Here is a 57,671-nt window from a genome sequence, read left to right as displayed (position 1 = left end):
GCGAGCTGGTCGGGGTGGCGGAGCAGGTTCGCGAAGATGCTGGCGATCGCCTTGTCGGTGGTCTCGCCGCCGGCGGCGAGCAACAGGCTGCAGAACGCCTTGATGTCCTCGTCGCTCATCCGCACCCCGTCGACCTCGGCGGTGCACAGCGTGGACAGCAGGTCGTCGCCCAGGCTTTCGCGGCGCTCCCGGATGATCGGCAGCATGTACTCGGCGAACTCGGCCCGGGTCCGCTCGCCCGCCGCGGCCACCTCCGGGTCGCCCGAGAGGTTGCCGAGGAAGGCGATGACGGACGTGTACCAACGGTGGAAGCGCGCGTGGTCCGCCTTGTCGAGCCCCAGCATGTCGGCGATCACGTTGACCGGGAAGCGGGTGGCGTAGTCGTTGACCAGGTCGGCGGAGCCGGAGTTCCGGAAGGTGTCGATCAGTTCGCGCGAGTTGCGCTCGATGACGGGGAGGAACTTCTCCTGGAGGTCGGCGCCGCGGAAGGCGGGAGCGACGAGGGCGCGGCGCACGGCGTGCTCACGGCCGCTGAGCTGGAGGATCGTCTTGCCGTGCACGGGCTCGATCTGCCAGTCGTAGTTGTCGGTGGTGAACTCGCCGTTCTTGTCCTTGAAGACGTGCTCGACGTCCTCGTAGCGCGAGACGATGTAACTCTGCGTCGCCTCATGCCAGATGAGGGGCGCGGCATCGTGCATCAGACGGTACGCCGAGTAGGGGTCCGCGGCGAATTCGGGCGAGAGGATGTCGGGCACCTGCGCGGTGGGCATGGGGCTCCCTCAAGGTCAGTGACTGGCTTGCGCCACACGGTAGTTGAATAATGATCAGCCGAAGCGGCCCCCCTCCGCCACCAAAGTCGGAAGGATCCTGGAACCGGCATCCGGCACGGCCGGCGCATCCGGCGAGCCCGGGTGCCCGCGGTGGTGGAGCGGAGGCGGCGATCGAGGTGCCGGAGGGCGCACTGCGAACGTCGCTCCCAGAAACCGCCGTTGGCATCGTTGACAGGTCGTAAGCCCACGGGTTCACTCGTCACGTGTGAATGGCAACGTTGTCAGGCCGCATGGCCGCGCCCGGCACCGCGGCCCCTCACCGACGTCCCTGCCCTTCGGCACACCAGCACCTGTGCGAAGCACGAAACGCTGCGGAGGCAACCGATGGTCCGATCCCGACGTTCAGCCGCGCCACGTAACCGAGGAAGACTTCGCCAACGCCTCGCCGTGATCTCCGTCCTGGGGATCGCGGCATTCCCGCTCCCGGCGATCGGGGACGCCCATGCCGCGAGTGCCGCGCCACCGGCCCTGGTGAAAGATCCCGCGTCCCTCGTCAACCCCCTGATCGGCACCTCCGGAGAGGTGGACACGTTCCCCGGCCCCGACATGCCGGCCGGGATGGTGCAGTGGGGCCCGGACACCACGCCCGACCGGCCCTCGGGCGGCGGCTACGAGTACAACGACGACAAGATCTCGGGCTTCAGCCTCACCCATGTCTCCGGACCCGGCTGCGGCGTCGCGGGCGACCTGCCCGTTCTTCCGGTGACCGGCACGCTCTCGGGCAAGCTCGGCGACGCGTCCGCGGGCTTCCGCCACGCCGACGAGCAGACCGGCATCGGGTTCTACGAGGTCACCGACGCGAGCGGTGTCACGACCCGGCTGACCGACACCACCCGCGCCGGCCTGGGCTCCTTCACCTTCCCGGCGGGCAGCCGGGCGAACCTGCTGTTCAAGCTCAGCGGGGGTGCCACCCAGGTGGACGGGACCCGCGTCCAGGTGGTGAACAGGAAGGAGATCCGCGGCTCCGTCGACAGCGGTCACTTCTGCGGTGCCCACAACCGCTACACCCTGCACTTCGACATCAGGTTCGACCGGCCGTTCACCAGCAGCGGGACCTGGATCGGCAGCACCATCACCCCCGACGCGACGTCGCTGAAGGCGGGCAAGGCCCGGCAGGATCTGCGGACACGCCCGTCGAAGCGGTTGAAGGAGGAGCACTTCACCGTTCCCGAGGCCCCGTCCCCGACCGTGCACGACAGCGTCGGACGGCCCTCCGGGGTCCCGTCCCCGGCCCCGAGCGCCGGCGCCACGCCCTCGACGCCGGCCACGGGCAAGGCCACCCAGCCGCCCACGACGGGTGCGAACGGGATGTACCTGACCTTCGACACGTCCTCCGCCCCCACGGTGAGAGCGAAGGTCGGCATCTCGTACACCAGCGACGCCGCCGCGGCGGACAACCTCACCACCGAGATCAAGGGCTGGAACCTCGACGCGGTGGAGCGGGCCAACCACGACGCCTGGAACGCGGTGCTGGACAAGCTCCGGATCGGGGGCGGCACCCGGGACCAGCGGGTGCAGTTCTACACGGCGCTCTACCACGCGCTGCTGCACCCGAACGTCTTCTCGGACGACGACGGCCGGTACATGGGCATGGACAACCAGATCCACAAGCTGGCCAAGGGCCAGCGGGCCCAGTACGCCAACTACTCGGGCTGGGACACCTACCGCTCCCAGACCCAGTTGATGGCGATGGTCGAACCCAAGGTCGCCGACGACGTCGTCACCTCGATGCTCAACGGCTACGACCAGACGGGCCTGCTTCCCAAGTGGGCCTCCAACAACGGCGAAAGCTACGTCATGGTCGGCGACCCGGCAGCCGGCATCATCGCGGACGCGTACGCCTTCGGTGCCCGTGGCTTCGACACGGGCAAGGCCCTCGCCGCCCTGCAGCACGAGGCCACCGTCCCGAACAACGACCGCCCCGGCGAATCGGTGCGGGACGCGAAGGGCTACCTCCCGCTGGACGAGAACGACTACGGGTGCTGCAACTTCTACGGCCCGGTCTCCACGCAGTTGGAGTACGACTCCGCCGACTACGCCCTCGCCGCCTTCGCCAAGTCGCTGGGCAGGAACGACATCCACCGGAAGTTCGCCACCCGCGCCCAGGACTGGATGAACGTCCTCAACCCGCAGACCGGATACATGCAGGCGAAGGACAAGGACGGCCGGTTCGCGGGCGGATTCACCCCGGGTACCTCCAACGGCTTCGTCGAGGGCACGTCGGCCCAGTACACCCCGATGGTCCCGTTCAACCTGCGGCAGCTCATCCAGGCACGCGGGGGTGACAAGGCGTACTCGTCCTTCCTGGACGGTCTGCTCGACAACATCACCGATCCCGGCAACACCGATGCCAACCTGAGCAACGAGCCCAGCGTGGAGATCCCCTGGGAGTACGACTACACGGGTCAGCCGTGGAAGACGCAGGAGGCCGTGCGCGCGGCCCAGCGGAATCTGTACTTCAACGCCCCGGTCGGCTCGTTCGGCAACGACGACCTGGGTGCGATGAGCTCCTGGTACGTCTGGTCCGAACTGGGCATGTACCCCGAGACCCCGGGCACGGACACCCTGGTGCTCGGCAGCCCGGCATTCCCTGTGGCGAAGGTGGCGCTCGCCGGCGGCAGGACGGTGCGGATCAACGCACCGCAGGCGGCGCCCGACGCCCCGTACGTGCAGTCCCTCGACGTCAAGGGCAAGGAGTGGAACACCTCCTGGCTGACGTACGGGCAGTTCAAGGACGCGGGCACCCTGGACTTCACCCTCGGCACACAGCCGGACAAGTCCTGGGCCTCCGGCCCGTCGGCGGCGCCGCCGTCGGACACCACGGGAGGGGACCGCGTCCTGGCCGCGGCCGGCCCGTCCAGCGACGGCCTGGTGCTTCAGCCCGGTACTTCCGGTGACGGCACGCTCGACCTCACCAACCTCGGCGGCAAGGACGCCACCGTCGACTGGAAGGCGACGGCGTCATCGGGCGTCACGCTCGACCCGGCGTCCGGCTCGCTGACGGTGCCCGCCTCGGGCAGCGCCGAGGCGAAGGTCCATGTGACGGCGGGCGCGAGCGAAGGGACGTTCCCCGTCACCTTCGCGTTGACCGACCACAGCACCGGGGCGGCGCTGAACGGGGCGGCCCTGCGGGTCGCGGTGGCCAAGGCCGGCGAGCTGTGGCCGTACGACACCAACGAGGGCGTCTATCCCGACGGTGCGACCTTCTCGGGCGGCTTCGACAGCGGCGGCTGGGCGTTCTCGCAAAACGCGCTGTCGGCGGCCGGGGTCACGAGCGGCTCCACCGTCACGGTCGACGGCGTCTCCTACACCTGGCCGACGGTGGCGTCCGGTCGGCTGGACAACCTGGAGATGGCCGGCCAGACCATCCCCATGGCGGCCGGTGCGTCGGGAGCGTCGCTGGGCCTGCTGGGCACGGCGACCAACGCGCCGGCCGACGGCAGCGGGGTCTCGGGCACGGTGACCGTCACCTACACCGACGGCACCACGTCCAAGGCGACGGTCGGCTTCTCGGACTGGACGCTCAACGCCGGTTCGAGCAAGCCGATGGCGGGGGACACCACGGCGGTCACGACGGGCTACCGGAACACCGGCAGCGGCGGCAGGGACGGCGTGAAGACCTACGTCTTCGCCACGAAGGTCCCGCTCGACGCGTCCAGGCAGGTGGCGTCGATCACCCTGCCGGTGACGGGCTCGACGGGCAGCGCCCACCTCTTCGCCTACGGCTTCGGCCGGTGAGAGCCGGCGGACGCTGACGACGGTGGGCCGGTTCCGGCGGTGCGAGCCGCGGGAACCGGCCCACCCCGCGTGTGGGTCTCGGGCAGGAAGGGGGTACTCCGGCCACCCCCCGGCGGAGCCTGACCGGCCCGGTGGAGCCACGTCCGCGTCACCGGGCCGGCTCATGCCCGGGCGTCAGCGGCCGGCTTCGTGTCCGGGTGCAGGGATGCGCGGGTGAGGGCCGTGGCGGTCGACACGACGCTGGCGATGGCGTCCTCGGGGTCCAGGCCGTACAGGTCGGTGAGGTTGAAGAGCGCCTCGGCGCTGACCACCACGGCAAGGCCGCGTCTGAGCTGCTCCAGGGCGGGGGGATCGGTCGCCGCCGCCACCGCCGGGGCCAGGGCGTGGTCGATCAGCCCGAAGCGCAGACCGGGACGCGCGGACCGATCGGGCCGGGCGATGGTTCCGGCGATCATGGCGCGGACCACGCCCTGCCGGGCCAGCACGTGGCGCATCAGGAACTCGGTCGCCGCGGCGACGCGTTCCACCGGATCGGTGGAGTGCTCGACCCCGGCGAGCGCCTCGTGCGGGTCGGGGAGCTGGCCCGCCATGGCCTCCTGGAGGAGGCTGACGAGGTCGGGGAAGTAGCGGTAGGCCGTGGCCTCGGACACGAGGGCCGCCACGGCGATCTCGCTCATCGTCACTTCGCGTCCGGTGCGGCTCAGTTCGGCCGCGGCCTGGACGATCGCCCGACGCGTCCGCAGCTTCTGGTTCGCGCGGCCGGTCATGCCGGAGGCCGGCGAGGTCGGCGGGGACATGGATCCACCTTTCGGTCCGCGGCGGGCAGGCTCTTTCCTGTGCGGAAGACTTGCATCATACGATGCGACCAGCCTATTTCCATGAGAGTCGATTCTCACGAAGGAGTCCGGCCATGAACAGCGTCGCGATCGTCCCTCCCGGCGGCGGTGAGGTGATCGAGCTTGGGCCCGCCAGGATGCGCATCCTGGAGGACGGCGGCACGACCGCGCACCGTCTCGGGATCGGCGAGATCACTCTCGCCCCGCACAGCGCCGGCCCGCCCCAGCACCGTCACGCCGAACACGACGAGGGCTTCTACGTGGTCTCCGGCACGGCCCGGTTCACCGTGGGACACGACGAGCACGAGGCGCCCGCCGGAACGCTGGTGATGGTCCCGCCGGGCGTGCCGCACACCTTCGCCAACCCCGGCGGGGAGCCGCTGGTGATGATCAACACCTTCACGCCCGACCTGTATGTGCAGTACTTCCGGGACCTGCGCGACGCGGCGGCGCGGGACGGGGGCCTGACAGGCCCGGCCGCCGTGCGGGTCATGGCCCGTTACGCGACCGCGCCCGCCACGGAGTACGACTGAGCCGCAGGCCGTCGCGGGCGGTCCCGGGGGTCCGGCGGCGACGTCGGGTTCAGGCCGCGGCCGACGGCTTCACCATGGTGTCGGCGAAGTCGCCGATGGCACCGAGAGTGCGCGCCGGCTGCTCGATGTGCGGGAAGTGCCCGGCCTCGGGGATGGCCACGAAGCGGCCGTCGGGGAAGGAGCCGGCGTAGTCGCGGCCGTAGGCCGTGGAGGCGATGCCGTCCTGTTCGCCCCAGACGACCAGGACCGGCACGCCGACGCGGTGCAGGCGACCGCGCAGCTTCGGGTCGTGCGAGAACCTCTCACCCCCGTAGAGCGCCAGAGCCCGCTGGTTGGCGGCCCCCTGCGCCCGCTGCTCGTCGCTGAAGGAGGAGAAGTCCGGGCGGAAGGCCGGATCGGCGAACGACAGCTCGGCGATCTCGGCCGGTGCCAGGGCGCGGGTGTCGACGACCGCGTCCTTCGTCCGCGCCGCGTGGATGCCCACCGCGTTGAGCAGAGTGAGGCTTCCTATGCGGGCCTTGGTGTCGCGCAAGGCCATCTCGGAGGCGACCCAGCCGCCGAGCGAGCTGCCGATCACCATGACGTCGCCGAGGCCGAGGGCGTCGAGCAGGTCCAGGTAGGCGACGGCGAGGTCGGCCGGTGTGTCGCACCACTCCGGGCGAGGTGTCCCCTGGAAACCCGGGTGGGTCGGGACGACGGTGTACGCCTGCTCGGCCAGCGCGGTCGCCGGACCGGCCATCGTCCGGGGGCCCGCGCCGCCGTGCAGCAGCAGGAAGGCCCTGCCCCCGGAACCGCTTCCGCGCTCTTCGATGGTCACGGACAGGCCACCGGGGAGGTCGACGGTCCGGGTGTCGCCGGTGGGAACAGAGGAGGTCATGGCCGCGCCCTTCGTGAGAACTGACTCTCATGAATATAGGCCGGTCGCAAGCCTGATGCAAGTGAACTCTCACGATGAGAGTCGCTCCGCGTCGGGTGGGGGAGTCGGGCCGAGGCCGGTCGATGGCCGGGCGGACGGCCATCGGCTACGGTTCGGGAACCGTCGGTAGCGACGAGTGATGTCAGGGGGCGTACGTGCGGGAGCTGGGACCGGGTGGGGCCAGACTGCTCCGGGCGTGGTCGCAGGGCGTGGGTGGCGCGTGGCGCGCGGCGTCCGTGGCCGCTGTCCTGGAGCGGTGTCTGGCCGTGCAGGCGCAGGATCTGAGGGCGGCCGCGCTCGGGGTCAGGGCGCGCGGCTCCGGGCTGACCGAGGCGGACGTGTACCGGGCGCTCGGCGCCGAGCGCACTCTGGTCCGGGGCTGGTTCATGCGCGGCACGCTGTACCTGGTCCCGGCCCGTGACGCGGGCTGGCTCCGCGAACTGCTCGCTCCCCGACTGCTGCGCCGAGGCGAGCGCCGCTACCGGGAGCTGGGGCTCGGACCCGCCGAGCTGGGGCGGGGGGAGCGGGTGATCGCCGAGGCGCTCGCCGACGGCCCGCTGACCCGGGACGAACTCGCGGTGCGGATGACCGACGCGGGCCTCGACGCCTCCGGGCAGGTCCCGTTCCACCTCGTCCGCCGGTCCGCCCTCCTCGGTACCGTCTGCTTCGGTCCGGTCCGGGAGGACGGCTCCGCCACCTACGTCCTCGCGAAGGACTGGCTGCCCGCCTCTGCCGGACCCTCCGGCCCTGACGCGGTCAAAGAGCTGCTGCACCGCTATCTGGCGGCCCACGGACCGGCGACCGTGGCCGACTTCGCCACCTGGTCCGGGCTCGGGCTGCCCGCTGCCCGCCCCGCGTGGCGGGACCTGCTCGGGGCCGGTCTGATCGAACCGTGCCGCGTCGGCGACCTGGACGACCACGCGCTGCCGGCCGACGCTCCGCCGGGCCCGGAGCCGGTGGGCGACGTCCGGTTGCTGCCGGCCTACGACAACTACCTGGTGGGATTCGCGGACCGCCGGCTGTCCGTCGAGCCCGAGCACGAGCGCAGGGTCTGGCCGGGCGGCGGTCAGATCAGCCCCACCGTCGTCGTGGACGGCCTGGTCCGCGGGGTCTGGCGCCGGGACCGGACACGTGCCGTCGCCCTGGAGCCGTTCGACGGCGGCCCGGCCGGTGCCGGCCAGGCGGCCCTCGACGCGGAACTCCGCGACATCGCCCGGTTCCTCGCCGCATAACCCCCGGCTAACCGCGCCTGCCTACGGTCTCGGGAGACTCGCCCTGGGCTAAGGAGAACAGGTGACGATCGTCCCTCCCCCGCCGGCACGCTCACCCGAACGCGCGCGGCTGCTGAAGGCGCTCGCCCAGCGCCGGTCGAACCGGTCCGGCATCCTTCGGCGGAGCCCGGCCGGCCCGGTCGTGCCCGCCTCGTACGCGCAGGCCGGGCTGTGGATGGTCACCGAGCTCGAACAGGGCTCGTCCGCGTACAATGTGCCGCTTCCGGTCTCGCTCCGCGGCCCCCTCGACACCGGCGCCCTGCGTGGCGCGCTGACCCGGGTCGTCGAGCGGCACGAGGCGCTGCGCACCACGTTCACCGAGCACGACGGCGTGCTGTACCAAGTCGTCGGCGCGCCCGCCCCGGTGCCGCTGCCGGTCCTCGACCTCACCGGCTCGGCCGCCGAGGAGGTCCCCCGGCGGCTCGCCGCGGCGCAGACGGCCCGCTTCGACCTCGGTACCGGCCCCGTCCTGCGCGCGGAACTCCTCCGGCTCGCCCCGCGGGACCACCTGCTCCTGCTCACCGTGCACCACATCGCCTGCGACGGCTGGTCGGTCCCGCTCCTGCACGCCGAACTCGCGGACGGCTACAACGCGGCGGTGCGCGGGGTTCCTTCGGCGCTCCCCCCGCTCCCCGTCCAGTACGCGGACTTCGCGTGCTGGCAACGGGACCGGCTCGACGCGGCGGAACGGGAGCGGCTGACCGGCTACTGGCGTACCCGGCTCGACGGCGCGGAGATGACGCTGCCGACCGACCGTCCCGACGATCCGGCACGAACGGCCGAGGGCGACCTGTGCCGGGCGACGATTCCCGAACCCACCGTGGACCGTCTCGACCGGATCGCCCGAGCGGAGGGCGCGTCCCGGTTCATGACCGTCGCCGCGCTGCTCGCCGTTCTGCTCGCCCGCTGCACCGGGCGGCGCGACCTCCTGTTCGGCTCCACCGTCGCCCAGCGCCAGCAACCCGAACTGCGCCATCTGATCGGGCTGTTCACCAACGCGTTCCCGGTCCGTGCGGACCTCTCGGGAAACCCGACGTTCCGGCAGGTGCTCGCGCGCACACGGCGTGACCTGATCGCCGACTACGAGGGCAGCGCGCTGCCCTTCGGACTGCTCGTCGACGCCCTGCGCACGGAGCGGTCCGGCACCCGGACGCCGCTGATCCGGGTGCACGTCCAGCTCGAGGAGAGTGACGGCGGGTCCACCGCGTACCAACGACTGCCCGCCTACGACGGACTGACCGTCAAGGGCCTCGTCCCGGAGCTGAGGGCCGCCAAGTTCGACCTCAACTTCATGGTGCGCGCCGACGCCGGAGCGCTCGTGCTGGATCTCGTCTACGCCCGGGACCTGTTCGATCCGGCGACCGCCGAGCGGCTCGCCGCGATGTACGCGCTGGTGGCCGACGCGGTGGCGGCCCGCCCCGACCGCGGGATCGGGGACCTCCTGCTGCCCGAGCCGCCGCGCCCCCCGGCCCGGGTGAGCACGGCCGTGACGGTCGCCGCCCCGGCTCCCGAGGCCGGCGAGAAGACCGCTCCGGCTCGGGGTGCGGTCGAGGGGGCCGCTCTGGCTTCGGATGTGGTCGAGGGGAGCGCTCCGGCTTCGGGGGGTGTCGAGGAGGCCGACCCGGCTCCCGGGGGCGTCGTCGGCGGTGCCGCGCGGGAGGGGGAGGCCGTCGCGGGGACCGCGCGCGAGGGGGAGACCGCCGAAGGCACGGTGCCCGAGCCGGAGGCCGTCGAGGACCCGGGACCCGCCGCCGAGGCCGTCGGGGACACCGCGCCGGAGATGCTGGAGCGGGTCCGGCACGCCTGGCGGGAGGTGCTGGGCGCGGACGAGGTGCATCCGCACAGCGACTTCTTCGACCTGGGCGGCAACTCCTTCGCCGCGCTCAAGGTGCGCCGGCTGCTCGGGGGCGGCGTGCCGCTCGCCGAGCTGTTCCGCCACCGGACCGCCGCCGCGCTCGCCGCCTACCTGGCCGACGGGGCGCGGCCGTCGGCCGACCGGTTGCTCTGGCCGCTCACCGGCGACGACTCCGCGGCCGACACCACCGTCATCGCGATCCCCTACGCGGGCGGGGCCGCGACCGCCTACCAGCCGCTCGCGGACGCCCTGCCGCCGCGGTTCCGGCTGTGGGCGGCGAGCCTGCCCGGACACGAGGGCGACGACGGCGAGTTCCTGGAGTTCGACGAGGCGGTCTCGCGACTGGCCGACGAGGTCCGGGAGCGCGTGTCCGGAGCCGTCATGGTCTACGGGCACTGCGCGGGCGCGTCCCTCGCGGTGGCGGTGGCCCGCGAACTGGAGGCCCGGGGTGCCGACCTGCGCGCCGTCCATGTCGGTGCCAGCCTGACCGACCCGGACGCCGAGGCGAACCTGGCCCGCGTCACCGGCAGCTCGGGCGACGAGTTCTACGCCTACATCAAGGCCATCGGCGGCTTCGACGGCCCACTCGACGAGGCCGATCGCCATCAGGTGCTCGCCGCGGTACGGCACGACATGGCGGGCGCGACACGGTTCCAGGCCGCGGCGCACAAGTCACCGGGAGCGCGGCTGCGCGCCCCGCTGCACTGTGTGCTGGGAACCGCCGATCCCGTCACCCCGGATCCGGAACACGGCTACCGCGGCTGGTCGGTGTTCGCCGAGACCGTGCGGCTCGAACTCGTGGCGGGCGGCGGTCACTACTTCGCCCGGGACCACGCCGCGGAGCTGGCGCGTGTCATCGGCGCGACGGTCGCCGCGGCCCCGGCGGTCCGGCTGCCGGTCGTCTGTCTTCCGCACACCGGCGCCGGCGCGTCGTTCTTCCGTCCCTGGCAGGTCCGCGGCGACGTCGAGATCATCGCGCCCGACCTGGCCGGGCACGACAAGCGGTTCGGCGAGCCGCCGCACCGCACGGTGGCCGCGGCGGCCGCCGACCTGTTGCCCCGGGTCCTCTCGGCCCTCGACGGCCGGGACGAGGCCGTGCTGGTCGGCCACTGCCTGGGCGGCACCGTCGCCTTCGAGCTGGCCGGACTGCTCCTCGAACACGGCGTGCGGCTCCGGCATCTGATCATCAGTGGCACGCCCGGCCCCACCGTGCCCCGGCACCGCCGCACCACCGGGCTGCCGGACCGGGAGTTCCTGGCGCGGCTGGAGGAACTGGCCGGTTACGCTCATCCCGCGCTGGCCGACCCCGAGATGGCCGCACTGCTGCTGCCGGTGCTCCGGGCCGACCAGGAGATGTACGAGAACTACCGGCGGACCTCGGTGACCCCTCTCGACGTGCCGGTCACCGTGCTGCGCGGAGCGGCCGACGCCCTGGTGAGCGCCGCCGACTCGGCCCGCTGGCAGGAAGCGACGACCCGTCCGCTGCGGTACGCCGAGGTCGCCGGTGGCCACATGTACCTGGCGGACGACTCCGGTCCGGTCCTGGAGCTGATCGAGTGGCTGGCCGACGGCGCCGAGGACCGCGTCGGCACGCTGCTCGCCGCGCAGTACCCGGCGCCCGACTGGGGGCTCCCGGAGCCCGCCGAACCGGCATCCCGAAGCACGCACGACCTGGGGCCGGTGCCCCGGCACCGCGTGCTCGCGGCGGCCGCGGTCGTCCTCGGCAGGTACCACGGCCTGCCGGTCACCGTACTGGCCCTGCGCGAGAGCGCGGCGGCACGGCGCCCGGCCCTGGTCGCCTTCCCGACCGACCCGGAGACCCCGGTCGCCGCGCTGCTCGCCGTCGCGGAGGAGGCGCTCGAAGGGACGTGGCCACGATTCGGTCCCGTCCTCGCGAGCATGCTGGGCGACGGCGCCCCGGCCGTGGAGGTCCGGTTCCACGAGGCGGGGGACACCGAGTTCCCGCTCACCCTGGCCGTGGGCACCGGCCTCACCACGGCCGTCGGCGGCGGACCGATCGGCCGGCAGGCCGGTGACCGGTTCGGGAGCGCCGTCGTCCACGTCGCCGGACAACTGGCCGCGGGGAAGGGTGATCTGGCCGGCCTCGAACTGCTGGACGCCGCCGGCAGATCACGGGTCAGGCGACTGGGCGACGGGGGCGAACCGCCCGCCGAACGCAGGAGGATCGACGACCTCGTCGCCGCCCGCGCCGCCGAGCGGCCGGACGCCACGGCGATCACCGACCGCAACAGCAGGCTCAGTTACGGCAGCCTGGACCAGGCCGCGAACCGGGTCGCCCGAGCGCTGCGGGAACTCGGCGTCGAGCACGGCGACCGCGTCGGCGTCTGCATGGCCCGGGGCTGGGAGCTGGTGGTGGTGCTGCTCGGGGTGCTGCGCGCGGGAGCGGCGTACCTGCCCATGGAGCCGGACAACCCGCCGCAGCGGCTGGCGCGGACGGCCCGCGCCGGCACCCCCCGGCTCGTGGTGACGGCGTCGGCGGACTTCCCGGCCGGCACCTGGCGGAGCGTGTCGCCCGCCTCGCTCGCCGGCCTCGCCGAACGGCAGCCGCCGACACCGCCGGCCCGCACCGGTGACGCGGGCGACGCGGCGTACGTCATCTGCACCTCGGGTTCGACCGGAACGCCGAAGCCGGTCGTGGTCGCCCACCGCAGCGTCACCGCGCTGATCGCGGGCACCGGCACCGAGTTCGCGTTCGCCGACCGTGACGTCTGGGCGTTCTTCCACTCGGTCGCGTTCGACATGTCCGTGTGGGAGATCTGGGGCGCGCTGACCACGGGGGGCCGGCTCGTCGTGGTGCCGCGGCGGGTGACCCGCGTCCCGGAGGAGCTGCACCGGCTGCTCGCCGAGGAGCGGGTGACGATCCTGAACCAGACGCCCACCGCCTTCGGCATGCTGGCCGAAGCCGACCGCGACGCGTCGTCCGTACTGGCGGTGCGCCTGGTCACGTTCGGCGGGGAACCGCTCGACACCCGGGCGCTCCTGCCCTGGTTCCGGCGTCATCCGCCGCACCTGTGCCGCCTCGTCAACCTCTACGGCATCACCGAGACCACGGTGCACAGCACCTGGACCACGGTGACGCCGCGGATGGCCGAGACGGCGTCGCGTTCGGTGGGCGTGCCGCTGCCCGGGGAGTCGCTGTCCATCCGGGACCGGGCCGGCCGGCTCCTTCCGCCCGGGGTGCCGGGGGAGATCCACGTGGGCGGGGTGGGGGTGGCGCTCGGCTATCTCGGCCTGGACGACCTGACCGCCGAACGCTTCGGCGTGGACGAGGACGGCACGCGGGTGTACCGCAGCGGGGACCGCGGCCGGATGCTCCCCGACGGGACGGTCGAGCACCTGGGCCGGCTGGACGATCAGGTCAAGCTCCGCGGCTACCGGATCGAACTCGGCGAGGTGCGGGCCGCGCTGCTCGCCGCGGACGGCGTCACCGCCGCGGCGGTGGTGGTCGGCGGTACACCGGACGCCGCCCGACTCGACGCCTATGTGACGCCCGCGGGAGTGGACCCGCCGACGATCCGGCACCGGGTACGAGCGCTGCTGCCCGAGTACATGGTTCCGGCCACGATCACCGCGCTCGACGCCTTGCCGCTGACGGCGAACGGCAAGCTCGACCGGGCACGGCTGCCGCGGCCCGGTCCTGACCCCGCGTCAGGCGTTGCGGCGGGGTCCGGTGTCCCCGCGGCTTCCGGTGTCCCCGCGGCTTCCGGCATCCCCGCGGCTTCCGGCATCCCCGCGGCTTCCGCCGTCCCGGCGGCTCCCGCTGCCCCGGCGACTTCCGCCGTCCCGGCGCGATCCGCGGCCCCCGCCGCACCCCTCCTCCCGGTACCGACCGAGGACCAACTGACCGAGATCTGGGAGCAGCTCACGGGGCTGCGCATCCGCGGCGACGACAACGTCTTCGACGCGGGCGGCAATTCGGTGGTCGTCAGCAGGTTCGTCGCGGAGCTGCGCGCCCGGGGTCTGGCGGGGCCGGCCGTCGGCGACGTATACCGGTTGGGCACGCTGCGGGGCCTGGCCGACCGTCTGCGATCTCGATCAGCGTAACCGGCCGATAACCGCTCGCTCGTACCGTACCGCGCGTCCCACCGACCGTGACCTTGACCGTGCGCGACGAACCAGGAGTGCCGATGGCTGGCGACACCGAGGCCTTACCAGCACCGAACCCGCTTCGCTGGAAGGCGCTGATCGGACTGGCCCTCGTCCAGTTCATCATCTTTCTCGACGCGACGAACGTGAACGTCGCGCTGCCCTCGATCCAGCACGACCTGGGGCTGAGCCGGTCCGAACTGACCTGGGTGGTCAACGCCTACCTGATCGCCGCGGGCGGTCTGCTGCTGCTCGGCGGCCGGCTCGGCGACCTCGTCGGACGCCGCCGCGTGTTCACCGCGGGTGCGGCGCTGCTGGCCGTGGCGTCGCTCACGGCCGCCCTGTCCACCTCGTCGGCCATGCTCATCGGGAGCCGGTTCGCGCAGGGCGTCGGTGAGGCGCTCGCGGCCCCCGCCGCCCTGTCCATGGTGGCGCTGCTGTTCACCGACGAGCGCGAGCGGACCAAGGCGCTGGGCATCTGGGGCGGGCTGGCCGGCCTCGGCGCCGCGTCGGGCGTGCTGCTGTCCGGCGTCCTCACCGACCTGGCCGGCTGGCACTGGATCTTCTACATCGGTGTCCCGCCGTGCGTGATCTCGCTGGTGATGACCCTCAGGCTGGTGCCGGAGAGCAAGGAGACCGGCGCGGGCCGGACCAGCTGGCCCGGCGCCGTGCTGCTGACCGGCGGCATGGTCGCGGTGGTGCACGGCCTGCTCAGCGGCATCACCCACCCCTGGAGCGGGCTCACGGTGCTCGGTCCCCTGGTCGGCGGCGTCCTCGCCATCGCCGTGTTCGCGCTCCTGCAACTGCGCAGTGCGACGCCGCTCATCCCGCTGCGGTTCTTCACCAGCCGCACCCGGTTGACCGGGTACGCGGGGCAGGTGTTCATGGCGGTCTCCACCTCGGCGATGTTCTTCCTCGTGGTGCTCTACATGCAGCAGACCGTGCACTACTCGCCGCTTGAGAGCGGCCTGGCCTGGCTGCCGTACACCGTGCTGTTCATCCCCGGCCTGGTGATCTCCACCAAGCTGATGCCGGTGGTCGGCTCGCGGGTGCTGCTGTCGGCGGGGCTGTTCGTCATCGGGGTCGGGATCTTCCTCTTCAGCCTGCTCGGCGGGGGCGGCGGTTTCGTCACCGGGCTGCTGCCGGGGATGGCGCTCGCCGCGTTCGGGTCCGGTCTCGCGGCCCCCGCGCTCCAGCTGTCCGCGCTCGACGGCGTCTCTCCGCAGAACGCGGGCCTGGGCTCGGGCGTGCTGACGTCGTTGCAGCAGATCAGCCAGTCCTTGGGCCTGTCGGTGATCGTGACGATCGGACTGAGCCACGAGCACGCGCTCCTCGGCTCGGGCACGAGCGCCGCGAAGGCGGCCGAGCAGGGCCGGTCACTCTCCTTCGTGATCGCAGGCGCGGTGCTGGCGGTGGGCGCGATCGTCTGCTACGCGATCACCAACCGCACGATCAAGCCCGTGGCCGGAGCCGACGGAGCCGACGGAACCGACGCGCTGCCGGCCACCGCCTAGCTCCTCGGCGCGCCGCGCGCAGCACCCGACGAGAGGAGTCAGGCCATGCGAAACGCACTCCACCGGCTCGCCGGGATGACGGCCGACGAGCGCGCGGCGTTCCTCGGACGCGCGCGGGCCGACGGCCCCGCCGCCACGGGCCCCGAGCCCACGACCGGGGGCCCCGAGCCTGCGGCCGAGCCCGCCGGGCCGGGCCAGGACCCGCCCGAGCCGGCGGCCCGGCCCGCCGGTCCGGGCCAGGCCCATCAGCTGTTCCTCGACCGGCTGTGGTCCGGTGACGGTGCCCCGTACGTGGTGCCCTTCGCGCTCCGGCTGACCGGTCCGCTGTCGGTGCCCGCGCTGCGGCGGGCCCTTCGGGACGTCACCGATCGGCACGACGTGCTCGCCTGCCGCTTCCGGTTCGTGGACGGCACCGCGACGGCCGTCCCCGGGCCGCCGCCCGAACTGACCGTCGTGCCGGTGCGGGGCACGACGGAGGCCGACCGGGAACGGGCGGCGTTCGCCTACGCCGAGGAGCGCGCCCGCCTGCGGTTCGACCTGGAGAACGGTCCGGTGGTCCGCAGCGAGCTGATCCCGCTCGCGCCGCACGACCACCTGCTGCTGTGGATCGTGCACCACATCGCCGCCGACGGCTGGTCGGTCGGTGTGCTCATCGAGGAACTCGGCGCGGCCTATCGGGCCCGGCTGGCCGGCGGCCGCCCCGAACTGCCGCCGCCGGCCGTGCGGTTCGCGGACTTCGCCGCCTGGCAGTGGCGTCGCCTCGACGAGGCCGACGACCGCATCGAGGCATGCCGGGCCCGGCTGGCCGGCGCCCCGGCCGCGTTCGTCCCCGCCGATCACGAACGCCCCCCGGTGCAGACCTTCAACGGCCGCAGCCTTCCGTTCCGGCTGCCCTCGTCGGTCGCCGCGGAACTGCGCGACCTGGCCAGGCAGCGCGGCGTCACGCTGTTCCCGGTCATGCTGGCGGCCCTGCACGTGCTCGTCGCCCGGTACAGCGGCCTGGACGACGCGGTCCTCGGGGTGGTGGTGTCCGGGCGGGTGCTGCCGGGCACCGAGGGGCTGATCGGCCCGTTCGCCAACACCCTGCCGATGCGGATCGACGCCACCGGCGGGCCGCGGTTCGGCGAGCTCGTCGACCGGGTCCAGGGCGCCATCCTGGCCGGACTCGACGACCAGGACCTGCCGTTCGGATCGCTCGTCCAACGGCTCGGTGGCGCTCGTGACACCAGCCGGAACCCGCTCTACCAGGTGCTGTTCAGCATGGGCAGCCTGCCGCTCGGAGACGCGGAGGTACCGGTCACCCCCGAACTGACCCTGTGCCCGGTCGCGTTCTGCAACAACACCGCACGGCTGGACCTCGAACTCACCGTGGAACAGTCCGGCGACGGCCTCGGCGGACGGCTCGACTACAACACCGACCTCTACGACGGACCGACGGCCGAGCGGTTGCTCGACCAGTACGCCACCCTGTTGGCCGGCGTCGCGGCGGAGCCCGACCTGCCCGTCGGGCGGTACACGCTGGAGCCCCGGACCGCGCGGCTCGCGGCGCTGCGGACGGCCGCCGTGCCGGCCCGGCCGGCGATCACGGTCACGTTCGGCGAGCTGTTCACCCGGCAGGTCGCGGTGCGGCCGCACGCGCCCGCGGTGCGCTGCGACGGCGCCGTACTCAGCTTCGCGGAGCTCGAAGCGGCCTCGGACGCCATCGCGGCGGCGGTCCGCGAGCGGGTGACCGGCACCGAGCCCGTGGTGGCCGTCGGCACCGGCCGGTCGATCGAGTTGCTGCCGGCCGTGCTCGGCGTCTGGAAGGCCGGCGGCGTGTACCTGCCGCTGGAACTGGAGTATCCGCCGGAGCGGCTGGCGTACCTGCTGGGTGACAGCGGCGCGCGGCTGATGCTGACCGCGGGCGCCGAACTGCCGGACCTCGGCGATCAGGCGCCCCCGGCGCTGGACGTCCGCGAGCTGCCCCGCCGTACGCCCTCCCGGTTCCGGGCGTCCGAGGACCCGGACCGGCTCGCGTACATCATGTACACCTCCGGCTCCACGGGGCGTCCGAAGGGCGTCGCGGTCACGCACCGCAGTCTGGGGAACTTCCTCGCCGCGATGGCCGGTCTCGATGTCATGGGCGCGGACGACGTGACCCTCGCCCTGGCCAGCCTCCCGTTCGACGGCTCGGTCATCGAACTGTTCCTGCCGCCGGCCGTCGGCGCGACGGTGACCGTCTGCCGGCGTGCGGACGCGCGGGACCCGCACCGGCTGGCGGCCCTCCTCCGGGGAGTGACGGTGCAGCACGGCACGCCGTCCACCTGGCGGATGCTGCTCGACGCCGGCGCCGACCTGTCCGGGCTGCGTTCCGCGCTCTCCGGGGGAGAGGCACTGCCCCCCGAACTCGCCGACGAACTCCGCGCCGCCGTCGGCCGTGTCTGGAACCTGTACGGTCCCGCGGAGACGACGGTCTACTCGCTGGCCCAGCGACTGGACGGCGGCGCGGTGCCGCTGATCGGTCCGCCGATCGCCGGGACGACCGTGCACGTCCTGGACGACGAGCTGCGCCCGGTGCCGCCCGGTGTGCTGGGGGAGCTGTTCATCGGCGGCGTCGGCCTCGCCCGCGGCTACGTCGGCGCGCCGGAGCTGACCGCCGAGCGTTTCGTGCGGCATCCGGTGACCGGCGAGCGGCTGTACCGCACCGGCGATCTCTTCCGCCGCCACGCCGACGGCTCGCTCACCTGCCACGGGCGCCGGGACCACCAGCTGAAGATCCGCGGACACCGGGTCGAGCCGGACGAGACGGCGGCGGCGCTGGAGCGCGACGACCGGGTGCGGGAGGCCGTGGCCCTCGGCAGGGAGTTCGGCGACGGCGACCTGCGGATCGTGGCGTTCGTCCGGCTCGCGGAGGGCGTGACGGCCGGCGAGTCCGAACTGAAGGACGCGGTGCGCGCCTGGCTGCCCGCGTACATGGTCCCGGCGCGGATCGTCGCCGTGCCGGAGTTCCCGCACAATGCCAGCGGCAAGGTGGACCGGCGCGCGCTGGCGGAGCGGGACCTGGCGGACACCGGGCTCGCCGAGGACGCCGGGGGCGAGCCGGTCACCCCGACCCAGCGGTGGCTGGCGGCGCTCTGGGCCGAACTGCTGGACCGCGAGCGGGTCGCGGTCCACGAGGACTTCTTCGGCGCCGGCGGACACTCCCTGCTCGCGGTCACGATGCTGCACCGGGTCGTGACCGAGCGCGGCGCCGCGATCGGCCTCGGCGCCTTCCTCGCCGCCCCGACCGTCGAAGCGCTGGCCGCGCTGATCGACGAGGCGGACACCACCGACGAACTCGAACGCCAGGTCGACGCGATGAGCGACGAGGAGGTGGCGACGCTGCTGGACGAACTCGAACAGTCCGAACCGAGCCAGGAGAGGGACACCACGATGGCGATCGCTTCCGAGGACGAGGCATACCAGCGGTTCCTGCTCGTCGCCCACGGCCACACGCTGTTCAACGCCGTCGTCGCGGGCCTGGAGCTGGACGTGTTCGGGCACCTGTCCGCGCACCCCGGGGCCACCCTCGACGAACTCGCGGACCAGGCGGGCATCGCCCCGCACAAGATGCGCGTCCTGCTCGCCTCGCTGTCCGCGATCGACCTCCTCGTCAGAACCGACGGGCGGTACCGGAACGCGCCGATCGCGGAGCGGCTGCTCGCGCCGCGAGGCCCGGAAAGCTGGCGCAACATCTTCCTCTCCCGCCACCGCACCGACTACGCCGGCATGGCCCATACGACCCAGGCGCTGCGGTCGGGCACCAACGACGGGCTGAAAGTGCACGCGGGCGAGGGCGGGTCGGTCTACGAACGGCTCGGCGCGGACCCGGAGACCGAGGCGATCCTGCACCAGTCGATCGCCGCTTTCGCCCACCAGGAGATGCCCGGCCTGCTGCGCACCGCGGACCTCCAGGGCATCGGGCACCTGCTCGACGTCGGTGGGGGCAGCGGTGCCAAGGCGGCCGCGATCGCCGGGCACCACCCGGGCATCACGGTCACCGTGTTCGACCTGCCCTCGGTGACGGAACTGGCCGCGCGCGGACTCCCACCCGGCGTGGAGGGCAGGGTGCGTTTCCAGCCGGGCGACATGTTCGTCGACCCGTTCCCGCCCGGCATGGACGCCATCCTGTTCAGCAGCGTGCTCGACGTCTTCGACGCCCGGCGCGTGGAGACACTGCTCGCCAAGGCCCACGACGCGCTCGGCCCCGGCGGCCGCGTACTGGTCTATTCGTGCAACACGGCCCCGGACGAGGCGGGCGGGGTCATCGCCACCTCGCTGTCCCTGTTCCTGAACGTGATCGCCACGGGCGAGGGGATGGCCTACCCGGTCGCCGACTACGAACGCATGCTGCGCAAGGCCGGATTCGACCGGATCGACGCCGTCGGGGGGCTGCCGATGGAGCACACCCTGATCACGGCCGTCAAACGCTGACCCCCCAGGGCCTCAGGGTTCGCGCGTGCGGGCGGCGTAGGCGGCGAGCTGGTCGGACAGCCGCGCGAGGGCGTCGCGGAGCCCGGCCGGCCGGCGGACCGTGAGGGGACAGCCGAGCCCTGCCAGGTAGCCGGCCATGGTGTCGAGCCGCTCGGCGCGCGTGACCAGCACAACCCCCTCGGGGGTCTGGGTGAGGGCCGCCGCGGCCGGCGGCACACGGCGGGCGGCCTGTTCGAGGGTGGTGTGCAGGAGCACTTCGACCCGGTGTCTGCCGGAGACCTCGCCGAGGGACGCGGTGACCTGCGCGGCCGGGTCGAATCCGGGCGGCGGCGGTGCGGCTCGCGCGCCCTCGGCGGGCCGGAGGGCACGGATGCGGTCGATGCGGAACACCCGGATCGCGGCACGGCGCGAGTCCAGCCCGGTCACGTACCAGCGGCCCGAGTGGAACACCAGCCCGTAGGGGGCGAGTTCGCGTTCTGAGGTCTCGCCCCGCCACGAGCGGTACGTGATGCCGACCCGGCGGCGATCACGCGCCGCGGCGGCGAGGTCCAGGGCGATCCGGGGGTCGGGGGCGGTGCCGGGATCGGCGTGGTGGCCGAAGACGAGCGTGCCGCGGAGGGCGGCGACCCGGTCCGCGACAGCGGGGGGCAGCACCCGGTTGATCTTGGCGAGGGCACTCTCGGTGGAGCCTGCCGGCGGACCGTCCGGATGGTTGGCCAGCAGCCCCAGGATGACCGTGCCGGCTTCGTCGTCGGTGAGGGTGAGCGGCGGCAGCCGGAAGGTGGGCGGCAGCCGGTAGCCGCCGTAGCGTCCGCGCTCGGCGGTGACCGGGATGCCCAGTTCGGTGAGGTGGGCGGCGTAGCGGCGCACGGTCCGCTCGTCCACGCCGAGCCGCTGCGCCAGGTCCCGGCCGTTGATGCCGGGCCGGTCCTGGAGCAGCTCCAGCATCGCCAGGACGCGCGTCGTGGGTCGCTCCTTTGGCACAGCTTTCCGCTCCCGCAGACCTATCCGGACCGGTTTCGCCCTGATTCAAGTCTACCTTCGGGGCGTCAGAAAGCGTGGGAGAGCAAGGAGAACGCAGATGTCGACGTACGTGCTGGTCCCGGGGTTCTTCTTCGGACCGTGGGTCTGGGAGGAGGTCGGCAGGCTGCTCGGCGACGCCGGGCACCAGGTCAGGGTGGTGTCGCTGACCGGGCAGGGCGAGCGGGCCGGCGAGGCGACACCCGACGTCGGCGTCGGCACCCATGTCGCCGACATCGTGGGCACGATCGGCGACCTCGACGACGTGGTGCTGGTGCTGCACAGCGGCGCGACCATCGCGGGTACGGCGGCCGCCGACCAGGTGCCGGAGCGGCTGCGGCGGATCGTGTACGTCGACACGGCCCCGTTCCCGGACGGCATGGCGCAGATCGAGTTCCTGCCGCCCGAGGTGCAGGCGTGGCAGCGGCGGCAGATCGAGACGGAGGGGCGGGGATGGCTGCTGCCGGCCCCGTCGTTCGCCGAGGACGACCCGCAGCAGGACCGGGCCGCCCTGGCCGATCTCTCGGCGCGGGACCTGGCGCTGATGCGCGAGCGCGCCTCCGCGCAGCCCGCCGCGATGGTGCTGGGCCCCGCGCGCAGGCCCGCCGAGATCCCGGACACCCCCCGCACCCTGATCGCCTGCACCTTCCCCGTCGAGCAGGTGCGGGCCCTGGTGGCGGCGGGCGTCCCGGCCTTCTCGATGCTGGCCGGCCCGGAGTGGACCATGACCGGGCTGCCGACCGGGCACTGGCCGATGCTGTCGCGGCCCAAGGAGCTGGCGGAACTCCTGGCCGGGTTCTGACGGCCACCCGGCCGGGCGCTCAGCCCGCCGCGGAGCCGAGCCTGAGCCCCTCCTCGGCGGAGGGGAACTGGATCGCCTTGGTCTCGCAGAAGGCGGCCAGACCCCAGGCGCCCAGTTCACGGCCGTTGCCGGAACTCCTGTAACCGCCGAACGGCGCACGCATGTTGAACGGGGCGCCGTTGACGTCCACCCGGCCGGTGCGCAGCCGCGACGCGATCACGGTGGCGTGCTCGACGCTGTCGGACCACACCGCGCCGGACAGGCCGTAGTCGGTGTTGTTGGCGATCCGGACCGCGTCGTCCTCGTCCGCGTACGGCAGCACCACGACGACCGGGCCGAAGACCTCCTCGACGACCGCCCGCGCCCGCGGTGGCAGGCCGGCGAGCACCGCGGGGGTCAGATAACCGCCGCCGGCGGCCCCGGGCGGGACCTCGCCACCGGTGACCAGGGTCGCGCCGCCGTCGATCGCGTCGTCCAGGATGCCGCGCACCCGCTCGGCCGAGGCGCGGTGGATCAGCGGTCCGACCTGGGTGGCCGGGTCCCAGGGGTCGCCGACGCGCAGGGCCCCGGCCGTCCCGGCCGCGACCGCCACGGCCTCGTCGTACCGGTCGGCCGGGACCAGGAGGCGACTCCAGGCGAAACACACCTGACCGGTGTTGAAGTTCGCCTGGTGCACGGTCGCGGCCACCGCGGCGCCCAGGTCGGCGTCGGGCAGCACGATCGAGGCGCTCTTGCCGCCCAGTTCGAGGTTGACCCGCGCGGCCCGGGGCGCGGCCAGCTCGGAGACCCGCCGTCCGGCGCGGAGCGAACCGGTCAGCGAGACGACGGCGATCTCCGGGTGGGCGGCCAGCGCCTCCCCGGCCTGCGGACCGGTCCCGCACACCAGGTTGAACACACCGGGGGGCAGGTCGGTCCGCGCGATCAGCTCGGCCAGCAAGTAGCTGCTCAGCGGCGCCAGTTCGCTCGGCTTGAGCACCACGGTGCAGCCGGCCGCCAGCGCGGCCGGGACCTTCTGCAGATTCAACGCCAGCGGCGCGTTCCACGGGGTGATGCAGCCCACCGCCCCGGCGCCCTCGGAGCGCACCAGCGAGTTGCCGATCCGCTGCTCCCAGGCATGCTCCCGGGCCGCCTCCACGCACGAGCGGAGGGCACCCACGCCGAAGGAGACCTGGGCGTTCCGAGCCAGGGCCACCGGCATCCCGGTCTCCGCGGTCAGCACACCGGCCACGGTGTCGGCGTGCTGGTCGAGCAGTTCGGCGAGCCGGTCGAGGTACCGCAGGCGTTCCCCGAGCGGTGTCGCCGACCAGGCGGGGAACGCCCGGACGGCGGCGGCGACGGCGGCGTTCACATCGGCCCGCCCGCCGGCGGGCACCTCCGCGAGGGTGAGACCGGTCGCCGGATCCACGACCGGGAGGGCGGAGTCGGACTGCGCGGGGCGCCAGTCGCCGTCGATCCACTGGACCGAGCGTGAACGGCGGGCCGCCGCGGGAATCGCGGCGCTCATGGTCTTCATGGGCGCAGCATCGGCCGCGCCGGTTATCAGCCGGTGACGTAACCCCGGGGTAACTGCGATTCCTACAGTCGGACCTTGTCGTCCGCCGTCACGTTCGAGGAGTCGCGATGACGATCACTGTCCCGGGGGACAGCACGATCCGCATGCCGGACGGCAGCGCCGCGGCCGGCGGCGGGACGGCCGGGCTGCCGCCGCTGGTGCCCGATCCGGACGCCGCCGGTGAGCCGTTCCCGCTGACTCCCACCCAGCAGGCGCTGTGGGTCGGCCGGGCGGACGCCGTCGAGCTGGGCAACGTCGGATGCTACGGGTACTTCGAGTGGGAGCGCGACGAACTGGACCTGGACCGGTACCGCCGCGTCTGGGAGCGGCTGGTCGAACACCATCCCGGGCTGCGCACCGTGGTCGGACCGGACGGCACCCAGTCCGTGCTCGAACGGCCGGGGCCGGTACCGATCGCGGTCGACGACCTGCGCGACGATCCGGACGCCGTGCGGCGGCTGGCGCAGGACCGCGCCGAGGAGGGCCATCGGATGCTCGACCCCGCGACCTGGCCGATGTTCGACCTCCGCGTGGTGCTGCTGTCCGACCGGGTCCGGGTGCGACTCGGCATCGACCTCCAACTCATGGACGCGAGCTGCCTGTTCCTCAATCTCTTTCCCGACCTGGTCGCGCTGTACGAGGACCCCGACGCGGAGTTGGCACCACAGCGGCTCGCGTTCCGGGACTTCGCCAGGTGGCTGGAGGAGGACGTGCGCGGGGGAGAGCGGTGGCGGGCCGACTGGAGCTACTGGCAGGAGCGCGTCGAGGCGCTGCCGCCCGCGCCCGACCTGCCCGCGGCGCGGTACACCGCGGAGGGACCGGGCCGGTTCGAGCGGTGCGCGGTCCGCTATCCCGCCGAGGAGTTCGCGGTGCTGCGCCGGCGGGCCCTCGGGTACGACCTCACCGCGACCGAACTGCTCGTCGGCGCGTTCGCCGAGGTGCTCCGCAACTGGAGCTCCGATCCGGCGTTCACCCTGAACGTGCCGATCTTCCAGCGGTTCGACGTGCCCGGCATCGAGGACGTGATCGGGGACTACACCAACGCGATCCTGCTGGAGGCCCGCCCGGTGGGGCGGACCGTGGCCGAGCGGATCGCCGGCCTGGCCGGTCGGCTGCGCGCCGACATCCGGCACGGATGCGTGAACGGCGTGGACGTACTGCGCGAGCTGGCCCGGCGCCGCGGACTCGCGGCCGCGTCCATGCCGGTCGTGGTGACCAGCCTGCTCGGGCTGCCGGCCGCACGGTCGATCACCGAGTTCGGCACGGAGGTGCACTCGATCACGCAGACCCCGCAGGTGTCGCTGGACTTCCAGATCCGCGAGGAGGACGGGGAACTCCGGCTGGTGTGGGACCACCGGTCCGGCACCTTCGCGCCCGGCGTCGTCGAGGACGCGTTCGAGGCGTTCCGGGACCTGGTCGGGCGGATGCTCGCGGACGAGGTCGGGCACGGCGTCTGGGAGGCCCCGCACGTCGACATGCGCAGCAGGCGCGACCGGGCGGTCTGGAACGAGGTCAACGACACGGCCGAGCCGGTGCCCGCCGTGCTTCTGCAGGAGCGGTTCTTCGCCCAGGCGCGGCGGACGCCCGACGCCGAGGCCGTCGTGGCGCCCGACCGGCGGCTGACCTACGAGGAGCTGGCCGACCACGCGTACCGCATCGGGAACCGGCTGCGCGAGCTGGGCGTACGGCCCGGGGACATGGTCGGCGTGGTGATGGAGAAGGGCTGGGAGCAGTACGCCGCGGTCTACGGCGTCCTGGCCGCCGGCGGCGCCTACCTGCCGCTCGACGCGGCGGCACCGCGGGCACGGATCGCCCGGCTGCTGGAGTCGGCCGGGGCGCGCGTCGTCCTCACCCAGTCCCGCCTGGCCCGTTCGCTCGACCTGCCGGCCGCCCTGGCCGTGCTGTGCGCCGACACCGACTTCGGGACCGCGTCCAACGCACCGCTCACCGCCCTCCAGGGACCCGACGACCCGGCGTACGTCATCTACACCTCGGGATCCACGGGGGAGCCGAAGGGCGTGCTGGTCGGGCACCGTGGCGTGAGCAACCTGGTGCGGGACGTGCGCGCACGGTTCGAGGTCACCGCGGCCGACCGCCTCCTGGCGATCTCCGGGCTGCACTTCGACGCGTCGATCTACGACGTCTTCGGCCCGCTGGGCTGCGGTGCCGCGGTCGTCCTCCCGCCGCCGTTCCGGCGCGCCGAACCGGACGTCTGGGTCGACCTGGTGCGTGACGAGCGGGTGACGATCTGGAACTCCGTACCGGTGTTGATGGAACTGCTGGTCGGCGAGGCGGAGACGCGTGCCGACCGGACGCTCGGCACGCTCCGGCTGGCCGTGCTGTCCGGTGACTGGATTCCGCTGAACCTGCCCGAGCGGGCCCGCACCCAGGCGCCCGGACTGCGGGTGGTCGGATCGGGCGGCCCCACCGAGACCATCTGCTGGTCGCTCTTCCATCCGATCGGCGCGGTGGATCCGCACTGGACGAGCATCCCGTACGGAAAGCCGATCGCCAACCAGCGCTACTACATAGTGGACCGGGACCTGCGGCCGCGCCCGACCTGGGCGCGCGGTGAGATGGCCGTGGCGAGCCCGCTGGGCCTGGCCATCGGCTACCTCGGCGACCCCGAGCGCACCCGGGCCAAGTTCGTCACCCTGCCGACGACCGGCGAACGCGCCTATCTGACCGGCGACTTCGGCCGACTGCTGCCGACCGGGGACATCGAGATCCTCGGCCGGGAGGACTTCCAGGTCAAGGTCGCCGGGCAGCGGATCGAACTCGGCGAGATCGAGGCCGTGCTGAACCGTGTCGAGGGGGTGCGGACCGCGGTCGTGACGGCGCCGCGCAGCGGCGCGGGCGTGGTCCGGCTGCACGCGTTCGTGGTGCCGGAGACGAACGCGAGCCCGAGCGCCGAGGCGCTGCGCGAGCACCTGGCCGAGGAACTGCCCGCCGCCATGGTGCCCTCGGCGATCAGGCTGCTCCCCGAGCTGCCGCTCACCGCCAACGGCAAGGTCGACCGCCTGGCGCTCGCGACGCTCGCGGCCACCCCGGACAAGCCGGCCGAACCCGAGCCGCGGACGGACGCCGGGTTGCTGGCGGAGCTGGTCGCGGCCTGTGTGGGGGAGATCCTCGGACTCGACGAGGTCGCCACGGCGGGCAACTTCTTCCGGCTGGGCGGCGACTCGCTGAGCGGCACCCGACTGGCCGCGAGGCTCCAGGAGTTGCTGGGCGCCCCCGTGCCCGTCCGCACGGTGTTCGCCCATCCGGTGGTCTCCGACCTCGCGTCGGTGATCGCCGCCGACCCGGTCGCCGGACCACAGGCGCTGCGGGTCGCCCAGCTGCTCCACACGCTGGAGGAGCCGGACGGGAAACCGCACGAGGAGTCGGCCGAGGAGCGGGCCGGGGCGCGGGCTGAGGGGCCGGGCGAGGAGCGGGCTGGGGCGCGGGCTGAGGGGCCGGGCGAGGAGCGGGCTGGGAGATTGGGCGAGGAGCGGGCCTTTGAGCCGCACGAGGAGCGGGCGGATGTGCCGGGGGCCGCTGGGGAGGCGCTTCCGAGCGTGCTCGCGGAGGATGCTTCGGGTGTGGGGTCGGCTGTCGTCGAGCGGTTGCTTCCGCGGGCGTTGCCTGAGGACGGCGTGGGTGTGGGGCCGGGGGCCGCTGGGGAGGCGCTTCCGAGCGTGCTCGCGGAGGATGCTCCGGGTGGGGGGTCGGCTGTCGTCGAGCGGTTGCTTCCGCGGGCGTTGCCCGAGGACGGCGTGGGTGTGGGGCCGGGGGCCGCTGGGGAGGCGCTTCCGAGGGGGCTTGCTGAGGATGGCGTGGGCGAGGGGCCGGGGGCCGTCGGGGAGGCGCTCGCGAGCGTGCTTGTCGAAGAGGCGCCGGGTGAGGAGCCGGCCGCCGTCGCCCGGCGGGCACGAAGCGCGCTCGCCGAGGACGACCCGGATCTGGCGGACCTGCTCGACCGCGAGCACATCCGGCAGCAGGACACCCTGGTGCTGGTCGCCTCCTCCAGCGTGGCGCCGCCCTCGGTACTGGCCTGTGCGGGTTCCTCGCTGGCCAACCTGACCATGGAGGGGTACCCGGGCCGCCGCCACCACGCGGGCGCGGAGATCGCCGACCGGGTCGAGCGCCTCGCGACCAGCCGGGCCTGCGCGCTCTTCCGGGCGCGGGCCGCGAACGTCCAGCCGCACTCGGGCTCCTCGGCCAACCTCGCGGTGCTCATGGGGCTGCTGGAGCCGGGCGACACCATCCTCGGACTCGACCTGGACTGCGGCGGGCACCTCTCCCACGGCTCGGCCGCCTCGGTCACCGGGCGCTACTTCCGCTCCGTCCGCTACCGCACGGGCGACGACGACCTGCTGGACTACGAGCAGATCGCCGCGCTCGCCGCCGAGCACCGGCCGAAGGTCGTCATCTGCGGCGCCAGCGCCTACCCCCGGCGGATCGACTTCGCACGGTTCAGGGAGATCGCCGACACCGTGGGCGCGTACCTGATCGCCGACATCTCGCACATCTCCGGTCTGGTGGCCACCGGGCTGCACCCGAGCCCGATCGACCACGCGCATCTGACCACCACCAGCACCTACAAGCAGCTCTACGGTCCCCGGGGCGGCATGATCCTGCTCGGCCGGGACGCGGACGCGCCCGGACCGGACGGCCGGGTGCCCCTGCGGAAACTGGTCGACCGCGCGGTGTTCCCGCTCGTGCAGGGCACGCCCGATCTCGGCAACGTGGCGGCCAAGGCGCGGGCCCTGCACGCGGCCGCCCAGCCCGGGTTCCGCACCCTGATGGAACTGGTCCTCGACGACGCCGCCGCCATCGGCGACCGGCTGAGGAGCCGCGGCCTGCGGGTGGTCACGGGCGGCACCGACACCCACATGGTCCTCGCCGACCTGCGGGACGACGGACTGACCGGCGCCGCCGCCGAGGAGGCCCTGGAGGACTGCGGGATCCTGGTCAACCGGAACCGGGTGCCGGGCGACGACACGCCGCCGCGGGTGACCGGAGGGATCAGGATCGGCACCAACACGCTGGCGGCACGGGCCGTCCCGCCCGAGACGGCCGCCCTGTGCGCGGACCTGATCGCGGACGTGGTCGGCGAACTGCGCACCACCGGTGGCGTGCACCCGGCGGTGGCCGACAAGATCCGGGCCGAGGTCCGCCGCATCTGCGCCGAGCACCCGGTCCCCGGGTACGCGGACGACCGCGGAGGCCGACCGTGAGCGTGGCGGCCGTCACCACCTACGTCATGGGCGACATCGCCGTCATCCTGCTCGTCTCATCGCTGCTCGGCGGGCTGGCCACACGCCTCGGCCAGCCCGCGGTGATCGGACAGATCCTGACCGGGGTGGCGCTCGGCCCGACCCTGCTGGGCCGGCTCCCGGGGGACCCGACGGGCAGGCTGTTCCCGCCGCAGGTCCTGCCGTACCTCGGCGTGCTCTCCCAGGTCGCCATCGTCACCTTCATGTTCGTGGTCGGCTACGAGCTCAACCTCCGGCTGCTGCGCGACAGCGGCAGGACGACGCTGTCGGTGGCGGCCGCGGCCCTGTTCGTCCCGATGGGCCTGGGCGCGGCCACGGTCCTGCTCCTGCCCTCCGTCTTCACCTCGGTCGGCGAACACGGCGTCGGCGCACGCCCCTTCGTGGTGTTCATCGCCGTCACCGTCTCGATCACGGCGTTGCCCGTACTCGCGGCCATCGTCCGGCAGTTCGGGATCGCCGGCACGCGCCCCGGCCTGGTCGCGGTGTCCGCGGCCGGTCTCATGGACGTGGCGGCCTGGACCGTACTGGCCACGGCGATGCCGGGTCGGCCGCACGGCCTGCCGGCTTCACTGACCGTCCCCCTGACGGCCGCTCTCGCGCTGGGCGGCGCGCTGGTCGTCCGTCCGCTGCTGCACTGGTGGATCCACCGGCCCGGCAGCCTGTTCACCCATCAGCTGCCCATGGCGATCGTCCTCGCGACGGGCTGCGCCTGGGCCACCTCGGAACTGGGTCTGCACGCGGTCTTCGGCGGTTTCCTGGCCGGGCTGCTCATGCCGCGCCGCGACGGCGCGCCGGACGCCGACGTGCTGCGCGCGATGGAGGGCACCGCCGACCTGCTGTTGCCGCTGTTCTTCGTGGTGACCGGGCTTTCCCTGGACATCGGCGCGATCGGCCGGAGCAGTGTGCTCGCGCTCTGCCTGATCCTGCTGATCTCGTTCGCGGGCAAACTCGTGCCCGGCTATCTGGCGAGCCGGCTGAACGGCCTGGACATGCGCCAGTCGGCGACCGTCGCGGCGCTGCTCAACACCCGCGGGCTCACCGAACTCATCGCCCTCGACGTCGGGTTGAGCGCCGGGATCATCCATGGCCGGCTCTTCACCGTCCTGGTGCTGATGGCCCTGGTCACGACGGCGGTGACCAGCCCCCTGCTGAAGCTCCTCGCCGTGCCCCGCCACCCGGCCTCCGCCCCCGGCGAGGCGGTGCCGTCCGCCGGTCTCAACGGGACCTGACCGGCGGACCGGCGCCCCGCAGCCGGGCGTCCCGGGCCGCGCCCGTCGTCACCGCGCCGTTTCCGACCGGCGCAACGCGCGGGCCACCGGGCAGACGTGGACGGACAGCCAGTCCAGCGTCGGGCGCAGTTCCCGCCAGGTCAGGGCCACCCACTCGGCCGCCGACGGAAGGCCGGCGGCGGTCCGGTCGCAGCTGCGGCCGATGTCCAGCGTCCGGTGGCGCAGCAGCGCCACGCGCGGGTGGTCGGCCCGGATGCCGCGCGGCCGGGTCTGCAGCGTGGCGCCGCCGACGGTGTACCCCAGCGTCTCCAGCCCGTCCACGAGCGACTGGAGTTCCCCGCCGCGGTCCTCGGCCACCACCGAGCGGTACGCGGCCGTCTCCTGAGGGGCGCGTGAGTAGTACCGGCCGGTGGCGTGCAGGCCGGAGGCGTCGAGGTGGAGCCAGAAACCGAGGCCCGGTTCGAGGTCCACCAGCGCGCCCTGGTAGGTCTTGTACGGCGACTTGTCGTGCGACGCCCGGGTGTCCCGCTGGGGCCGTAGCATCCGCAACTCGCCGAACTCCGGGGCGAGTTCCGCGACCAGGTCCGCCATCGGCCCGCGGACCACCCGCTCGTGGCGGTCGCGGTGCCGCCGCCAGAACGACTTCGAGTTGTCCAGGCCGAGTTCACGGAAGAAGTCGAACGCGTCGTCCGGGATGCCGGTGAAGCCCATGGTCCGTCCTGCTTTCCTACCGGAGCCGGTGAATTCCGTGCGTCGCCGATCGGCCGGGGTCGCTCGTGTCTATCACAGGAGCGACCCCGGCCGGGTCCGTTCAGCGAGGGCGGAGCGCGGCGAAGTAGCCGGGGACGCGGATCGACCTGCGGTCGGACTCGGGGTCGACGGCGCTCATCTCCGCGGAACCGGTGGACAGCCGCCGCCATCGGTCGCCGGGGAAGTGGCGGTCCAGGTCCGCCGGGCCGAAGCGGGTCGAGTGGCGTACCCCCGCGGCTTCGAGCGGCCGGACCAGGTGGGCGGCCCGGCCGCGGGCGCCGCCCACGTGGCCGAGGTAGCCGAACGAACTCGCCGCGTAGTCCGGCTCGATCAGGAGCACACCCGCCCGGCCGGCCGTGAGCACGTCCATCGCGGCGGCCATCGCGGCGCGTTCCTCCTCGTCGAGGACGTGCAGGACGGCGCGGACGAAGACGTTGGCCGGACCGGTCCGTTTCACCAGCGCCTCGACGGCGTCCAGGTCGCCCGGGTCGAGGACGTCGAAGGACAGCCGGTCGAGCCCGGCACTCTCCGCGCGGGCCTTCGCGATCGCGGTGGGCGACACGTCGACCCCGACGACGGTGCCGAACCGGGTGGCAAGGGCCCTGGCGTACCGGCCGTTGCCGCAGCCCAGGTCCACGACCGGCAGCGCCGGGTCCAGGTGCCGCGCCGCGGCGTCGAGGAGCCGTCGCATCTCCTCGGCGTCGTCGGCGTCCCACAGCACGTCTCCGCCGCGGCCTGTGGCGGCCACCGACGCCCAGTACTGTTCCCAGGCCGTCCCGGTGCGCTTCGCGCGCACCTCCTTGCCCGCCTCGGCGGCACCGGCCGCGTGCCGGGCGACGCCGTAGCCGAAGTCGCCGGTGCGCCAGCCGTCGGGCGTGGCGAGCCGGCCCAGCAGGTCGAGGAAGGCGGCGAACATCTCGTCGGTCAGCCCGTCGGGGTAGACGGCCCGGACGTAGTCCCAGTTGAACCGCAGGCCCCCGCCGTCGGTCTCGAAGACCTGGAAGTCCAGGCTCACCTGGGGGGTCTGGGAGATCCCGTACACCGCCGAGCCGAACGAGGTCTCCCGCTGGTCCGGCGGGTAGCCGACCAGGCTGGTCATCACCACCGGCATCGCGGGCACCAGTGTCCCGCGCAGGCGGGTCAGGGCGCGCAGGACCTGGATGCCGGTGAAATGGCGGTGTTCGAGATCGGACCAGAGCCGCCGCTGGAGCGCCTGGGCGCGGTCCGCGAACGTCTCTCCGGCCCCGGTGGCCTCCAGGAGCAGTGTCGTCGTCGTGTGACCGACGACCTTGGTGATCTGCGGGTGCAGGGGCAGCCGGCTGAACAGCGGGAAGTTCAGACAGAACGACGGGTCGGCGGACCAGGACCGGAGCACCTCGGCGTAGGCGGCGGCGAGCACGCCGGAGCCGGTCACGCCGTGCTCGCCGGCCAGGGCGCTGATCGCCGCCCAGTCCTCGGCGCCGAGGACACCGCTGTGCCGTTCGATCCTGGCCTCCACCGCGGGCTGGGACGCCGGCCTTTCGGGCAGCCGCGGGGCGCCGGGCAGCGATGCGAGCCGGTCGAGCCAGTACCACCGCGAGCGCCGGTAGACGTCGCTCTCCTCGAGGTTCGCGGCGAGGCCGAGCGCGTAGTCGCGGAACGTCAGCCGCAGTGGTTCGAGCTCCCGGCCCCGGCCCGCGTACAGCTCGCCCAGCTCGGGAACGATCACCTGGAAGTAGCTCCAGGCGTCGGCCACCAGGAAGTCGAGCACCAGGTGGATGCGGGTCCTGCCGCCGGGCAGCAGGGTCAGCCTGAGATCGAACAGCGGCCACCGGGCCGCGTCGAGGACGGCGTGCGACAACCGGTCGCGCAGCGCGAGGAGTCCGCGCTCGGGGTCCGCCGCCCCGCGCAGGTCGTGGCGCCTGATCACGAAGTCGGGCACCTGCGCGAGCACCCGCTGGGTGCCGTCGGCCAGCACGATGGTGCGCAGCGCGTCGTGGCGCTCCACCAGCGCCTGCCAGGCCCGCTCGAACGCGTCGAGGTCGAGGTCGTCCGACTCCCACTCGAAGTATCCGTGGCAGCCGACGTTCCCCAGCTCGACCATGCCGCCGCGGCCGATCCACATCGCCTGCTGGCCGTCGTTGAGCGGGAAGGGATCGAAGCGCGCGGCCGGGTCCGGCTCGATCGGCGGCAGACCCGCGTAGGCGGCCGAGCCCGCCCTGCCCGCCTCGACGGCCGTGGACAGTTCGGCGGCGGTCGGGTTCGCGTACAGCTCCGTCATCGACAGCTCGACGTCGAACCGGCCGCGCAGTTCGTCGATGAGCCGGAAGGCCAGCAGCGAGTGGCCGCCGAGATGGAAGAAGTTGTCGGTCATCGAGATCGTCCGGCCGTCGAAGATCTCGCTCCACAGCCGGGCCATGGCGGCCTCGGTCTCGGTCCGGGCGGGCACGAAGTCGTCGTCGCCACGCCCCGCCGGATCCGGCGCGGGCAGCGCGCGCAGGTCCGTCTTGCCGTTCGGCAGCCGGGGGATCCGCGGCAGCGGCGTCACCGTCGCCGGAACCATGTAGTAGGGCAGCCGCTCACCGAGCCGGGCCTTCAGCGCGGCGCCGTCCAGCCCGGCGCCCTCGGCCGCGGTGACGTAGGCGGCCAGCTGCCGGCCGCCCCGGCCCGTCCCGACGGTGGTGACCACCGCCTCGGCCACCTCGGGGCAGCCGATCAACGCGGTCTCCACCTCGCCCAGTTCGACCCGGAAGCCCCGGATCTTCACCTGGGCGTCGCTCCTGCCGAGGATCTCTATCGCTCCGTCCGACCGGTACCGGGCGAGATCACCGGTGTCGTAGACGAGCCCGGTCCCGGTCACCGGGTCGGGGCGGAACAGCCTCTCGGTCAGCTCGGGCCGGTTGTGGTACCCGGCGGACAGCCCCGCCCCGCCGATCAGCAGCCGGCCGGTCAGACCCGGCGGCACCGGACGGTCGTGCTCGTCGAGCACGTAGGCGCGTACGTTGGCGATCGGGCGGCCCGCGGGCACCGGATGCGCCGTCTTGATGTGCGCCGGGGTCGCCTGGCTGGTCAGGTCGATACCGGCGCCCAGGTCCAGGCAGGTCAGCGCGTTGGTGCTTTCGCTGGTGCCGTACGTCATGACGACGCGGAACGGGGTGTCCACGGGCGGCCAACTGTGCACCCGCTCCGCGGTGGTGACCATGACGCGCAGCGCGGCGTCGGCGGGCCAGTCCAGCGCCCAGGCCGGTTCCGCGAGCGCGGCCACCAGCATCGTGTGGGTGATCCGGTGCGCGACCAGCCAGTCCCGCAGCTGCGCCGGGGACAGCGCGTGCCGCGCCGCGGGGACGCAGACGGTGGCCCCGAGCGCGAGATACGGCATCCACTCCATGATCTGCACCCCGAACCCGGGCGCGGACAGCCAGGAGGCCCGGTCGCCGGGCCGTACCCCGTAGGCACGACCGGTCCAGTGCACCAGGTTCTCGATCGCGTGCAGCCGTTCGAGGACCGCCTTCGGTTCCCCGGTCGACCCCGAGGTGTAGATGAGGTGGCTGACCGGATCCGGGTCCACGGCGGCGGCCTGGGGCCCGGCGGGCACGGCCGCGGCGGCCGCGATGTCGAGGACCGGGGGGCCGTCCGGGCGCCGCTCACCCAGCCCGCCGCCGGTCAGGACCGCGGTGGCGGCGCTGTCCCGGAGCATGAAGGCGATCCGCGCGTCGGGGTTGACCGGGTCGAGCGGCACGATCGCCGCGCCGGCCTTCAGGATGCCGAAGACGGCGAGCACGTAGTCGGCGCCGCGCGGGCAGAACAGTCCGACGCGGTCCCCGGGCGCGACCCCGGCCCGTCGCAGTGCGGCGGCGATCCGGTCGCCCTTCCGGTCCAGTTCGGCGAAGGAGACGACGAGGTCGCCGTGCTCCACCGCCGGGGCGTCCGGACGGGCGCGCACCTGCGCCGCGAACAGGTCGAGGTATCCGGTGGACGGCCAGTCGGCGGCGGTGCGGTTCCACTCCTCGGTGACGAGCCGCCGGTCCGCGGCGGTCAGCAGGTCGACGGCCGTCAACGGTGTGTCCGGGGCGGCGGCCGCCCGTTCGCCGAGCAGCCGCAGCTGCCCGGCCAGCCGCTCCAGCGTCGCCGGTTCCCACAGCCGCGCGTCGCCGGCCAGGCTGACGACGCCGTCGGCCAGCTCGACCGCGATGTCGCCGGCACCGCGGTGCTCCCCGGTGCCGCCCGCGGTCACCGGTACCGGCGCGGACGGCTGGCGGGACGGCCGGAACGACGGCCCGTCGAGCGCGTCCGCCGTGGCGGAGACCAGGGTGCCGACCGGCGCGTCCTGGGCCACCGGCACCTCGTACCAGCCGCCGGTGCCGGCCAGCCACACCCGGTCGTGTCCGCCGTGCCGGGCGAGGAGGGCGGCCCACACACCGGACCACCACCGGTGGTCGCGGCCGAGGCTGCCGCCGACCCGTGCGACGTGCCAGGGGCGGTGCGCTTCCCGAAGGTCGTGGGGGCCGGCCGGCCGGTCCGCGAGCAGGGCCGGCGGCGGTGCTACGGAAGGGGTGGGCATCATCGGTCGCCTTCCGGGCGGTCGTGGGAAGGGGGAAGGGCGTCCCAGGAACGGTAGGTCCGGCGCGCGTAGACGAGCGGCGTCCCGGGCAGCACGCCGGAGTCGTCGACCGCGCCGAAGACCATCGTGTGGTCGCCGATCTCGACCGCGCGGACCACCGCGCACTCCGCGTAGGCGCAGGCGTCCTCGGTCAGCAGCGGCAGGCCCGTCCCGGACAGCTTCCAGCCGACCAGGGCGAACCGGTCGGGGACGTCGGTCGAGAACACCCGGGCCGTGCGTTCGGCGCCCCCGTGCAGCAGGTTCACCGCGAACCTCCCGTGCCGCAGGGCGGCGGTGAGCGTCGAACTTGCGGTGCGCAGGCACACCGCGAGCGTCGCCGGCCGCAGGCACACGCTGGTCAGCGAGGAACAGGTCATGCCCCGGGGGCCGTCGCCCCCGGGTGCGGTGACCACGGTGACGCCGGTCGCGAGCGAGCCCATGACCCGGCGGAACGCCCGCTCCGACGTGACGTCCATGGCCGATGTGTCGGTCATGTCGTCCGCCGCGGGGCCCGAGCGGTGGCCGGCCGCGGCGATTCGTCGCGGTGCAGCCGGCGCAGGTACTCGTAGGTGGAGGGCAGTTCGGACACCAGCCGGCGCTGGCGCGCCTTGACGTCGGCGAAGGTCTGTTCCGCCGCGGCCACCGAGTCGGGCCGGTAGGAGAGGATCGGCAGCGAGGTCCGCGGCCGGACGCCGAGCCCCGCGAAGACCGAGTAGTAGCTGCCGTTCGTCCAGAAGTTGCGGAACTCCGCCTCGAAGTTGCCGTAGTAGGTGCCCTCGTCGGTCGCCGGCGGATTGATCGGCACTCCGGAGCGGAACATCTCGATCTTCTCCTTGATCTGGTCGGCCAGGGTGAGGTCCTTGGTGGCCCGCCAGAACGGCGTGTCGGTGCGCGGGGAGAGCGAGTAGTGCGCCTGGAGGAAGTCCCGGGTGTCGTCGAACATGTCGACGATCTCGCGGTTGAACCGGTCCCGCAGCACCGGGTCGACGTCGCGTTCCGGGAAGTGCCGGACCAGCTGGTACAGCGAGGCGGTGATGAAGTAGATGCCGGTCGACTCCAGCGGCTCGACGAAGCACGAGGAGAGCCCGATGCTGACGCAGTTGCCCACCCAGGCACGGCGGTTGCGGCCGACCCGGAACTTGATGTGGTTGAGCGGGGTCTTCTCGGGGTCCAGCCCCCACAGCCGGCAGAAGTCGCGGGTGGCCTCGTCCTTGCTCGCGAACGCGTCGCAGTACACGTAGCCGGTGCCGAACCGGCCCGGCATCGGGATCCGCCACGTCCACCCGGCGGGCATCGCGATCGACGAGGTGTAGGGCTCGATCCCGTTCGCCTCGTCGTCATGCGGGACCTGGGTGGCGACCGCGCTGTTGTTCAGCAGGTGGTCGTTCATGTCGATGAAGGGCTCGCCGAGCGTCTTGTTGATCAGCAGACCGCGCAGGCCGCTGCAGTCGACGAAGAGGTCGCCCTCGACGACCCGGCCCGATTCCAGCGTGACCGACTCGATGTGGCCGCGCGCATCGACACGGACGTCCGAGACGGTGCCCTCGATGTGCAGCACACCGTGCTTGGCGGTGGCGAAGTCCCGCAGGAACCCGGCCACGAGGGCGGCGTCGAAGTGCCAGGCGTAGTTCGTCGCGCGGGTCCCGTCGAGGAACCGGGGCGACCGCTTCGCGTCCATCAACGGCGGTTCGACGAAGCTCGCGTAGTCGAACGGCTCGCTGGTCTCGTCGGCCAGGTGCTTGCGCGTCCAGTAGTGCGACAGCGGCACGCCGTCGGGGGACGGCAGCAGGCCGAACGGATGGTAGAAGTGGTCCGATCTGGCGCCGTCGTGCCGGCTGGTCGGTGAACCGGGCCCCGGAGTACGCCAGTTGATGAACTTGACGGCCATCTTGAAACCGGCGTTGCACTTGCTCATCCACTCCTCCTCCCGCAGGCCGAGGTAGTCGAAGAACACCCGCTGGAGGTTGGGCACGGTGGCCTCACCCACGCCGATCCGTGGAATCGCCGGTGCCTCGACGACGCTGATGGCGGCCTGGCCGGACAGTGCCTTGCCGAGATAGGACGCGGCCATCCAGCCGGCGGTGCCGCCGCCGATGATGACGATGTTGCGAACGGGCTCCCCCATGGTGACCTCCATCAGATGGTTGTCGTCGCCGCATCTTCGGCGGCGGCGATTACCCGCTGGTTACGCACGCCCGTGGAGCCGGAGCGGGAGGGCGCTGACTCCCCAGGTGAAGTTGGACGGCGTGAACGAGGGCGTGCCGAGGAGTTCCACCCTCTCGACGCGTTCGGCCAGGCGGCCGAACAGGGCGCCCAGCTCGCAGCGCGCCATGCGCGCGCCCAGGCACAGGTGTCTGCCATGGCCGAACGCCAGGTGCCGGTTGGGATTCCGGTCGACGAGGAACCGGTCCGGCTCGTCGAAGACCTCCTCGTCCCGGTTGGCGGACGCGTTCCAGAGCGTGACCCGCTCGCCGGGCCGCAGCCGCTGCCCGGCGATCTCCGCCGGGCGCAGGACGGTGCGCATCGCGTGCACGCCCGGCGAGGTCCAGCGCAGCGCCTCCTCGACCGCCGCGGCCACCCCGGCGGTGCCGAGGGCGCGCAGCCGCTCCCACTGCTCGGGGAACCGCGCGAAGGCGAGCAGCGCGCCGGCCGCGACGTAGCGGGTGGTCTCGTTGGCGCCGGACAGCACCCCGTTGCAGTTGAAGATGATCTCCTCGTCGGTCAGCGGCCGGCCGCCGTCGGCGTCCACCCTGCCGTGGGCCGCGACCCAGCTGACGAAGTCGTCACCCGGTCGCGCCCGCCGCGCCGCGAGCAGATCGGCGAAGTAGAGGAAGATCTCGCCGTTGGCGTGTCGGCCCGACGCGTCGTCGAACGCCTCGGTGGTGACCGCGCCGATCCAGTCCCAGTCCGACCGGGGCAGATCCATCAGGGCGCACACCACGTGGTTCGGCAGCCGCTTGGCCACCTCGATGAAGTCCAGCGGCCGGTCGAGGACGTCGTCGGTGACCAGGCCGTCCACCACCTGCCGCACCAGTGCGTCGATCCGGGGCATGCGGGAGGGCCCGAACCACTCCCACAGCGTCCGTTTGACCGCGGTGTGCTGCGGCGGATCGGAGACGATCAGCATCCGCTGGGCGACCGCCGCCACGGCGGCCACGTCGCTGCCGATCCGCATCCCGAAGCGGGAGGAGAAGCGGGTGGAGTCCGCGTACACGGCGGTGATGTCACGGTGCCTGGTGAGCACCCAGAACGGCGCGGGGGTGCCCGGATGCCGGTACACCGGCGCGTTGGCGCGCAGCCAGGCCAGGGTGTCCCGGAAGTCGTCGCGCTCGAAGGGGCCGGGATCGGTCAGGTCGATCACCGGTGGCGCCTGCGGGATCACGATGGTTCCTCCTCGGCGAGGTCGGCCAGGACGTGGGAGAGCCGGCCGAGCAGCGCGCCCGGGTCCTCGCGGCTGACCCGGTGCCCGCCGTCGAAGTCGTGGCGGTGCAGCGGCCCGGTGGTGACAGCGCGCCAGTCGTCCAGTTGCGCGGGGGTGACCGTCTCGTCGGCGAGGGCGCCCCACGCGTACACGGGGCAGCGCAGCGGCTCCGCGCCCGGCACCTCCCGGAAGGTCGCCGACAGCGCCGCGTCGCGGCGCAGCACCTCGGCGGCGATGTCGCGCAGTTCGGCGGCGAGTTCCGGCGGCAGATCCGAACCCGCGACGCTCGCGGAGGCCAGCCGTTCGACGTCGTCCTCGCGGAGCCCGCCCTGCCGCGCCCAGTGGACCGGCGCCCGGCAGACGCAGACCACCAGCGCGGACGGGCCGACCGCGCGGGCCACCTCGTACGCGATCAGTCCGCCGAGGCTGTCCCCGAACACGACCAGCGGCCGGCCGAGCAGCCCGGCGTCCGCCAGTTCCGCCACCACGGCACCGACCACCTCGGCGATGCCGGACGGTGCCGGCTCGCCCCACCGGTCCTCCCGGCCGGGCAGTTGCACGGCGCACACCATGGCGCGCGAGCCGAGCCGCCGCTGCCAGTCCTGGAACTGGAGCGCGCTGGCGCCCGCCTGGGGCAGGCAGAGCAGGACCGGGGCGGCCTCCGGCGTGCCGTTCGGCCAGGTGCGGAGGTAGGTCATGACGCCGCCGGGGGTTGTGCCAGCCGGGCGCGGACCAGCTCCGCGCAGGCCCGGACGGTGGGGTTGCCCAGCAGTTCGCGCATCGTCAGGGACACCCCGGTCTCCTCACGCAGGGCGGTGATCAACCCGGCGGCCAGCAGGGAGTGCCCGCCCGAGGCGAAGAAGCCGGCGTCCACGTCGGTCACCGGGTGCTCCAGGACCGTGTTCCAGACCTTCGTGACGGTGTCGAGCAACGCGTCCGTGGTCTGCGCCGGATGCTTCCCGGCCGCGTCGGCGGCGGTGTGCGACGTGGCCAGTGCGGCCCGGTCGGTCTTGCCGTTCGGGGTCAGCGGCAGCGTCCGCAGCCGTCGGACGGCGCTCGGCACCTGGTGCGCGGGAAGCCGTGCGGCGAGGCGCGCGAGCAGTTCCGCGTCCCCCGGGTAGTCCTCGCCCGGCACCACGGCGAGGCCGATGGTCCGGCCTCCCGGGAGCAGGTAGGCGACGGCCTGGGCCACGCCGGGGCCGACGGCATGACGCTCGATCTCGGTCAGCTCCACCCGGAACCCGCGCACCTTGACCTGGGTGTCGACCCGGCCGCGGAACTCCAGCAGCCCGTCGTCCCGGCGCCGGACGAGGTCGCCCGTGCCGTAGATACGGCCGCGCAGGGGGTCGGTCACGAAGTGGCGTGCCGTCAGCTCCGGCTCGTTGCGGTAGCCGAGGGCGACGCCGGGCCCGCCGATGTACAGCTCACCCGGCTCACCGTCGGGTACCGGGCGGCCCTCGGGGCCGAGCACGTGGACGGTGTAGCCGGGGACCGGGGTGCCGATCGTGGCAGGGTCGTCGCCCCGGGCGCTGTCCGCCCAGGTGGCCGCGATGGTGGCCTCGGTCGGCCCGTAGACGTTGAGGAGCCGGCGACCGGTCCCGTGCCGCCGCGCCAGGTCGGGCGGGCACGGTTCGCCGGCCACCACGATCGCCTCCGCGCTGCCCACGCCCTCCTCGCAGGCGGCCAGCAGCGACGGCGTCAGGCACACCACCTTGGGGGAGAGGGCGGCGATGGCGGCGGCGGGTCCGTCGGCCGCCGATCGGGCGAGGTCCACGATGCCGAGCGCGTTGGCGAAGACCAGGTAGAGGAGGGTGCACCAGAGCCAGCCGTCGAACGCGGGCGACACCGCGTTGATGCCGTTGCCGCCGCGTGGCATCCCGAGGGTCTCGATCGCGTCGACGAACGCCTCCAGGTTCCCGAACGAGACGTCGACCCCCTTCGGCCGGCCGCTGCTGCCGGACGTGTGGATCACGTAGGCGACGTCGTCGGGGGAGACCGGCCGCGCCGCCTGGACGCCGGGGCCGTCGCCGGGCTCCGCGAGCAGGTCCGAGGGAGTCAGGACCGGAACGCCGTTGCCGAGCACCTCCGGCGTCAGCTCGGCCGCGACGATCCACCCGGCACCGGAGTTGGCGACGACACCGCTGAGGTGTGCCGCCGGGTGCCGCTCGTCGAGGAGTACCGCGGTCGCGCCGAGGGACCAGACGGAGAGCAGGGCCGTGACCGCGTGCCGGTCACGGCCGGTGGCGAGCGCCACCGCGGTGCCGCGGCCGATCCCGTAGGCGCGCAGCGCGCGGGTGGCCGTGGCCACGGACGCGGCGAGCCCGGCCCAGGTGAGGCCGCCGTCGGCCGTGACGACCGCGGGCTCGTCGGGACGTTCGGCGGCGTGTGCGGCCACATGGCCGAGCAGCCGGGAGATCACGGCCGGGGGCGTTGTCGCCGAGGGGCCCGCGGTCATGCCCGAGTCCTTCCGGCACCGGTGCGCGTACCGCGCGGCCCGGAGGCGAGCGGCCGGCCGCGTCCGTTCAGGACCTGGTTCAGGGTCCGCCTGGTGTCGGTCGAGGGCTCGACGCCTATGAGGCGGTGCAGCCTTCGTTCGCACAGCTGGTACCAGCGCATCGCCTGCTCCGGCTGCCCGAGCAGGCCCGCGACCCTGATCAGGTCCTGGTAGGTGGGCTCGTGCAGCGCGTCGATCTGAAGCGTGCGCTGGCCGAGGGCCACGACCTCGTCCGAGTCGCCGCGCTCCATCGCGGTCGAGCGCAGGACGTCGAGGGCGCCCAGCGCCAGCGACCGGTAGTACTCGCGCGCCTCGGCGATCCAGTCCTCGTCCTGACCCGCCAGGAAGTCGCCGTGGTACAGGGCGATCGCCCTGGTCAGGCTCTCCGCGGCCTGATCGGCCCGGCCGTGGGAGCGGTGCTGCATGCCCTCGTGCACCCGGTCCCGGAACTCCTCGATGTCGCACCAGGTGTCGTCGGCGTCGAGCAGGTAGCCGCCGTCCCGGTGCAGCAGCCGGATGGGCGACCCGGCGCCCTCCACGTTCTTGCTGGCGCCGAGCGTGCTGCGGGCTCCGCAGCAGGCCACCTTCAGCGAACTGGAGGAGGCGTGCCACTCGGCCTCCGGCCAGAGCGCGTCCCGCAGCTGATCGCGCGTCATCACCCGGTTGCGGTGCAGCATGAGGTACTGGAAGAAGCTGCGGGACTTCCCGGCCCTCCAACGCTCGACCGGCATGCCGCCCACCGAGGTCGCGAACCGCCCGAGGAAACACACCGACAGGTAGGCGGGCGGGGCGTCCGGTACGTTCGCAAGCGTGGTCGTAACGCTCACCTCTCTCACTCCTCTCGCGGGCTGCCGGTCGGCAGTTCGCCACGGCCGGCCCCGAGCCTAGGTTCGCCGCGTGGCGGTGAGGAGGTAGTAGCGGTGGAGTTACGACCCTTCCCGGCCGGGTGGTACACCCCGGTCGTAGCGAGGATGAGCCGGAAGGGGGAGCGGGCCGAGCCACCGGGAGGATGCCGGTGGCTGCGGGGGGCCGGACACTGGTCGCCATGAACGGACCGACCGGTGTCCCGCGCGAGGACTTCGCGAGCGACAACCACGCGGAGGCGCATCCCGCCGTACTGGCCGCGGTCACGGCGGCCGCCCGGGGGCCGGCGCCGGCTTACGGCGGTGACCGCTGGACGGCGGCGGCCGAGGCGGGCCTGCGCGAGCTGGCCGGGCCGACGGCGGTTCCCCTGCTGGTCTTCGACGGCACGGCCGCGAACGTCCTCGGCCTCTCCGTCCTGCTCGGTCCGGGTGACGCGATCGTCTGCGCCGACAACGCCCACTGCGCGGTGGACGAATGCGGGGCGGTGGAGGCGATGCTGGGCAGGAAACTCCTGCTCGCGCCGGCACCGGACGGCAAGCTCACCCCGGCGGCGATCGAGGCCGTGCTGGGGCGGTGCACGGACGTACGGACGCCGCGCCCTTCGGTGGTGGCGCTCACCCAGGTCACCGAGCTGGGGACCTGTTACACACTGGAGGAGCTCGCGGCGCTGCGGGAACTCTGCGACCGCAAGGGGCTCCGCGTCTACCTGGACGGGGCACGCCTCGCCAACGCCGTGGCCCATCTGGGCTGCACGGTGGCGGACATCGCCCGCTTCGCCGACGCGCTGAGCTTCGGCTTCACCAAGAACGGGGCGCTGGGCGCCGACGCGCTGCTCCTGATGACGTCCGGCATCGCCGAGCGGGCGCCCTACCTGCGCAGGCAGCAGGGGCAGTTGGCGTCCAAGATGCGCTACCTCGCCGTGCAGGTCAACGCGCTGCTCGACGGCGGCCTCTGGCTGGACAACGCGCGGCACGCGAACAGCATGGCCACCCGCCTCGTGGCGGACCTGGGGGCGATCCCCGGAGTCCGGCCGGCCCACCCGGTGCAGTCCAACGCGGTCTTCGTCGAGCTACCGCCTGCCGCGACGGACCGGCTGCGAAAGCGCTGGACCCTTCATCCCCTGCCGGCCGGAGCGACCCGCCTCATGACGTCTCATGCCACCGGTCGTACGGACGTGAGCGAACTGGTCGCGGACGTGGCGGCGAGCCTGAAGTAGGAGACCGGTCGTCCACAGGGCGTCCGGGCAGCATGCCCGCCGCCTCGGCCCGCCGCAGCGCGTCGACCCGGGAGACCGCGCCGAGCTTGCGGTAGATGTTGGTGAGGTGACGCTTGACCGTGCTCACGCTGATGAACAGCCGTCGGGCGAGTTCGGCGTTGCTCATGCCCTCGGCGAGGATGGAGAGGACTTCCAGCTCACGGGTCGACATCAGACCGGACGGCTTGGACCCGGCCCGGTCGTCCGCGAACAGCGACCTCTGCGGGAGATGGATGATGAGCTGGTTCGAGTTCATCAGCACGGAGTCGATCGCCGTTCTCAGTGCCGGGTAGTCGACCGACTTGTGCAGGAAGCCGGACACACCGTCGGCTATCAGTTCGCGGATCCGCGCACCGTCGTCGTGCATGCTCAGGATGATCACTTTGGTGTCCGGGCTGTCCTTGTGGATGTCGATCAGCATTTCGTGCGGATCGGAACCGGGCACCTCGATATCGAGGATCAGAACGTCCGGATGGAGCAGCCGGCACAGGACGACCGCCTCGGCGCCGGTCGATCCCTCGGCCTCCACGACGAAAGTCGGAACCGAGGTGAGGAGGGAGACCAGACCGGTGCGGAACAGGTTGTGATCGTCCACCACGACGAGCCGGGTACGGGCATCGGACAGGGGGCCGCGAGTCAACTCCGTCGTCATGCCGCCCGCCCCCCGGCGTCGGCAGTGGACCTCGGCTTTCTCGTGCCTTCCCGGGTGACGCGTTGATTTTCCAATCTCGTGCCTTCCCCCGTGGCGCAACGCATCCCCAATGCCGTTCCGCCTTGCTGACGAAGGTAACGGCCGTGGTGCGAGGATGACAAGCTGGAACTCCGGCTGTAAATAGGGATCTTGCTGGTCACGGCGGGTCGGCGCGCACCGAATATGCCGGGGACACGAACCCGCCGGGCAAGGCGTCGGCGCGGCGCCGGTCGAGGCCGGTGATCAAAGGGATCACGAACACCGGATATGGATCAAGGCGGGTCTTCCGTGCGAATGAAGGAGCCGCGGCGTGCCTCGAATAACGGACAGCCGGCCCGTCGATTCGAAGAGGCCGCTGGAAGATATCCGTCCGGTGCCGTTTCTCGGCCCCTCGGGCCGGTGAGCCCGCTTTTCCGGTGCGCCGACGGAACACCGCCGCGCCCCCCGGACGCGACGGCGGCCACCCCTGCGACCGCGAACAGGCGCGGCGGCTCGCGGAGATCAGCCGGAGGCCGGCGTCGCCGTCCTCGACCCGGTGACGCTCACCGCCCACCTCGGCCCGTGACCGGGCGACGGAACCGGCCGCCGGAGTCCGCCTCGCCCCGGCGCGCGACGCCCTGGCCGTCCTCGGCCGCGAGGTCGCGCCGCGCGCCTGCCGGCCCTCCCCGCGAACGGGCGGGCGCTCATGACCGGGTGGTCAGGCGGCGCAGGTGGCGTTCCAGACCGTGGTGGACCGCCGCGGCGTGCTCGAAGAGGTAGAAGTGGCCGCCCGGGAACTCGGTCGCGCCGAGGAAGTCGGTGCAGTGGTCCGCCCAGGCGGCCATGGCACCGGGGGCCACGATCGGGTCGGCGGTGCCGCAGTAGGCCGCGACCGGGCAGGGTGCCGGTTCGCCGTCCTCGCGCAGGCTGCCGGCGGCCAGGAAGTCCGCGCGCAGCGCCGGCATGATCGAGGCCAGGGTGGCCGCGTCGGGGGCCGTCCCCTCCGGCACCAGCCCGAGCCGGGCCACCCGGGCGAGGAGTTCGTCGTCCGACATGGTGGCGACCCGGGCGAGGCCGGCGGCCGGTTCCAGCGCCGGGGCCCAGGCCGAGACGCCCAGCAGCGCGGGCGCCGGCAGGCCGTCGGCCGCGGCGGCCACGGACAGGCGGTAGGCGAGCAGAGCGCCGAGGCTGTGGCCGAGCAACGGATACGGGCGGCCGTCGAGTTCGGCCTCGAACGCCGTCAGCAGCGCGTCCACCAGGGGCGTCACATCGGTGAAGGGCTCCTCGCCGAGGCGCTCCTGACGTCCGGGCAGTTGCGGGGTGCGTACCTCCATGGTGGAGGGCAGGGTGGCGGCCCAGGCCTGGTAGGCGGGGGGCCGTGCCGCCGGCGTGCGGGAAGAGGAACACCTGGTGATCGGCGTTCGGATCGGCTCCGGAGCCGGTGAACCGGCGGGCGCGCCGGGTCGTTTCGGTCGTCATGGGCTCTCCTGATCCGTCTGGCGTGCCCTGGACACCAGGACGTCCGCGAACTCCCGCAGGTGGGTCTCCGGCCGCAGCGATCCGATGCGGAGCACGATGTGGCGGGCGCCCGCCCGCACGTAGTCGGCGAGGCGCTGCGCGCAGTACTCGCTCGGGCCCCAGGCATAGGTCCGGATGGCGGACATCTGCTCCAGCGTGCGGCCGTAGCAGAGCTCCAGGTAGTCGTCCAGCTCGACCCTGGCCCGCTGCTCGTCCGGGCCGACCGTGATCGTCAGGTACAGGGCCGGGGTGACCGCGCCGGCCGGCCGTCCCGCGCGCCGGCACAGGTCCTCCAGGCGCCGCCGGGCACCGGCGTACGCCTCGGCCGAGGTGAGGAAGGGCAGCCAGCCGTCGTAGCGGCGGGCCGCCCGCCCCAGCGTCCGGACGGTGTCGTCGGCGGCGAGCCACAGCGGCGGTCCGTCGGGTACGGCGGGGCAGACCAGCCGGTCGAGGCCCTCCGCCCGCCAGTGCCGGCCGGCGAAGCGGTTCGGCGCACCGGGCCGGGTACTGCTCCAGGCCGTGCGCCACAGCTCGGTGATCTCGTCCAGCCGGACCGCCCGGTCGCCCGCCCCGGCGCCGACGGCGGCCAGTTCCTCGTCGGTCTCCGGCGCCGGGAAACCCACACCCACCCCCAGCACGAGCCGGCCGGAGCTGACGTGGTCCAGGCTGCTGACCATGTTCGCCGCCACGAGCGGGTGCCGCAGCGCGGGTGTCAGGGCCGCGGTGCCCAGGAGCACGCGGCGGGTCACGGCGCCCACGGCGGACAGCGTCACCAGCGGGTCGAGCCGCGGGCGCGCGGTGAGCGAGTCGCCCGTCCACAGGGAGTCGAAGCCGAGGCCCTCGGCCCGTCGCGCGAAGTCCAGGAGGGGCGACACGCCGTACTCGCCGAGGATCGCCTGCTCCCGGGTCGGCAACAGCACCCCCACGCGGAGCGGCTGACGGGCTGCCCCCATCGCGCACCTCTTTCCCGGATCGTGGTCAGCGGTCCCGTCGATCCAACCCGGCGTTCCTGACAGATTCCTGATGGACCGATGAAAGAAGGGCGGCCGGTGCGGGTGGCGAGGCAGTCGGCGGCATACCGGTCGCCCGCCCCGTCGTATCAATTACCCGCGGGGTAATCCGAAAACCTTTAATGCGTCGTCCGAATCGGCCATGGCTAGGCTCGATAAATCGCACGGGGGCGTGGTCGGCGCGACGCGCTTGCTGCCTGAGTTGCGCCGATTCGTCCCGACATAAACATCGAAAACCGGCTTCGCTGCAAGAGGCGCGCACTGGCCTGGAAGCGACGACAAATCATCCTCGGTACTTGCGGTTGCGAACATGTCAGTAGTCAATAAAAGGAACCGCGCGCTACAGGGGAGAAAAAGTGATCAATTATTCGCGGTTCGAGGATGAGCACTCGAACAACGGTATGAGACTGCCGTCCGGCTCCCAGGTGCCGGCCGCTTCCGGTACCGCTCCGGCCTTCATGTTCCTGGGGCCGCTCGAGGTGCGCGCGGGCGGCCGTACGCACACCGTGGGCGGGAGCCGGCAGCGCACCCTGCTGGCTGCGCTGCTGGTGAGCCCCGGCCGCCCGCTGGCCGCCGAGCAGCTGTACACCGAACTGTGGGGGGAGAACCCGCCGCCCACCTTCGAGAACTCGCTGCAGGCCCACGTCTACCGGTTACGCCGGACCCTGCAGCAACTGGCCTGCCCGCACGGCCACGCACCCGAACTGCTCACCCGCTCGTCGGGATACGTCCTGGAGCTGGGCGGCCAGGAGACCGACGCCGCGGCCTTCCGCCGGCTGGTCGGCCAGGCCCGCGCCAGCGCGCGGCACAGCCCCGACGAGGCGCACCGGCTGCTCGGCGAGGCACTGGCGCTCTGGCGCGGCGCGCCCTTCCAGGACGTCAGCCAGGGTCCGATGTCGCAGAGCGTGGCGCTGGCCCTGGAGGAGGAGCAGCTGTGCGCCGTCGAGGACAAGCTCTGGCTGGAGATCCAGCTCACCGACCCGGTGCACATCATCAGTGAGCTGAAGCGCATGCGCTCCATCCATCCCTGGCGCGAGCGGCTGACCGAGATGCTCATGCTGGCCCTGTACCGGACCGGACGGCAGGCCGAGGCCGTGGAGACCTTCAACAGCACACGGCGCAGGCTCGCGAGCGAGCTGGGCATGGAGCCCTCGCTCAAGCTGCGCGAACGGCTGCGGGAGATCCTCAACCAGGCGCCCTCGCTGGACGCGGCCGTGCCCGCCTAGGGTCGGGCGCCTCGACGGGACGAGGCCGCGGCAGAACGCCCGGAATCCGCCGGGGGCGTCCTGCCGCGGCCTCGTCCCGTGCCGTGCCCGAGAGACACCGCCCGGGTCCGTGAATCCGGTGCCGCGTCAGCGGCGCGTCAGCGCACCGCGCCAGAATATTTCACGCGCATACTCGCTCCCAGCGGGAAAGTAGCCCTCTGCGCCCCTCCTCTTTGCAGTCGCAGAGGAGTGAATCTCCCTTTTCTCTTTCTTTTTACGTTGCTCCTAAGGCGTTATTTCCTTCCGATTCACCAGTTTCCCTTCAGTCGTCGATCAGCAGCGCTGTCCAAGGTGGACGGCGAACGAAAGGACGACGAAGGGACTGTGGACGAGTACGCCGGGCAGCCGGAGATCCTGCGCAACCTCGAACGGTTCGCCACGAGCCGGGGACTGGCGGAGCACATCCGCTTCGGCACGGAGGTCACCCAGGCCGCGTGGTCGGACGAGGACGGCCGCCGGCTCCTGCGCACCTCGCGCGGCTGCGGGCGCGCGTCATGGTCACGGCGTGGGGACGGCTGGACCGGCCGGCCTGGGCGCGCATCGAGGGCGCGGACGACTTCGCCGGAACCCAGGCGCACACGGCGCGCCGGCCCGAGACGCTGGACCTGACCGGCAAGCGGGTCGCCCGCGTCGGCAGCGCGGCCGGCGCCGTCCGGCTGGTGCCCGCCATCGCGGGGACCACCGAGCGGCTGACGGTGTTCCAGCGCTCCGCCAACTACCTGCTCCCGCGTCAGGACCAGGCCCTCGGCGACGACGAGCGTGCCGCGCTGCGCGCCGATCCGCAGCGCTACGCCGCGCTGCGCGATGGGCCTCGACGTACTGGATGTCGCCGGGCGTCGGGCGGCACCGGGCCAGGGCGGAGCGCATGACCTGTTCCTGGGCGGCGCCGTTGGGGGCCACCAGGCCCGCGCTCTCGCCGTCCTGGCCGACCGCCGAGCCCCGGATCACGGCGTGCACCGTGTCGCCGTCCCGCAGCGCGTCGGACAGCCGCTTGAGGACCAGCACCCCGCGGCCCTCGGCGCGGGCGCAGCCGCCGGCCCGTTCGTGGGCCAGGTGGGTGGCGGTCGGCGACGAGGAGCAGGTGGTGTCGACGGTCATGCACGGCCCGTGCGGTCCGAGGAAGAACGACAGCCGGCCCGAGACCGCGCTGTGGCTCAGGCCGGGCGCGAGGTGGCCGTCGAGGTCCGCGGGGGCGAGACCGGCGGACTCGAAGGCGTGGTCGAGGGTGGTGACGCCCATGGACACGCCCGTGTCGCCGTGCCGCAGCGAGGTCGGGTCGATCCCGGCGTGCTCCAGCGCCTCCCAGGCCGTCTGGGGGGCCGGCCGCTGCTGGGGGTCGATGTAGGGGGCCCCTTTGGGCGAGATCGAGAAGAAGGCGGCGTCGAACCGGTCGACGTCGCGTACGAAACCGCCGCGCGGCCAGTCGCCGTCCCCCTCCCCGTCCGGGACGGCGTGCTCGGCCTCCGGGATGCCGGCGGCCGCGGCGTCCGGGGCCATCTGACGGCGCTCGCCGGCCGGCAGGGGCCCGATGCCCGAACGGCCCTCGCGCAGGAACTCGGCGAAAATGTCGGCGTCGTCGTTCCCGCCCGGAATGCGCAGCCCCATGCCGACGACGGCGATGGGTCCGTATTTCTCCTTCTCAAGGGTGGCGAGCGCCTCCTCGTTGGCGGCGAGCGCTTCTTCCGTGCGTCGCAGTTCAGCGAGTACGGCGGCCAGGTCGGCCGCCGCGGGATGCGGTGTGTCCGACATTTATTCCCCCGTTCAGGAAACGGATCGCGCGCAAAGATGCTCTATCAACTGCCCGGCGGTCGGATGGCCGAAAAGGGCGGCAGTCGAAATCTCACGCCCCAGCTTCCGCTCCAGGGAAAGCTTCACCTCGCTGAGCCGCAGCGAGGTGAGTCCCAGGTCGAAGAAGCCCACGTCCAGCGAGAACACCTCGCTGTCGGTCATGAAAAGGGCGCTCCTGAACTCCTCGACCACCAGGTCCTCGATGAGTTCCCGGCGCTCGTGATCGGGCAGGAGATTCAGCTCCCCCACGGCGGGAAAACCTTGCGACACCCACGTCACCGCCTCTCTGCGAATCGACTGCTTCAGTCCAACGGAACCAGCCCTTCCTGATAATGAACTGATAGTCGGCTGATGGCGGTCCGGCTTTCGGTCGCACCGCCTTCGCCATCAAACGAAATAAGCGCTCGACCGGTTTGGCACCACCACATCGGTGTCATGTTTCCCGGTATGGAGGAAAACGAATTCGATCTGGTCGGTGAATTAGACAGGACTCTGAAGGCGCTGGGTCTCTCGCGCGACGACGCGGTCAGCGAACTCGTCGTGCGTGGACACGATCCGCTGGTGCCGTCCACCATCCGGCTCGGCTCGGCGATGGGCATGGCCCTGCTGTCCGCCGCCGTCGGCGCGGCACAGATCTGGCACGCCGCGACGGGCCGCACGCAGCGGCTGGGACTGGACCTCGGGCAGGCGATGCACCAGTTGACGCCCTACCTCGGCGGCGGCAACACCCTGAACGGCTACGGCTCCAACATGGGCAGCGTCCTCGGGCTCGACGGCTCCCCGGCCCCCGCCCTGTGGGACCTGTACCGCACCGCGGACGACCGCTGGGCCATCCCGATCGCCTGCTACCCGAGCACCCGGGACGCCTTCCTCGACCTGCTCGGCACCGCGCACACCCGCGAGCGCATCGGCGCGGCCGTCGCCCGATGGGTCTCCTGGGACCTGGAGGAGGCGGCGGCCGACCGGGGCGTCCCCCTGGCGATCGTCCGCAGCAGGGAGGAGTTCCTCGCCCACCCCCAGGGCCGGGCCGTACTCGCCGAACCCCTCGTGTCCGTCGAGCGGGTGGGCGACGCCCCGCCACGGCCGCTGCCGGCCGCGGCCCAGCCGCTGTCCGCGTTGCGCTCCCTTCAGTTCACCCACGTCTTCGCGGGCACCGCCACCGGCCGTGTCCTCGCCGAACAGGGCGCCGACGTGCTGCACGTGTGCGAACCGAACGCCTTCGACCACGACCTGTGCTGGAACGAGACGGGCGTGGGCCTGCGCTCCGCCCGCCTCGCCCTGGACACCGGCGGCGAGGGCCGGCGCGTCTTCGACGAACTGCTGCGCACCGCGGACGTCTTCGTGCACAACCACCGGCCCGCCAAGATGGCCCGGCTCGGACTCGGCCCCGAGGAGTGTGCCGAGATCTCGCCCGGCATCATCCATGTCTCCGTCCGCGCCTACGGCCACAGCGGCCCCTGGCAGGACCGGGGCGGCTTCGACCAGCACGCCCAGGCCCTGACCGGCGTCAACTGGAGCGAACGGCAGGACGGACGGCCCCGGTTGCCGCCCGGCCGCATGCTCAACGACTACCTCGCCGCCCATCTCGCCGCCGCCGGCGTGATGAGCGCGGTCCTGCGGCGCGCCCACGAGGGCGGCAGCTACCAGGTGCGCGTCTCCCTCGCCGGCGTCGCCAACTGGGCCTGGCAGCTGGGCACGTTCACCCGCGAGGAGTGCGAACGGCTCCTGCCCCCGACCCCGCTGCCGGAGCCCCGCCGCCTCACCCGGCCCACCCCCCTCGGCGACCTCTCCCTCGTCGCCCCGCCCGTCAGCCTCAGCGAGACCCCGCCCGCCTGGCGCGGCCCGCTCCTGGTGCCCCGAGGCTCGTCCCGCCCCTGCTGGGACGAGGACCCGGCATCGTCCTGACGCCCCCGCGCGCCCCGCCCCGCCTCGCCCACCGGCGGGTGCCCCGCCCCACCGCCACCCGTGCCGGTCCTCGCGCCCCGGCCCGTTCCAAGGAGAGTCGGACCCATGTCCCGTATCCCCTGCCTCGACGACGAGGCCCTGCCCGAAGTCCTGCGCAGCCTCAGCCAGGGGCGCGTCATCAACCTGTACCGCATCCTCGGTCACGCGCCCCGGTCGGTCATCCAGATAGCCCGGCTGAACGCCGCGCTCTTCGCCGACACCAGCCTCAGCGCGATGGACCGCGAACTGCTCATCCTCACCTACGGCACCACGTTCGAGGCCGAGTACGAGTGGGCGCAGCACGTGCCCATCTCCCGCGCCGCGGGTGTCACGGACGACCAGCGCGCGGCGCTGCGCCAACGGCGGTACGACGCGGACGTCTTCACCCCCGCCCAGCGGGCGCTGCTGAACTTCGGGGCGGCCGCGGCCGCCGGGCCTCTCGTGGACGAGGCGCTCCACACGGCCGTGAGCGCCCACTACACCTCGGAACAGATCGTCGAGGCCCTCGTCCTGGTGGGCTTTTACTTCCTCGTCGGGCGCGTCTGCACCGTTCTCGACGTCGAGATCGACGTGGCCGGAACCGACGAACTCGTCCGCATGGCACGGACCATGCACAAGCACTGAACCCCCGGCACCGGCGCGAGAGGAGCCTTCGAGGCGCTGACCCGCTCGACCCTCACGTGGCGTCATGCCGCAAGGCCGGTGACGTGGAAGGGTCCCTGACCGTGGGGCGGGTGGCCGAGCCGGCCCGCGTGAGCGTCCGCACGCCGCACCACCACGACGAGGTCGGCCTCGTGTGGCCGTCCGCGCGGACCGCGGCCGGGTACCGGGCCCATGCGGCGCCGGACGCGGAGCGGCTGCCGGGGGCGCTCGCCCACCGGCCGCTGGGCCTCGGACCGCGCGAGATCGCGGATCCGGTGGACGGCCCGGCGACCGACGCGTGATCGACCATGGCCGCACCGCGCCCAGCCGCAGGTCCCGGTGTCCTCCCGCTCGCCGCGCCACCGGGACGTGTGCCGCGGTGGGGTGCCCGGATGGGGTGCCGGGGACTGCCGCGACGGCCGTGACCTCACCTGTCGGTGATCTCGAAGAGCCATGCCGTGTCCTCCGGGCCCGGTGCTCCGGGGCCGGGTTCGGGGAGCCGGCGGAGGTCGCCCGTGCGCAGGGCGACCGTGGCCCGGGGACGCATCGGGCCGTCGCCGCGCCGTGCGAGCAGGACGAGTTCCCAGACGGTCGCGGTCATGGCGTCGAGGCGGTCGGCGCAGTCGGCGCTGACGCGCCGTGGCTCCCGGGTCCGGCCCAGGGACAGATGCGGGGTGAAGCGCCCGGCGGGCCCGTGGCAACGCGGGAACCGCCGGCGCAGCGCGTGGTGCAGGGCTGTCCAGGGCTCCGCGCCGGCCGCCGCCGGGTCGAGCCAGACGGTGGAGTACGCCCTGTGCCGGAAGGCGCGCACGCCGTCCAGCCGGGCGGTGAAGACCGGCGTCCCGGCCGTGGCCGCGGCGAGCAGGGGGGCGGCACGCCCGAAGTCGCACTCCGGTACGAAGCCGAAGAGCACGTTGACGTGCGGCGGCCACCGGTGGATCTGCGGATCGTACTCCTGGCGGATGTCCTGGATCGGCGGCCACAGCTCCGCGGGCGGGATCCAGGCCAGCGCCGTACGGGGCGTCGGGGACACGTCGAGGACGCCGAGGGGCTCGCCGCTGCCGCCCGGGTCCGCGCGCGGGTTCCGTATCCGGCCGGCGTCCGAGGTGCCGACGCGGTCCACCCCCGTGGCCCGGTCCCAGACCACCTCGCCGTCGGCCTCGATGAACACCACCCGGTGCCACGGGATGTCGCCCCCGGGGACGAAGCAGGGCAGCGGAACACGTGTGCAGCCGTCTCCGCGTTCGCTGATCCCCAGCACGAACCGGGCCGGGTCGAACCGCGGGTCCCAGCGGACCCGGTGGTAGATCTCGTCGCTGGTCCGCATCACGCCTCCTCTCCCGCGCCGCACCCTCTCCTCCAGGGTGCCGCTCATACCGCGCTCGGGGGCACGCTCCCCGACTTCCGACGGCTGAGCCCGCGGGGTGCCGGCGTGGTGCGCCCGGTCCGCGGGGGCCGGGCGCACCGTCGCCTCAGGGGCGGGCCGGTGCCCGGTCGGCCTCGGCCGGCCGCGGGTCGGCCGTCTCGGGCGCCCTGCGCGGCGACGGGATGAGCGAGGCGACCGCGGCGGAGAGGACGGCGACGCCGCAGCCGATCAGGAGGCCGGTGCGGAAGCCGTCCTCGGAGGCGAGGGTGTAGCCGCCCAGGCTGATGGTCATGTGGGCCAGGACGACGCCGATCACGGCCGAGCCGATCGTGGTGCCGAGCGAGCGCATCAGGGTGTTGAAGCCGTTGGCCGCGGCGGTCTCGGAGACCGGCACCGAGCTCATGATGAGCGCGGGCATGGAGCCGTAGGCGAGGGCGACGCCGCTGTTGATGACGATGCCGGCGAGCATGACGCCCCAGGCCGTTCCCATGAGCGGCAGCGCGAGCGCGTAGCCCACCGCGATCACCAGGGCGCCGCAGACGAGCGCGACCTTCGGGCCGCGCGCGTTGATCAGCTTTCCGCCGAGCGGGGAGACGAGCATCATCATGATGCCGCCGGGCGCGATCCACAGGCCCGCCGCGAGCATCGACTGGCCGAGGCCGAAGCCGGTGGCCTTCGGGAACTGCAGCACCTGCGGCGCGATCAGCATGAAGGAGTACATGCCGACGCCGATGAGGACCGACGCGGCGTTGGTGATCAGCACCCGCGGGCGGGCCGTGGTGCGCAGGTCGATCAGCGGGTCGCGGGTGCGCAGTTCCCAGAAGCCCCAGGCGGGCAGGGCGACGACGGCGACCGCGAACAGCCCGAGCGTGGTGCCCGAGGCCCAGCCCCAGTCGGCGCCCTTGGAGATCGCCAGCAGCAGCGCGACCAGGCCGACGGCGAGTCCGAGCGCGCCGGGCGCGTCGAAGCGCTGTCCCTTGGCGGCGGCGGGGACGTCCGGTACGACGACGAGGATCAGCACGCCGACGAGCAGCGCGAGGACGGCCGAGCCCCAGAACAGCTGCTGCCAGTCGGCGTACTGCGCGACCGCGGCGGCGAGGGGCAGCCCGATCGCGCCGCCGATGCCCATGGACGCGCTGACCAGGGCGATGGAGCCGCTGAGCTTCTCGACCGGGAGCACGTCCCGCAGCAGTGCGATGCCCAGCGGGATCATGCCCATGCCCATGCCTTGCAGGCCGCGTCCCGTGATCATCGGCACGACGGACGTGGACAGGGCGCACACCACCGAGCCGATCACCAGCGGCACCACGCAGATCAGCATCATGCGCCGCTTGCCCACGAGGTCGCCGAGGCGTCCGGACACCGGCACGCAGACCCCGCCGACGAGCAGGGTGACCGTGACCACCCAGGCCGCGTTCGACGAGGAGGTGTGCAGGATCTGCGGCAGCTCGGCGATGAGCGGGGTCACCAGGGTCTGCATGATCGCGGCGACGGTTCCGGCGAGCGCCAGGGCGGTGACGATACCGCCCGTTCCGCGGCTCGGCTGCGGGGCTTCCATGGGTGACTCCTCGTTTCGTCCGGTCGTCCGGGGCATGCACACCCCAAGGCTGTGCATGATGCACATCGTATGCATTATCCATATCGGATGCGTCATGCACGTCGCCTGTGCGTGACAGCGGGGTGGCGGGGAGGGCCGGGACGGGACGCCTGTGCCGCGGGGCCCTGAGATACGGTCGACTTCCGAAGGAGGCAGTACATGGGGAAGCCGTCGCATCTGGTCGAGTTCGAGCACATGGTGCTCGGGCGGCACCAGCTGAGCAGTACCACCCGCCGGCACCACGAGGGCCGGCTGGAGCGGAGCGCGTACATCATGCTCAGCCGGATCCACGTTCAGGGACCGATGTCGATCGGGCAGCTCAGCGATGCCTTCCAGCTCGACGCCTCCACCGTCAACCGGCAGACCGCGCACGCGATGCGGGCCGGGCTCCTGGAGCGGATCCCCGACCCCGAGGGCGGCATGGCGCGCAAGTTCCGGCTGACCGAGGAGGGCGAGCGGAGGCTGCTGGAGGAACGCGACCTGCACGTCAAGGACCTGGACCGGGTCTTCGAGGACTGGTCGGCCGAGGACGTGGAGAACTTCGCCCGCTACCTCCAGCGGTTCAACACGAGCGTGGAGCGGATCACCGGTCGGCCGTGGCCCAGGACGTGAGCCCCGCCCGGGTCGGCCGCCGTCGGGACCGTGCCGACGCGTGACCGGCCGCGTGTACCGCCCGGTCCCGCGGCCGGAAGTCGCGCGCGTACGAAGCCGCCCGCGCGCAGCCGCCGCCGGTCTGCCGGCTGCCGGCCCGGCAGGGCCGCCGCGACGCGTGGCCGGTCCTCGGGAGGGCGGTCGCGGCGTACTCGCCCCGGGCGTTCGTCACCGTGGCCACCAGCCGGTGGCCGCCGGGGCCCGGCAAGGTCACCCGCGCCCGGGGGACCGGCCGCCGGTCCGGGCCGCGGACCCTACCGACCGGGTCGGGCTCCGGATCGCCGAAGCGGTGGCGGTGCGGGGGCGTGCCGTGGGCGCCGGCGCCTCGGCGGAAGGGTCCTCCGCCGGCGGGGCCGCGTCGCAGGCGGGGTGGCACGGCCGGCCGTTCGCCCGAGTGGAGGACGCGCGGCTCAGGAGCCGGCGGCCGCGGATCTCCGCTCCGTCCTCAGCTCGTCCGCCAGGCGGGCGACCGCCGCGTGCAGCGGGTCCTCCTGGGCGATTCCCCAGCGGTGCAGGTAGACGAGGAGCTGGGTGACGACGGTGTCGTACTCCACGAGGACGGAGCTGTGCGGTTTGCTCAGGTTCTCGATCTCCTGGAGGCGCCGGTGGGTGTCCTCGTCGATCTTGCCGCTCGTCCTGAACATCGCGGCGTAGCGGCCGACGCCCTTGGCCGGGTCGGTGGCGTAGCGGAGCTTGGCCGCGAAGAGGGCTCGCTGTTCGGCGTCGAGCGTCGCCGATCGCTCCAGGAGGCCCTCCAGGGACCGGACCCGGGCGCTGCGTTCCCTGGCCAGTTCCCGGATCTCGGCATCGCCGAGGTCCTGCCGCAGGAGCAGCAGGACCGGGGTGTTGTCGTAGGACTCGCCGGCGTCCACGTGGGTGAGTTCATGGGCGAGCGAGCCGAGCCGCTCGGTGGCGCCCGCCGGCTGGGACATCATGTGCTTCAGGGTGTATTTCTCGGGGGTTCCCGCGGGGGACAGCGATGTTCCCGGCATTCCCGTCGTGAAGTGGACGATGTCGCGGTGCGCCAGCAGGTCACCGAGGACGTCCCGGGTGGCCTGCGGAGCCTCGGTGTCCGCCTGGATGCCGGCGAGCAGGTGCAGATCGTCCTCGACCAGGGTGCTCTTCTGGGCCGCCGTCAGCTGATTGACGGCCTGGTTCAGCGAGGTCTGGAGATAGACGTTGACCAGAGCCATGTCGCTGGCGCTGTCCAGGCCGGCGGTGTGGATCCGCCGCAGGACGGCCTCCTGCGCGGCCAGGAAACCCCGCGCCTTCGCCAGCGCGTCCCGCTCCTGTCCGGCGTCCGCCAGCTGCCGGTAGATCGCGGCTTCCGCCTCGCCCTCGGCGAGCAGTTGCCGCACCACGTCCTGGTGCCGGCCCGATTTCGACTGGTCGCCGTATCCCCCGGCGATCCGCACCAGCTCCGTGAGCTGCCGGGCCCTGGCCCCGAAGTCGTCCAGCTTCTCCTTGTGGCAGTCCGCGAGCGCCTTCTCGACCTGGTCGACCGACGAACCGCGCTTCTGGAAGCGGCCGACGGCGGTGCTGCGCCGGAATTCCTCGACCGACATCAGACGGGCGACGGGCAACCCGGGGCCGGGGGACGCCGCCGGAGCCGTGGCGTCGGCCGCCGCGCCGGCCGTCCCCCCTGCCGTCCCACCACCCGTCACCCGCCGAGCCACCCGTTCCGCCTCCCGCTCGAACCGGTCCGACGGATCACTGACGGCGAGTCCGCCCCCGGTGTCCGTGCCGGCGACCGGGCCCCGTCGCTGCTGGACGACGTGCGTCAGCTCATGGGCGAGCACGGTGCGGCCCGCGTCGGACGCCGGGTCGTAGCGGCCCCGCCCGAAGACGATGTGGGAGCCGGAGGTGTACGCCTCGGCGGCGACCGACGCCGCGGACTCGTGCGCCGCGTGGTCGGTGTGCACCCGTACGTCGGAGAAGTCCGCG

The 57,671-nt window shown here is 73.1% G+C and carries 36 protein-coding genes (2 of these 36 cut by a window edge); 15 read left to right on the top strand and 21 right to left on the bottom strand.

Translation table 11 applies throughout. The features are described from left to right. Positions 1–770, bottom strand: partial view of a cytochrome P450 gene (locus QSK45_RS01220; protein ID WP_285552308.1) — the 5' portion only. It extends 454 nt beyond the left edge of the window; the window shows 770 of its 1,224 coding nt (coding positions 1–770); the start codon lies at positions 768–770; its stop codon lies beyond the left edge, outside the window. A 447-nt stretch (positions 771–1,217) separates the two neighbouring features. Here QSK45_RS01220 and QSK45_RS01215 point away from each other — a divergent pair, with 447 nt between their 5' ends. Then, positions 1,218–4,568, top strand: a complete 3,351-nt coding sequence (locus tag QSK45_RS01215; protein ID WP_285552307.1) for a lectin — start codon at positions 1,218–1,220, stop codon at positions 4,566–4,568. Positions 4,569–4,729: 161 nt separating this feature from the next. Here the strand turns inward: QSK45_RS01215 and QSK45_RS01210 are convergent, their stop codons facing one another. Continuing rightward, positions 4,730–5,365: a TetR/AcrR family transcriptional regulator gene (locus tag QSK45_RS01210; protein WP_285552305.1), complete on the bottom strand. Its 636-nt coding sequence runs from the start codon at positions 5,363–5,365 to the stop codon at positions 4,730–4,732. A gap of 113 nt (positions 5,366–5,478) precedes the next feature. On the opposite strand from QSK45_RS01210, the gene QSK45_RS01205 reads away from it, so the two are divergent. Continuing rightward, the gene (locus QSK45_RS01205) at positions 5,479–5,937 is read left to right on the top strand and encodes a cupin domain-containing protein (RefSeq protein WP_285552303.1); all 459 of its coding nucleotides are present in this window, start codon (positions 5,479–5,481) and stop codon (positions 5,935–5,937) included. Between the two features lie 49 nt (positions 5,938–5,986). Here QSK45_RS01205 and QSK45_RS01200 read toward each other — a convergent pair whose 3' ends face one another. Then, positions 5,987–6,814 (bottom strand): alpha/beta fold hydrolase, encoded by an 828-nt coding sequence (locus tag QSK45_RS01200; protein ID WP_285552301.1) that lies wholly within the window; start codon positions 6,812–6,814, stop codon positions 5,987–5,989. A gap of 275 nt (positions 6,815–7,089) precedes the next feature. On the opposite strand from QSK45_RS01200, the gene QSK45_RS01195 reads away from it, so the two are divergent. From QSK45_RS01195 to QSK45_RS01180, 4 genes are all read left to right on the top strand, one after another. Beyond that, positions 7,090–8,085, top strand: a complete 996-nt coding sequence (locus tag QSK45_RS01195; RefSeq protein WP_285552299.1) for a winged helix DNA-binding domain-containing protein — start codon at positions 7,090–7,092, stop codon at positions 8,083–8,085. Positions 8,086–8,146: 61 nt separating this feature from the next. Beyond that, complete coding sequence (locus tag QSK45_RS01190) at positions 8,147–14,044, top strand: non-ribosomal peptide synthetase (protein WP_285552297.1); 5,898 nt, start codon at positions 8,147–8,149, stop codon at positions 14,042–14,044. Positions 14,045–14,127: 83 nt separating this feature from the next. Next, positions 14,128–15,600: an MFS transporter gene (locus QSK45_RS01185; protein WP_285552296.1), complete on the top strand. Its 1,473-nt coding sequence runs from the start codon at positions 14,128–14,130 to the stop codon at positions 15,598–15,600. A gap of 45 nt (positions 15,601–15,645) precedes the next feature. Beyond that, the gene (locus QSK45_RS01180) at positions 15,646–20,052 is read left to right on the top strand and encodes an amino acid adenylation domain-containing protein (protein ID WP_285552295.1); all 4,407 of its coding nucleotides are present in this window, start codon (positions 15,646–15,648) and stop codon (positions 20,050–20,052) included. 12 nt (positions 20,053–20,064) lie between these two features. Here QSK45_RS01180 and QSK45_RS01175 read toward each other — a convergent pair whose 3' ends face one another. Next, positions 20,065–21,036 (bottom strand): helix-turn-helix transcriptional regulator, encoded by a 972-nt coding sequence (locus tag QSK45_RS01175; protein WP_285552293.1) that lies wholly within the window; start codon positions 21,034–21,036, stop codon positions 20,065–20,067. A 97-nt stretch (positions 21,037–21,133) separates the two neighbouring features. Between QSK45_RS01175 and QSK45_RS01170 the strand changes: the two genes are divergently transcribed. Continuing rightward, on the top strand, positions 21,134–21,874 hold the full coding sequence (locus tag QSK45_RS01170; RefSeq protein ID WP_285552290.1) for an alpha/beta fold hydrolase: 741 nt from the start codon (positions 21,134–21,136) through the stop codon (positions 21,872–21,874). Between the two features lie 19 nt (positions 21,875–21,893). Here the strand turns inward: QSK45_RS01170 and QSK45_RS01165 are convergent, their stop codons facing one another. Continuing rightward, positions 21,894–23,387, bottom strand: a complete 1,494-nt coding sequence (locus QSK45_RS01165) for an aldehyde dehydrogenase family protein (RefSeq protein WP_285552288.1) — start codon at positions 23,385–23,387, stop codon at positions 21,894–21,896. A 107-nt stretch (positions 23,388–23,494) separates the two neighbouring features. On the opposite strand from QSK45_RS01165, the gene QSK45_RS01160 reads away from it, so the two are divergent. Both QSK45_RS01160 and QSK45_RS01155 read left to right on the top strand, forming a co-directional pair. Continuing rightward, on the top strand, positions 23,495–28,645 hold the full coding sequence (locus QSK45_RS01160) for a serine hydroxymethyltransferase (RefSeq protein WP_285552286.1): 5,151 nt from the start codon (positions 23,495–23,497) through the stop codon (positions 28,643–28,645). Beyond that, positions 28,642–29,913, top strand: coding sequence for a cation:proton antiporter (locus tag QSK45_RS01155; protein WP_285552284.1), 1,272 nt, complete (start codon positions 28,642–28,644; stop codon positions 29,911–29,913). Before QSK45_RS01160 ends, QSK45_RS01155 begins: the two co-directional genes overlap by 4 nt. A 48-nt stretch (positions 29,914–29,961) precedes the next feature. Here the strand turns inward: QSK45_RS01155 and QSK45_RS01150 are convergent, their stop codons facing one another. The 8 genes from QSK45_RS01150 to QSK45_RS01115 all read right to left on the bottom strand — a co-directional run bounded on the left by QSK45_RS01150 (position 29,962) and on the right by QSK45_RS01115 (position 41,984). Continuing rightward, complete coding sequence (locus tag QSK45_RS01150; protein ID WP_285552283.1) at positions 29,962–30,624, bottom strand: DUF2461 domain-containing protein; 663 nt, start codon at positions 30,622–30,624, stop codon at positions 29,962–29,964. Positions 30,625–30,724: 100 nt separating this feature from the next. After that, complete coding sequence (locus QSK45_RS01145) at positions 30,725–35,203, bottom strand: amino acid adenylation domain-containing protein (protein ID WP_285552282.1); 4,479 nt, start codon at positions 35,201–35,203, stop codon at positions 30,725–30,727. After that, entirely contained in the window at positions 35,203–35,736 is a 534-nt protein-coding gene (locus QSK45_RS01140; protein WP_285552280.1) for a flavin reductase family protein, read from the bottom strand. The genes QSK45_RS01145 and QSK45_RS01140 overlap by 1 nt, the downstream gene beginning before the upstream one ends. Next, positions 35,733–37,367, bottom strand: a complete 1,635-nt coding sequence (locus QSK45_RS01135; RefSeq protein WP_285552279.1) for a tryptophan halogenase family protein — start codon at positions 37,365–37,367, stop codon at positions 35,733–35,735. Before QSK45_RS01135 ends, QSK45_RS01140 begins: the two co-directional genes overlap by 4 nt. Before the next feature lie 60 nt (positions 37,368–37,427). After that, positions 37,428–38,624, bottom strand: a complete 1,197-nt coding sequence (locus QSK45_RS01130) for a cytochrome P450 (protein ID WP_285552278.1) — start codon at positions 38,622–38,624, stop codon at positions 37,428–37,430. Then, on the bottom strand, positions 38,621–39,361 hold the full coding sequence (locus QSK45_RS01125) for a thioesterase II family protein (RefSeq protein ID WP_285552276.1): 741 nt from the start codon (positions 39,359–39,361) through the stop codon (positions 38,621–38,623). The genes QSK45_RS01130 and QSK45_RS01125 overlap by 4 nt, the downstream gene beginning before the upstream one ends. Beyond that, positions 39,358–41,118, bottom strand: a complete 1,761-nt coding sequence (locus tag QSK45_RS01120; protein WP_285552275.1) for a non-ribosomal peptide synthetase — start codon at positions 41,116–41,118, stop codon at positions 39,358–39,360. The genes QSK45_RS01125 and QSK45_RS01120 overlap by 4 nt, the downstream gene beginning before the upstream one ends. Then, positions 41,115–41,984 (bottom strand): AfsR/SARP family transcriptional regulator, encoded by an 870-nt coding sequence (locus QSK45_RS01115; protein WP_285552273.1) that lies wholly within the window; start codon positions 41,982–41,984, stop codon positions 41,115–41,117. Before QSK45_RS01115 ends, QSK45_RS01120 begins: the two co-directional genes overlap by 4 nt. Before the next feature lie 218 nt (positions 41,985–42,202). On the opposite strand from QSK45_RS01115, the gene QSK45_RS01110 reads away from it, so the two are divergent. Further along, positions 42,203–43,237: a threonine aldolase family protein gene (locus tag QSK45_RS01110; RefSeq protein ID WP_285552270.1), complete on the top strand. Its 1,035-nt coding sequence runs from the start codon at positions 42,203–42,205 to the stop codon at positions 43,235–43,237. Here the strand turns inward: QSK45_RS01110 and QSK45_RS01105 are convergent. The 3 genes from QSK45_RS01105 to QSK45_RS01095 form a co-directional block, all read right to left on the bottom strand. Further along, complete coding sequence (locus QSK45_RS01105) at positions 43,164–43,928, bottom strand: response regulator (RefSeq protein WP_285552268.1); 765 nt, start codon at positions 43,926–43,928, stop codon at positions 43,164–43,166. The two genes, QSK45_RS01110 and QSK45_RS01105, sit on opposite strands and share 74 nt — an antisense overlap. Positions 43,929–44,650: 722 nt before the next feature. Further along, a complete protein-coding gene (locus tag QSK45_RS01100; protein WP_285553357.1) occupies positions 44,651–45,361 on the bottom strand; it encodes a thioesterase II family protein in 711 nt (236 codons plus the stop codon). 60 nt (positions 45,362–45,421) lie between these two features. Continuing rightward, positions 45,422–46,417 (bottom strand): LLM class flavin-dependent oxidoreductase, encoded by a 996-nt coding sequence (locus tag QSK45_RS01095; protein ID WP_285552266.1) that lies wholly within the window; start codon positions 46,415–46,417, stop codon positions 45,422–45,424. 458 nt (positions 46,418–46,875) lie between these two features. On the opposite strand from QSK45_RS01095, the gene QSK45_RS01090 reads away from it, so the two are divergent. Beyond that, positions 46,876–47,700, top strand: a complete 825-nt coding sequence (locus tag QSK45_RS01090) for an AfsR/SARP family transcriptional regulator (protein ID WP_285552264.1) — start codon at positions 46,876–46,878, stop codon at positions 47,698–47,700. Between the two features lie 537 nt (positions 47,701–48,237). Here QSK45_RS01090 and QSK45_RS01085 read toward each other — a convergent pair. Further along, complete coding sequence (locus tag QSK45_RS01085; RefSeq protein ID WP_285552262.1) at positions 48,238–49,488, bottom strand: beta-ketoacyl [acyl carrier protein] synthase domain-containing protein; 1,251 nt, start codon at positions 49,486–49,488, stop codon at positions 48,238–48,240. Between the two features lie 12 nt (positions 49,489–49,500). After that, the gene (locus tag QSK45_RS01080) at positions 49,501–49,776 is read right to left on the bottom strand and encodes an acyl carrier protein (RefSeq protein ID WP_285552261.1); all 276 of its coding nucleotides are present in this window, start codon (positions 49,774–49,776) and stop codon (positions 49,501–49,503) included. 198 nt (positions 49,777–49,974) lie between these two features. Here QSK45_RS01080 and QSK45_RS01075 point away from each other — a divergent pair, with 198 nt between their 5' ends. The 3 genes from QSK45_RS01075 (at position 49,975) to QSK45_RS01065 (ending at position 52,415) form a co-directional block, all read left to right on the top strand. Then, on the top strand, positions 49,975–51,432 hold the full coding sequence (locus QSK45_RS01075) for a CoA transferase (RefSeq protein ID WP_285552259.1): 1,458 nt from the start codon (positions 49,975–49,977) through the stop codon (positions 51,430–51,432). A 105-nt stretch (positions 51,433–51,537) separates the two neighbouring features. After that, complete coding sequence (locus tag QSK45_RS01070; RefSeq protein ID WP_285552257.1) at positions 51,538–52,095, top strand: carboxymuconolactone decarboxylase family protein; 558 nt, start codon at positions 51,538–51,540, stop codon at positions 52,093–52,095. A gap of 83 nt (positions 52,096–52,178) precedes the next feature. Continuing rightward, the gene (locus tag QSK45_RS01065) at positions 52,179–52,415 is read left to right on the top strand and encodes a MerR family transcriptional regulator (protein WP_490993490.1); all 237 of its coding nucleotides are present in this window, start codon (positions 52,179–52,181) and stop codon (positions 52,413–52,415) included. A gap of 125 nt (positions 52,416–52,540) precedes the next feature. Here the strand turns inward: QSK45_RS01065 and QSK45_RS01060 are convergent, their stop codons facing one another. Together QSK45_RS01060 and QSK45_RS01055 are read right to left on the bottom strand one after the other, a co-directional pair. Beyond that, the gene (locus tag QSK45_RS01060) at positions 52,541–53,440 is read right to left on the bottom strand and encodes an RNA repair domain-containing protein (protein ID WP_285552255.1); all 900 of its coding nucleotides are present in this window, start codon (positions 53,438–53,440) and stop codon (positions 52,541–52,543) included. Positions 53,441–53,585: 145 nt separating this feature from the next. Next, the gene (locus tag QSK45_RS01055) at positions 53,586–55,037 is read right to left on the bottom strand and encodes an MFS transporter (RefSeq protein ID WP_285552253.1); all 1,452 of its coding nucleotides are present in this window, start codon (positions 55,035–55,037) and stop codon (positions 53,586–53,588) included. Between the two features lie 198 nt (positions 55,038–55,235). On the opposite strand from QSK45_RS01055, the gene QSK45_RS01050 reads away from it, so the two are divergent. Next, positions 55,236–55,688, top strand: a complete 453-nt coding sequence (locus QSK45_RS01050) for a MarR family winged helix-turn-helix transcriptional regulator (protein ID WP_285552251.1) — start codon at positions 55,236–55,238, stop codon at positions 55,686–55,688. A 449-nt stretch (positions 55,689–56,137) separates the two neighbouring features. On the opposite strand, the gene QSK45_RS01045 is transcribed toward QSK45_RS01050, so the two are convergent. Next, a protein-coding gene (locus QSK45_RS01045) for an eCIS core domain-containing protein (RefSeq protein WP_285552249.1) crosses the window boundary here: on the bottom strand, positions 56,138–57,671 show its 3' portion. It continues 290 nt past the right edge of the window; 1,534 of the gene's 1,824 nt are visible here — the last part of the coding sequence; the start codon falls outside the window, past its right edge; its stop codon occupies positions 56,138–56,140.

Source organism: Streptomyces hygroscopicus subsp. hygroscopicus, from assembly GCF_030269125.1.
Classification (GTDB): Bacteria; Actinomycetota; Actinomycetes; order Streptomycetales; family Streptomycetaceae; genus Streptomyces; species Streptomyces hygroscopicus_C.
This window is presented reverse-complemented; position numbering and strand designations above follow the sequence as displayed.

Excerpts from the sequence above, each read along its gene's own strand:
- QSK45_RS01135 (WP_285552279.1), bottom strand. The coding sequence starts at position 37,367 with ATGGGGGAGCCCGTTCGCAACATCGTCATCATCGGCGGCGGCACCGCC.
- QSK45_RS01070 (WP_285552257.1), top strand. The coding sequence starts at position 51,538 with ATGTCCCGTATCCCCTGCCTCGACGACGAGGCCCTGCCCGAAGTCCTG.
- QSK45_RS01170 (WP_285552290.1), top strand. The coding sequence starts at position 21,134 with ATGTCGACGTACGTGCTGGTCCCGGGGTTCTTCTTCGGACCGTGGGTC.
- QSK45_RS01050 (WP_285552251.1), top strand. The coding sequence starts at position 55,236 with ATGGGGAAGCCGTCGCATCTGGTCGAGTTCGAGCACATGGTGCTCGGG.
- QSK45_RS01160 (WP_285552286.1), top strand. The coding sequence starts at position 23,495 with ATGACGATCACTGTCCCGGGGGACAGCACGATCCGCATGCCGGACGGC.
- QSK45_RS01090 (WP_285552264.1), top strand. The coding sequence starts at position 46,876 with ATGAGACTGCCGTCCGGCTCCCAGGTGCCGGCCGCTTCCGGTACCGCT.
- QSK45_RS01125 (WP_285552276.1), bottom strand. The coding sequence starts at position 39,361 with ATGACCTACCTCCGCACCTGGCCGAACGGCACGCCGGAGGCCGCCCCG.
- QSK45_RS01075 (WP_285552259.1), top strand. The coding sequence starts at position 49,975 with ATGGAGGAAAACGAATTCGATCTGGTCGGTGAATTAGACAGGACTCTG.
- QSK45_RS01105 (WP_285552268.1), bottom strand. The coding sequence starts at position 43,928 with ATGACGACGGAGTTGACTCGCGGCCCCCTGTCCGATGCCCGTACCCGG.
- QSK45_RS01205 (WP_285552303.1), top strand. The coding sequence starts at position 5,479 with ATGAACAGCGTCGCGATCGTCCCTCCCGGCGGCGGTGAGGTGATCGAG.
- QSK45_RS01210 (WP_285552305.1), bottom strand. The coding sequence starts at position 5,365 with ATGTCCCCGCCGACCTCGCCGGCCTCCGGCATGACCGGCCGCGCGAAC.
- QSK45_RS01150 (WP_285552283.1), bottom strand. The coding sequence starts at position 30,624 with ATGGGCTTCACCGGCATCCCGGACGACGCGTTCGACTTCTTCCGTGAA.
- QSK45_RS01180 (WP_285552295.1), top strand. The coding sequence starts at position 15,646 with ATGCGAAACGCACTCCACCGGCTCGCCGGGATGACGGCCGACGAGCGC.
- QSK45_RS01085 (WP_285552262.1), bottom strand. The coding sequence starts at position 49,488 with ATGTCGGACACACCGCATCCCGCGGCGGCCGACCTGGCCGCCGTACTC.
- QSK45_RS01120 (WP_285552275.1), bottom strand. The coding sequence starts at position 41,118 with ATGACCGCGGGCCCCTCGGCGACAACGCCCCCGGCCGTGATCTCCCGG.
- QSK45_RS01165 (WP_285552288.1), bottom strand. The coding sequence starts at position 23,387 with ATGAAGACCATGAGCGCCGCGATTCCCGCGGCGGCCCGCCGTTCACGC.
- QSK45_RS01060 (WP_285552255.1), bottom strand. The coding sequence starts at position 53,440 with ATGCGGACCAGCGACGAGATCTACCACCGGGTCCGCTGGGACCCGCGG.
- QSK45_RS01055 (WP_285552253.1), bottom strand. The coding sequence starts at position 55,037 with ATGGAAGCCCCGCAGCCGAGCCGCGGAACGGGCGGTATCGTCACCGCC.
- QSK45_RS01110 (WP_285552270.1), top strand. The coding sequence starts at position 42,203 with ATGAACGGACCGACCGGTGTCCCGCGCGAGGACTTCGCGAGCGACAAC.
- QSK45_RS01140 (WP_285552280.1), bottom strand. The coding sequence starts at position 35,736 with ATGACCGACACATCGGCCATGGACGTCACGTCGGAGCGGGCGTTCCGC.
- QSK45_RS01145 (WP_285552282.1), bottom strand. The coding sequence starts at position 35,203 with ATGCCCACCCCTTCCGTAGCACCGCCGCCGGCCCTGCTCGCGGACCGG.
- QSK45_RS01095 (WP_285552266.1), bottom strand. The coding sequence starts at position 46,417 with ATGGGGGCAGCCCGTCAGCCGCTCCGCGTGGGGGTGCTGTTGCCGACC.
- QSK45_RS01200 (WP_285552301.1), bottom strand. The coding sequence starts at position 6,814 with ATGACCTCCTCTGTTCCCACCGGCGACACCCGGACCGTCGACCTCCCC.
- QSK45_RS01185 (WP_285552296.1), top strand. The coding sequence starts at position 14,128 with ATGGCTGGCGACACCGAGGCCTTACCAGCACCGAACCCGCTTCGCTGG.